The 44,301-nt window shown below is 60.1% G+C and carries 38 protein-coding genes; 9 read left to right on the top strand and 29 right to left on the bottom strand.

What is annotated here, in order from left to right; genetic code table 11:
* Window positions 1-67: 67 nt before the first annotated feature.
* The 21 genes from EI969_RS21010 to EI969_RS20910 form a co-directional block, all read right to left on the bottom strand.
* Window positions 68-1,519 (bottom strand): NAD-dependent succinate-semialdehyde dehydrogenase, encoded by a 1,452-nt coding sequence (locus EI969_RS21010; protein WP_160389465.1) that lies wholly within the window; start codon window positions 1,517-1,519, stop codon window positions 68-70.
* A gap of 184 nt (window positions 1,520-1,703) precedes the next feature.
* Window positions 1,704-2,189, bottom strand: coding sequence for a flavin reductase family protein (locus tag EI969_RS21005; protein WP_160389464.1), 486 nt, complete (start codon window positions 2,187-2,189; stop codon window positions 1,704-1,706).
* A 12-nt stretch (window positions 2,190-2,201) separates the two neighbouring features.
* Window positions 2,202-3,683, bottom strand: a complete 1,482-nt coding sequence (locus tag EI969_RS21000; RefSeq protein WP_160389463.1) for an aldehyde dehydrogenase — start codon at window positions 3,681-3,683, stop codon at window positions 2,202-2,204.
* Entirely contained in the window at window positions 3,680-4,513 is an 834-nt protein-coding gene (locus EI969_RS20995) for an alpha/beta fold hydrolase (protein WP_160389462.1), read from the bottom strand. The genes EI969_RS21000 and EI969_RS20995 overlap by 4 nt, the downstream gene beginning before the upstream one ends.
* Before the next feature lie 44 nt (window positions 4,514-4,557).
* On the bottom strand, window positions 4,558-5,148 hold the full coding sequence (locus EI969_RS20990; RefSeq protein ID WP_007978708.1) for an amino acid synthesis family protein: 591 nt from the start codon (window positions 5,146-5,148) through the stop codon (window positions 4,558-4,560).
* 446 nt (window positions 5,149-5,594) lie between these two features.
* Window positions 5,595-5,903: a DUF6124 family protein gene (locus EI969_RS20985; RefSeq protein ID WP_178120766.1), complete on the bottom strand. Its 309-nt coding sequence runs from the start codon at window positions 5,901-5,903 to the stop codon at window positions 5,595-5,597.
* 575 nt (window positions 5,904-6,478) lie between these two features.
* The gene (gene tssA, locus EI969_RS20980; protein WP_160389461.1) at window positions 6,479-7,576 is read right to left on the bottom strand and encodes a type VI secretion system protein TssA; all 1,098 of its coding nucleotides are present in this window, start codon (window positions 7,574-7,576) and stop codon (window positions 6,479-6,481) included.
* A 94-nt stretch (window positions 7,577-7,670) separates the two neighbouring features.
* Complete coding sequence (locus tag EI969_RS20975; RefSeq protein WP_160389460.1) at window positions 7,671-8,189, bottom strand: type VI secretion system tube protein Hcp; 519 nt, start codon at window positions 8,187-8,189, stop codon at window positions 7,671-7,673.
* Window positions 8,190-8,352: 163 nt separating this feature from the next.
* A complete protein-coding gene (gene tssM, locus EI969_RS20970; RefSeq protein WP_160389459.1) occupies window positions 8,353-10,827 on the bottom strand; it encodes a type VI secretion system membrane subunit TssM in 2,475 nt (824 codons plus the stop codon).
* A complete protein-coding gene (gene tagF / locus EI969_RS20965; protein ID WP_160389458.1) occupies window positions 10,824-11,750 on the bottom strand; it encodes a type VI secretion system-associated protein TagF in 927 nt (308 codons plus the stop codon). Before tagF ends, tssM begins: the two co-directional genes overlap by 4 nt.
* A 31-nt stretch (window positions 11,751-11,781) precedes the next feature.
* The gene (locus EI969_RS20960) at window positions 11,782-15,654 is read right to left on the bottom strand and encodes a type VI secretion protein IcmF/TssM N-terminal domain-containing protein (RefSeq protein WP_160389457.1); all 3,873 of its coding nucleotides are present in this window, start codon (window positions 15,652-15,654) and stop codon (window positions 11,782-11,784) included.
* A gap of 30 nt (window positions 15,655-15,684) precedes the next feature.
* The gene (icmH, locus tag EI969_RS20955; protein WP_160389456.1) at window positions 15,685-16,398 is read right to left on the bottom strand and encodes a type IVB secretion system protein IcmH/DotU; all 714 of its coding nucleotides are present in this window, start codon (window positions 16,396-16,398) and stop codon (window positions 15,685-15,687) included.
* On the bottom strand, window positions 16,395-17,738 hold the full coding sequence (gene tssK, locus EI969_RS20950) for a type VI secretion system baseplate subunit TssK (RefSeq protein WP_046042543.1): 1,344 nt from the start codon (window positions 17,736-17,738) through the stop codon (window positions 16,395-16,397). The genes icmH and tssK overlap by 4 nt, the downstream gene beginning before the upstream one ends.
* Window positions 17,735-18,490, bottom strand: coding sequence for a type VI secretion system lipoprotein TssJ (tssJ, locus tag EI969_RS20945; RefSeq protein ID WP_160389455.1), 756 nt, complete (start codon window positions 18,488-18,490; stop codon window positions 17,735-17,737). The genes tssK and tssJ overlap by 4 nt, the downstream gene beginning before the upstream one ends.
* Window positions 18,491-18,513: 23 nt before the next feature.
* Window positions 18,514-21,117 (bottom strand): type VI secretion system ATPase TssH, encoded by a 2,604-nt coding sequence (tssH, locus tag EI969_RS20940; RefSeq protein WP_160389454.1) that lies wholly within the window; start codon window positions 21,115-21,117, stop codon window positions 18,514-18,516.
* A complete protein-coding gene (gene tssG / locus EI969_RS20935; protein WP_160389453.1) occupies window positions 21,114-22,184 on the bottom strand; it encodes a type VI secretion system baseplate subunit TssG in 1,071 nt (356 codons plus the stop codon). The genes tssH and tssG overlap by 4 nt, the downstream gene beginning before the upstream one ends.
* Window positions 22,148-23,980: a type VI secretion system baseplate subunit TssF gene (gene tssF / locus EI969_RS20930; RefSeq protein ID WP_160389452.1), complete on the bottom strand. Its 1,833-nt coding sequence runs from the start codon at window positions 23,978-23,980 to the stop codon at window positions 22,148-22,150. Before tssF ends, tssG begins: the two co-directional genes overlap by 37 nt.
* Window positions 23,980-24,462, bottom strand: coding sequence for a type VI secretion system baseplate subunit TssE (gene tssE / locus EI969_RS20925; protein WP_160389451.1), 483 nt, complete (start codon window positions 24,460-24,462; stop codon window positions 23,980-23,982). The genes tssF and tssE overlap by 1 nt, the downstream gene beginning before the upstream one ends.
* A 25-nt stretch (window positions 24,463-24,487) precedes the next feature.
* Window positions 24,488-25,990, bottom strand: a complete 1,503-nt coding sequence (gene tssC, locus EI969_RS20920) for a type VI secretion system contractile sheath large subunit (RefSeq protein WP_150715159.1) — start codon at window positions 25,988-25,990, stop codon at window positions 24,488-24,490.
* Between the two features lie 10 nt (window positions 25,991-26,000).
* Window positions 26,001-26,534, bottom strand: a complete 534-nt coding sequence (gene tssB, locus EI969_RS20915) for a type VI secretion system contractile sheath small subunit (RefSeq protein ID WP_007978739.1) — start codon at window positions 26,532-26,534, stop codon at window positions 26,001-26,003.
* Window positions 26,535-26,602: 68 nt separating this feature from the next.
* Window positions 26,603-27,355, bottom strand: coding sequence for a hypothetical protein (locus EI969_RS20910; RefSeq protein ID WP_160389450.1), 753 nt, complete (start codon window positions 27,353-27,355; stop codon window positions 26,603-26,605).
* Window positions 27,356-28,056: 701 nt separating this feature from the next.
* On the opposite strand from EI969_RS20910, the gene EI969_RS20905 reads away from it, so the two are divergent.
* Window positions 28,057-30,222, top strand: coding sequence for a M48 family metallopeptidase (locus EI969_RS20905; protein WP_160389449.1), 2,166 nt, complete (start codon window positions 28,057-28,059; stop codon window positions 30,220-30,222).
* Window positions 30,223-30,257: 35 nt separating this feature from the next.
* Here EI969_RS20905 and EI969_RS31045 read toward each other — a convergent pair whose 3' ends face one another.
* Window positions 30,258-30,404, bottom strand: a complete 147-nt coding sequence (locus EI969_RS31045; protein WP_371926007.1) for a hypothetical protein — start codon at window positions 30,402-30,404, stop codon at window positions 30,258-30,260.
* A gap of 109 nt (window positions 30,405-30,513) precedes the next feature.
* Between EI969_RS31045 and EI969_RS30640 the strand changes: the two genes are divergently transcribed.
* Genes EI969_RS30640 through EI969_RS20885 form a run of 4 tightly spaced genes read left to right on the top strand, consistent with a single transcriptional unit; the run spans window position 30,514 to window position 32,800 of the window.
* Window positions 30,514-30,963 (top strand): hypothetical protein, encoded by a 450-nt coding sequence (locus EI969_RS30640; protein ID WP_256678343.1) that lies wholly within the window; start codon window positions 30,514-30,516, stop codon window positions 30,961-30,963.
* 28 nt (window positions 30,964-30,991) lie between these two features.
* Window positions 30,992-31,534, top strand: a complete 543-nt coding sequence (locus EI969_RS20895; RefSeq protein ID WP_160389447.1) for a CbrC family protein — start codon at window positions 30,992-30,994, stop codon at window positions 31,532-31,534.
* Window positions 31,535-31,580: 46 nt separating this feature from the next.
* Window positions 31,581-32,321, top strand: coding sequence for a hypothetical protein (locus tag EI969_RS20890; protein WP_160389446.1), 741 nt, complete (start codon window positions 31,581-31,583; stop codon window positions 32,319-32,321).
* A gap of 5 nt (window positions 32,322-32,326) precedes the next feature.
* Window positions 32,327-32,800, top strand: a complete 474-nt coding sequence (locus tag EI969_RS20885) for a hypothetical protein (RefSeq protein ID WP_160389445.1) — start codon at window positions 32,327-32,329, stop codon at window positions 32,798-32,800.
* 264 nt (window positions 32,801-33,064) lie between these two features.
* Here EI969_RS20885 and EI969_RS20880 read toward each other — a convergent pair whose 3' ends face one another.
* The 7 genes from EI969_RS20880 to EI969_RS20855 form a co-directional block, all read right to left on the bottom strand.
* Window positions 33,065-33,343, bottom strand: coding sequence for an ATP phosphoribosyltransferase regulatory subunit (locus EI969_RS20880; RefSeq protein WP_160389444.1), 279 nt, complete (start codon window positions 33,341-33,343; stop codon window positions 33,065-33,067).
* A gap of 19 nt (window positions 33,344-33,362) precedes the next feature.
* Window positions 33,363-33,710, bottom strand: coding sequence for a hypothetical protein (locus EI969_RS20875; protein WP_160389443.1), 348 nt, complete (start codon window positions 33,708-33,710; stop codon window positions 33,363-33,365).
* 39 nt (window positions 33,711-33,749) lie between these two features.
* Entirely contained in the window at window positions 33,750-34,658 is a 909-nt protein-coding gene (locus tag EI969_RS30820) for an immunity protein Tsi6 family protein (protein ID WP_305989810.1), read from the bottom strand.
* A 65-nt stretch (window positions 34,659-34,723) separates the two neighbouring features.
* Window positions 34,724-34,987, bottom strand: coding sequence for a hypothetical protein (locus EI969_RS20865; protein WP_160389442.1), 264 nt, complete (start codon window positions 34,985-34,987; stop codon window positions 34,724-34,726).
* A 42-nt stretch (window positions 34,988-35,029) separates the two neighbouring features.
* Window positions 35,030-36,157, bottom strand: a complete 1,128-nt coding sequence (tri1, locus tag EI969_RS20860; RefSeq protein WP_160389441.1) for an ADP-ribosylarginine hydrolase Tri1 — start codon at window positions 36,155-36,157, stop codon at window positions 35,030-35,032.
* 779 nt (window positions 36,158-36,936) lie between these two features.
* Entirely contained in the window at window positions 36,937-37,212 is a 276-nt protein-coding gene (locus tag EI969_RS31040) for a hypothetical protein (protein WP_371926006.1), read from the bottom strand.
* Window positions 37,209-38,567 carry a DUF6861 domain-containing protein gene (locus EI969_RS20855; protein WP_160389440.1) on the bottom strand — a complete coding sequence of 453 codons (1,359 nt, stop codon included), beginning with the start codon at window positions 38,565-38,567 and terminating at the stop codon, window positions 37,209-37,211. The genes EI969_RS31040 and EI969_RS20855 overlap by 4 nt, the downstream gene beginning before the upstream one ends.
* Window positions 38,568-39,285: 718 nt before the next feature.
* Here EI969_RS20855 and tssI point away from each other — a divergent pair.
* The 4 genes from tssI to EI969_RS20835 all read left to right on the top strand — a co-directional run.
* Window positions 39,286-41,139: a type VI secretion system tip protein TssI/VgrG gene (gene tssI, locus EI969_RS20850; RefSeq protein WP_160389439.1), complete on the top strand. Its 1,854-nt coding sequence runs from the start codon at window positions 39,286-39,288 to the stop codon at window positions 41,137-41,139.
* Between the two features lie 12 nt (window positions 41,140-41,151).
* On the top strand, window positions 41,152-41,733 hold the full coding sequence (locus tag EI969_RS20845) for a DcrB-related protein (RefSeq protein WP_160389438.1): 582 nt from the start codon (window positions 41,152-41,154) through the stop codon (window positions 41,731-41,733).
* 36 nt (window positions 41,734-41,769) lie between these two features.
* Window positions 41,770-42,237 carry a DcrB-related protein gene (locus EI969_RS20840; protein ID WP_160389437.1) on the top strand — a complete coding sequence of 156 codons (468 nt, stop codon included), beginning with the start codon at window positions 41,770-41,772 and terminating at the stop codon, window positions 42,235-42,237.
* A 5-nt stretch (window positions 42,238-42,242) separates the two neighbouring features.
* The coding region (locus EI969_RS20835; RefSeq protein WP_178120765.1) for a DUF6531 domain-containing protein at window positions 42,243-44,301 on the top strand (2,059 nt) is incomplete at its 3' end.

Raw genomic sequence — 44,301 nt, 5'->3', positions numbered from 1 at the left:
CCGGCTTGCTGGCGATGGCGTCCTTGAACACGCCATCGCCAGCAAGCCGGCTCCTACAGGTATTCATTCACAGCCCGCCCATCAAGGTGTACTTGAGTTCCAGGTAATCCTCGATGCCGTACTTCGACCCTTCACGGCCCAGCCCCGAGGACTTGATGCCGCCAAACGGAGCGACTTCGGTGGAAATCAGCCCTTCGTTGATCCCGACCATGCCGTACTCCAGCGCCTCGCTCATGCGCCAGGCGCGGCCCAGGTCGCGGGTGTAGCAGTAGGCGGCGAGGCCGAATTCGGTGTCGTTGGCCATTTCGATGGCCTGGGCTTCGCTGTCGAAGCGGAACACGGCGGCCAACGGACCAAAGGTTTCATCCCGCGAGACTTTCATCTGCGTGGTGACGCCTGTGAGCACGGTCGGCTGGAAGAAGCCGTTGCCCAGCGCATGGCGTTCGCCGCCGCACAGCAGTCGGGCGCCGTGGGCGAGGGCGTCTTGCACGTGGTCTTCGACCTTGGCCACGGCGCGCTCGTTGATCAGCGGTCCTTGGGTGACGCCATCATCGAAACCGCTGCCGACCTTGAGCTGCGAAACCCGCTCGGCCAAACGCGTAACAAAGGCGTCGTGGATGCCGTCCTGCACCAGGAAGCGGTTGACGCAGACGCAGGTCTGCCCGGCATTGCGGAATTTGGCGATCAGCGCGCCGTCAACGGCACGCTCCAGATCGGCGTCATCGAAGACGATGAACGGCGCGTTGCCGCCCAATTCCAGCGAGACTTTTTTCAGGGTCGGCGCGCATTGGGCCATCAGCAACTTGCCGATGGCGGTCGAGCCGGTGAACGACAGTTTGCGCACCTGCGGGCTGGCGGTCAGCTCGGCGCCTATGGCGATGGCATCGCCGGTAATCACGTTGAAGATGCCCGGCGGAATGCCGGCCTGTTCCGCCAGCGCGGCCATGGCCAGTGCCGAAAACGGCGTTTCCGGCGCCGGTTTGACGATGCACGGGCAGCCGGCGGCGAGCGCCGGGCCGGCCTTGCGGGTGATCATCGCCGCCGGGAAGTTCCACGGGGTGATGGCCGCGACCACGCCTATCGGCTCCTTGCTGACGACGATGCGCGCATCGCCCTTGTGGCTGGGAATGGTGTCGCCGTAGATGCGCTTGGCCTCTTCGGCGAACCACTCGATGAAGCTCGCGGCGTAGAGGATTTCGCCCTTGGCTTCGGCCAGTGGCTTGCCTTGTTCGAGGGTGAGGATCTCGGCCAGGGCGTCGGCGTTTTCCAGCATCAGGGCATGCCAGCGTTTGAGCGTATTGCTGCGTTCCTTGGCGGTCAGTGCGCGCCAGGCCGGCCAGGCCTTGTTGGCGGCGTCGATGGCCAGGCGCGCGTGCTCGGCACCGAGGTTCGGCACCCGGCCGATCAACTCGCCGGTGGCCGGGTTGAAGATGTCCTGACAGGCGCCATCCGGCGCGTCCAGCCATTGGCCATTGATGTAGGCCTGCTGGCGGAACAGTAACGAAGCTGCTGGGCTCATGCCGGCTCCTGGAAAGAATGAAAATTCATCTGTCTGTGCAGTACCTGTGGGAGCGAGCTTGCTCCGGGCGGCGTTCCGACGATAGCGGTGTATCAGTCGACATACATGTTGAATGTCAGTCCGTCATCGCGAGCAAGCTCGCTCCCACAAGGGATTGTTTCCCACAGGGGATTGTGTAGATCCATCAGGCCAGGTTGGGCAACGGCCCCAGCTTGCCTTTGTGATAGATCATCGGCGTCACCGGTTGCGCGGGCAGGATCAGGTTCTTCACCGCGCCGACGATGATCGCGTGATCGCCGCCGTCGTATTCGCGCCACAGTTCGCACTCGATGATCGCCGTGGCCTTGGCGAGGATCGGGTTACCCAGATCGCTCAAATGCCACTCGATGCCTTTGGCCTTGTCCTTGCCTTTGCCGGCGAAGGCATAGGCTTCGGCGGTCTGCTCGGCGGACAGCAAATGAATCGCGAACTGCTTGCTGTCGCGCAGCACCGGGTAGGTGTCGGAGCCGTAGTTGGGGCAGAACAGCACCAGTGCCGGGTCGATCGACAGCGCACTGAAGGCGCTGGCGGTGATGCCGACGATGCCGCCGTCCGGGTCCAGGGTGGTGACCACCGTGACCCCGGAGGGGAACGAGCTCATCACGTCTTTGTAAATGCCGGGTTCGATCATTTTCCAGGACTCCTAGCGCATCACGAAGGGATCAGGCATCGGTGCCTGGGACAGGTTGATCCACACCGTTTTCAGCTCGGTGTAGGCCAGCACCGAATCGATGCCGCTTTCGCGTCCATAGCCGCTGTTCTTGAAGCCGCCGATCGGCGCCATGGCCGAGACCGCGCGGTAGGTGTTGACCCAGATGATCCCCGAACGCACGTCCCGGGCCAGGCGATGGGCGCGGCCGAGGTCGCGGGTCCAGATGCCGGCGGCGAGGCCGAACTGCGAGTCGTTGGCGATCGCCAGCGCTTCGGCTTCGTCCTTGAAACGGATGACCGAAGCCACCGGACCAAACACTTCTTCCTGCATGATCTTCATCGAGTTGCGGTCGCACTCGAACAGCGTCGGCTCGTAGAACCAGCCGTCGCCCAGATTCTCCGGACGCTTGCCGCCCAGGCGCAGGCGCGCACCTTCGGCAATCGCGTCGGCGACCAGGCCTTCGACCACGGCCAGTTGTTGCGCGGTGGCCATCGGGCCCATTTCGCTGCTGTCTTCCTGCGGGTTGCCGATGCGGATGCGCTGGGCGCGTTCCACCAGACGGCCGACGAACTCGTCGTAGATCTCGTCCTGCACCAGCAGGCGCGAACCGGACACGCAGCTCTGCCCGGAGGCGGCATAGATCCCGGCGATGGCGCCGTTGATCGCACTGTCGAGGTCGGCGTCGGCGAAAATGATGTTCGGCGATTTGCCGCCCAGTTCCAGCGACAGCTTGGCGAAGTTCTCCGCACTGCTGCGCACCACATGCCGCGCCGTGGCCGCACCGCCGGTGAAGGCGATCTTGCGGATCAGCGGATGGCGGGTGAGGGCGGCGCCGGTGCTCGGGCCGTAGCCGGTGACGACGTTGACCACCCCCGGCGGAATCCCGGCTTCCAGCGCCAGGCGCGCCAGTTCGAGAATGGTCGCCGAAGCGTGCTCGGACGGCTTGATCACGATGGTGTTGCCCGCCGCGAGGGCCGGGGCCAGTTTGATCGCCGTCAGGTACAGCGGGCTGTTCCACGGAATGATCGCGGCGACCACGCCCATGGCCTCGTGCACGGTGTAGGCAAACAGGTCCGGCTTGTCCAGCGGCAGGGTGCCGCCTTCGAGCTTGTCGGCCAGGCCTGCGGTGTAGTGGAAGAACTCCGGCAGATAGCCGACCTGGCCACGGGTTTCGCGGATCAGCTTGCCGTTGTCGCGGCTTTCCAGCTGCGCCAGTTGTTCCTTGTTCTCGGCGATCAGGTCGCCCAGGCGTCGCAGCAATTTGCCGCGCGCGGTGGCGGTCAAGCCGCGCCAGGCCGGGCTGTCGAAAGCGGTTTGCGCAGCCTGTACGGCGCGCTCGACATCGGCTTCGTCGGCATCGGGCAGTTCCGCCCAAGGCTCGGCCAACGCCGGGTTGAGGCTTTCGAAGGTCTTGCCGGACAGGGCATCGACCCATTCACCGCCGATGCACATCTGGAAGCGTGCGAGTGTCATGCAACGATCCCCTTGATCTGGTTTTGTTGGGAGTGCGCGGCCTGCAGAAACTCCAGCAACAGCTGGTTGACCAGGCGTGGCGATTCTACGGGCATCATATGCCGTTGCTCGGCGAGCACGGCAACGGTCGCGCCGGGAATGCGTTCGGCCAGTTGCCTGGCCATTTCCGGAGTCGAGCCGGGGTCCAGTTCGCCAGTGGCGATCAGCGTCGGCACCCGGATGCTGGCCAGGTCGTCGGCGCGGTACATGTCCTGGGTGGCGAACAGTTCGTAAGTGGTCAGGTAACCCTGCGGGTCATTACCGGCCAGGGTCTGGCGAATCGCGGCGATCTGCGCCGGGTTCGCGGCCTGGTATTCACGGCTGAACCAGCGCGACAGCGCCGCTTCGGCGTTGGCATCCGGCCCGTGTTCGGCAGCCTGGCTGGTGCGGGCGATGACCCCGGCGCGCTGTTCGGCGCTGCGGTTGAACACGCTGTTGAGCACCACCAGGCCTTCCAGGCGTTGCGGGTAGTGCAGGGCAAACGCCCGCGCCACCAGCCCGCCCATGGAAAAGCCGATCACCGTTGCCTTGGGCAATTGCAGGTGGTCGAGCAGCTCCAGCAACTGGTCGGCATAACCGAGCAGCGGCGTGCCGCTCTCAGGGCGCGGACTGGCGCCATGGCCGAGCATGTCGTAGGCGATGACGCGATAGTTCGTGGCCAGGCCAACGATCTGGCCGCCCCACATTTCTTTGTTCAGGCCCACGCCGTGGATCAAGACCACGGGCTGGCCTTGGCCGGTCGCCAGGTAACTGGTGCCAGCCGGGGTGAGTTCAGCGGTGAGCCGAATCATGGAGCGCTCCTGCAATGCCTTCTTGTTGTCGTTCTGCTGGGCGGTTACTGGGCTTTTTCGGCGGCCAGTTCTTCCAGGTCGATGTAGCGGTTGCCGATGCGCGGGTGCAGGCGGCCGCCGTCGGCGCAACCCAGGACCACGACGATTTCGTCGGCACGCGGTGCGTCTTCGATCTGCATTTCCAGGGTGATGTAGTGCGAGCGCAGGCCTTCGTCGTCCTTGTGCATCATCGGGATCTGGATCGAAGTGCCCGGGCCGCCGCGCTTGTTGGTGAAGCTCAGGTAGCTCTTGGCCTTGACCGCTTCACGGTAATGGTTGCCGAAGCGCAGGGTGTGGATCACCGCCGAAGCGTGCTCGATTTCGCCATCGGCGCCGACCACCGCAGCCTTGCCATAAGCCTCGATCTTCTCGGCACCGCCAATGATGCCCACCAGGCGCTCGACCATCAGCGCGCCGAGGTCGGAGCAGTTGGCGCGGATCTGTGGTTTCAGGTCTTCGACGAAACCGTTGCCCAGCCAGGGGTTTTTCATCACCACGGCCAGACCGACCATGGTCACGGGCTTATCGGTGGCTTTGCCGCCTTCAATAAAGGTTTCTTCGACATAGCTGACGATCTTGCGGATTTCGAAACTCATGAGCTGCTCCGTAGGAGGTTTTGGGTGTCTGTGCGTCTGATGGTATACCATAATACCGATGACGCAAGTCCCCGAACGGAGTTTCTGGCTGGATGGCAGGTAAAAGTTCGCGCAGCGGGTAGCAGCGGACAAGCGGCGGGCACGGGTTTACGCCGGGTGGGGGGATATGCTGTTGAGGAGGGGGCGAACGCTATATCTGTGGCGAGGGAGCTTGCTCCCGTTGGACTGCGCAGCAGTCCTTTTTTTGGTTCTTCACGGAATCCCGGGGAACTGTAGGAGCCGGCTTGCTGGCGATGGTCGTTAACGATAACGCGTGAAAACTGGATAAACGCACTGCACTTGAGTCCATCGCCACGATGCGGCGACCCGACAAGCCAGCTCCTACAGGTGTTGCGTTATCTGCCTTTCCCGGGATTGCGTGAAGAACCCAAAAATGCCCTCGCCCGCTACTGCGGATCTACCTGATCCAGCACTCGGTTCACCGACAACTCTGCCAAGGCAATCATCTGTTGAATCCCCAGCGCCAAATTGCATTTTGGGCCAGAAAGGATAAACGCCAGTTCACTGGCCATGACACTGGCTGAAGCAAGGGTTTCACAGGCGTGAACCAGAAGGGTTTCATTGTTGACGTTGGGGGCGATGGTGAAGATTGGGCTTGGACGTCGCGTGGCCGCTGCAGGCTTGCGGGATGAGTGTTCGGAATCGGAGTCGATCTGACCGTCCGTTTCAGGGGGATTCGGAGTTGGTTTTATCATTGTGAAGCTCCTATGAAGTGAGCCTCTCCCCATCCGCTACCACGCAAAATAGGGAGACGGCTGTACACAGGGTGGTAGACCGGTCATAGGAACCCGGCAGGCCGAAGCCTCCCATGCACAGCCGCCACAAAGCAGCCAGCACAAAAAAACGCCCTGAGGCGTTCTGGGTCTATGAAGAAACCGGGCTACCACACCCGTTCGCTGAATTGGCAGCGACGGGACGAAGGTTAGCGAGATGGGTTTTGAAGTGCAACTCGATTACTCAAAGAGTTGCTTCACGAGCACTTGCTGGTCGCCCGGGGAGGACTATGTAGTGCTCTTCTGTGCGAGCCTGCTCGCGATGGTCGTTAACGATAACGCGTGAAAACTGGATAAACGCACTGCACTTGAGTCCATCGCCGGCAAGCCGGCTCCTACAGTTTCTCGGTAATCCGTGATGAACCTTTTTTTTGGGGGGGGGCCGCTTCGCGCCCCAGCGGGACGGTGCGGCGATCCGACAAGCTCCCTCGCCACAGGTTATCTATTGATCTTTCAAGGTGGGCTAGAAGGAAGGGGATGGCGTTACCTGATGGCCATCAGGACTTCGCGTCCTTCGTCCCCAGCACATCACGAATGTTGTCCACCACATTGCTGTCCTTGATCACATCATTCAGCCAACCCTCGAGCGGCATGTTGCCCCATTTGATCGCGCGTTCGATCAGGTAGGGCACGGGGCTCTGGGGTTCGGTCTGCTTGAAGAATTGCGCGATGCCCGCCAGCAGGGTGAACGCCTCGTCGCGGGTTTGCGGGGTGGTGCGCAGTGGTGTGACGGGAGTGTCTTGCCGGGTCTGGGTCATTGCCGCACCTGCAGGTTGTGCGCCGGCGCTTTCGGCGACGGTCGGGGTGGGGGCGACAGGGGCCGGGTGCAGTTCGATGCCGCGGTCCTTGAGCAGTTTCTCGGCCAGTTGGCCGGCGCGGGACAACACGTCATGGAGCCCGGCGAAGCTTGGCGCGTCATGGCCGAACAGCCTGTCGGCGGTGCTCTGCAGTTGTTGGCATGCATTGAGACTGGCGGCAATTTCGCCGGCCTTGAGGCGCAGGTGGTCGGAGTCGGTCAGCACCACCGAACGCTGGAACACCTCGGCGTTGATCTTGCCTTCGTCGAGGGCGGCGCGCATGGCCTGGGGGTTCTGCAAACCAAGGTTTTCGATGTGCCGGGATTCGTCGTAACGCAGCAGGCCGTACTGCTGGCCCTGGGTGATGGGCAGTCCGCCCACGACATCCGCCAGGGTCGTTTTCATCCACGCCAGGCGGGCAGCGCGTTCATCGACCCCATCCTCGAGGGAAGGGAAGAGGCCGGCCCAGAAATTGTCCAGTAGGCGTTCGGCCAGGGTCAGGCCGAAGGTGATGCCGGTGAAATGGTACTTGTGCGCCAGGGCTTCGCTGAGCCAGGCGACGAGCATCAAGTCCTTGCTCTGTCGAGCCAGGCCCTGGGCTGCCAGGGTGAGGGTCAGATCCCAGTCGGAGGACTTCAGATCGGTTTGCCAGTCACCCTGGGTCAAATAATCGGGGTCTGCTCGCCGTGCTTCTTTCACCTGATCGAACAAGGTGGAAAAGCTCAGGTCTTCGCCGCTCCCCTCATTGATGGGCGCGGTCAGTTCGGCCAGCGAAAGGTCGTTGAGAAATTCAGACATGGGAAACTCTGATCAGACTAAAAGAACACCGCGCCCGCCGGGCAGGCACGGTGCCGAAAACGAGCCGCGTGCGCGGCCCGTCATTACCACGGTGTTATGCGAAAACCTTGTTCGCGGTGCGATCCCAACCACCGGTGACGTTACCGCCGCCCTGGCCATCGGCACGGCTCTGCTGGGTGTAGGTGGTCTTGATGCGAGCGAAGTTGAAGCTGATTTCTTCGATCGGCAGATCGCCTACGGCCTTGTCTTCACCGCTCTGGTTGCCGCCAGCGAGCGCTTTCACGGACGACACCACGACTTCTTCCAGGTTGATGGTCAGGTAGGTCACCTTGTCGCCACCGGCGCGGTTCACGTTCAACTGGATCTTGGAGATGTGCTTGCCATTGCAGCAGTGTTCGAACAGCTTGGCCGAAGCCTTGTCCACGGCTTTGCGGATCTTGAAGTCGCTCAACGCAACACGCTCCGACGAAGCGCCGCCCGAAGAGCTGGCCGTCGCGGAAGTCGCTTGGGTTGCGCCGTACTCGTAGCCCAGCACTTCGATCCAATCCTTGTGTTTGTCGTCCAGAACTTCACCTGGAATGCCGTCGATCTGGATGTATGCGTCAAATGCCATTTCTATATTCTCCTTACCTTCATTTAAAGGGATGTCACCTGCGAGCAGGTCACAGCCCTTCGTTTTAACCTCTTTGAATCGATCAACAGAGGTGTCTTATGCCAGCCCGGGCCTCTCGTCGAGATGACCCGGATGCCGGTATTTCTTCACAGCGCGCGCAGGCTCAGTTGAGTGCGCGCACTTCGATTTCTACCCGCCGGTTAGGTTCCAGGCAGTGGATCAACTGGGCCCTGGGTTGCTGCATGTCGCACTTGACCAAGGGCTTGTTGCTGCCTTCGCCGATGGCTTCCACCAGCTCGCCGGGTACGCCTTTGCCCACCAGGTAGGTCTTGATGGTTTGCGCCCGCTGTTTCGAAACCTGCAGGTTGCCCTGCGGGTCGCCGAGTTGGTCGGCGTGCCCGGCGATGATGATCTTGCCGATGTTGGGGGTGCTGAGCAGCTTGCCGGCGATCGCGCTGAGCTGGCTTTGACCTTCAGTCTTGAGGCTCTGGAAGTCCGCACGGGCGAAAGCGAACAAGGTGTCCGACTCCAGCGTGATGGTTTCGATCGAGCGCAACGATTGGGTCAGCAGGCTGTTGATGTAGTTGCGCGAGCTGGAGATCAGGAACGCGTTGTCGAGGATCCGTGGCACGTCTGGCTGGTGGATCTGATCGCTGTAGAAATTGATCTGGCGGCTGGCGAACTCATAGTCCGCGGCGGCGACACTGGCGTTGCCGACCTGGCGGGCAATCGCCGGGTACCAGTAATCCGGGATTTTCGCTTTCAGGAACGCAGGGTCGGCCTTTTCCCGCTGGGCACGCGAGAGCATGACGTAGGTGTCCAGCGTCGCCTTGCCGAAAGCGGCGATGGACTGCGCCCGGTTGTCGTTCGGCAGGGCCTTGGGTTCGACGCTGTCCACGCCGGTCACCGGCATCAGTTCCTTGGCATTGCGCTGATAGACCTTGAGGGTGGTCAGCAAATACAACGAGCGGGTCAGGTTGTCGGCGGTGGGCTTGAGCATCACACTTTCCAGGCGCTCGAAATAGCGGCTGCGCACCAGCGGCTCCACCTTGTGGCCCTGATAGAGGCCCAGGCGCATGCGCAACGGCACACCTTGGTCGTGGTGATGCGCATAGTAATCGGCAGTCCAGAAGCGCAGGCGGTCCAGGGTTTGCCAGGCGGTGTACTGGCCGGTGGCGGCGCGGTCATCGGCGGCCGCTTGGGTCAACTCTGTCGACAGACTCTGCAAGGTGTTTTTGTTGTTCGCATACGACCAGCCCAACAGGCTGCACAGCACTACGGCGACCAGTCCGACACCGCCGATCCAGGCCGCCCGACGGCGACGCTCACGGTGGTTGGTGGTGTACAGCGCCACCAGGTGCTGGTCGGGAATGATGACCTTGCGGAACAGACTGTTGATGAACAACGGGTGCGGTTGCGCGTTGCCGTTGGCGATCTCCCGATCGCCTTCCAGGGAGAAGCGCTCTGTCACCTGGCGCGCGTGGCCACCCAGTTCCGGCTGGTCGGCATCGAGGGCGCTGGTGAAATAGAAGCCGCGCAGCAGTTCGGCACTTTGATAGGGATTGGCGCGCAACAGGGCATCGACGAACAGTTGCAGCCGTGGCTTGAGCGCCGCCAGTTCCAGCGGGAACCGATACACCGCCGAATCCTGCCGGGTGATCTGGATGTCTTGCGAGACCAGCTGCTGGCTCGCCACCTGTTGCCAGTAGCTGACCAGCTCGTCCATCGCAACGCCAAAGCGCTGCGCCCAGTCGGCCTGTTCATAGCCTTTGTGGGAGAAGGTCTTGCCCATCACTTCGCCACGGGCGGTTTCGTCCAGTTGACGATAGAAGGGTGCGAAACCCGGCACCAGGTCGCACTTGGTGAACACCAGGTACACCGGCAGGCGCACTTCCAGCAGGGCATGGGTTTCCTGGATGCGTTCGCGCAGGCGCTTGGCGATGCGCTCCTGATCGTCGAGCGAGGTTTGCAGGATGTCGTGGATGCTGACGGTGACGATCAGGCCGTTGAGTGGCCGGCGCTGGCGATGCTGGCGCAGCAGTTGCAGGAATGCGCGCCATTTGCCGGCCTCTTCCTGGTTGTTCATGTAGCGCCCGGCGGTATCCAGCAGGACCGCTTCAGAGCTGAAGAACCAGTCACAGTTGCGCGTGCCACCCAGACCTGCGACCCGCACACCCTCGCGCTCGGCATAGGGGAAATTGAGGCCCGACTGGTAGAGCATGGTGCTCTTGCCCGCCGCCGGCTGCCCGACCACCAGGTACCAGGGCAGGGCGTACAGCGCATCCTTGGGGTTGCTGCCCCGGGGCTTGTTGCTGTGCAGGCGTTCGATGCTCTGCAACAGGCGCTCGCGCAACAGGCTGACTTCCTCGCGGTCTGCCGGGCTCGCGTTCAACACGGCCTGGTCGGCATCGTCGCGCAGCAGCCCTTCGAGGTTGTGATGCCGGGACACGCCCCGATAAAGCAGCAGCACGTAGCCGGCGGACAGCACCAGGAACACCCCGATGCCGGTCAGCAGGCTGTTGAGCGAACTGAAGTCGAACGCGCGTCCGATGCCCCACACCACGAAGATCGTGAGGAAAAAGCACACCCCGAGAATGTAGGGCTGATAGCGCAAGAAGTAATACTTGATCTTGTTCATACGGACTTCGAATCCAGGGCATCGACAAAACGGTCGATAACGTCACCCAGCGGGCGGTCGATTTCGGGAAAGGCGTGGTTGCGGTGGTGCTCGTCGAAGGCATCGAAGGACGCCAGCACGTCATAGCTCTGCGAGCGCTCATGGATGCCGGTCAGCAGGCGATAGGCAGCGCTGGTATTGCGTGAGGCAAAGCAGATCAGCCGGGGACGCATGAAGTCGTCCGCCAGCAGGCTGATCTGCGGCACGGCGCGCTCCGGGGTCATGTGTGTCAGCCAGGTGACCCACAAGTCTGCGGTCGGGTTTTTCAAGCCTCTTTCCGCTGGCAAGGGCAGGGCGATGCCGATCGGCGTTGCGTGATCCAGATGCCTCTTGAGTGCCTGAAGGCGCGTCAGTACGGCATTGGTGACGAACTCCGGGTAGGTGCCCTGGAGCGCGCAAGCGATATCGCGCAGGTTGAAGTTCACCAGGAACTTGTCATGCACGCGCCGGAACAATTCGAAGTCCTGTCCTTGCAGCGGGCGCAGGGCCTTGATGCGTTCGAACAGCACCGAAGTGCTTTCACCCTGGACGGCCATGTGCAGCAACGGCCGGATCTGCCCGCTGAACAGTTCGCCGAGGGTGAACGGATTGACCAGAGGCTCGGCTTCGCTGGCCTTGAGCGTCTGGAAAATGAAGAACGGATAGCGCCGGCCACTCGAGTCCCTCGAGCTGATCAGCCCGCCCAGCAACCAGTTGCCGCTGCGTGCGCGGTAGCTGAAAAAACACAGCGGCAACCCGTCGAACAGATCGCGCCAGTCTTCGCGATGCTGCAGAGCGGCGAGCGCCCCTTGCAGCCAGCCGTCGAACTCGCAGACGTCGTCGCCCGCACCTTTCAGGCTGACGAAGTCCGGGCTCGCGGGCACCTTGCCGAAGCAGCCGATCATTGGCCGTAACCCTGCTTCAAGGCTCGGCGGCTCACAGCGCTTGACCTTCTTTGGCGTTGAGCGCGCTCAAGGCCTTGACGTTGGCCAGGTCGGTCAACTTGACGCCGCCGTAGTTGCGCACGGCGAGGCTGACCGGGCCGCTGCCGGTGTTCCAGCTGAAGCGTTGCTGGATGCCGTCCAGATCGCTGACCCGTGCGCTGTCGTTCATGCGCAGCAGGCCCCAGCGGCCCGGGTAGTCGAACACCGTGATGCGCTCGCCGGTCAGGGTCACCACATCCAGGCGGGCGCCCGGCGTGGTGGTCGTGCCGGGCCACGAGAAGCGGCTCCAGCTGGTCTTGCCGTTACGGTAGTGCTGCTCCTGGCCGTCGAGGGTGAAGATGATGTCGGTGAGGTTGGCGGAAGGCTCGAGCATGATCTCGAAGCCGTTGTCGCGGTCCGACAGGCTGGCGATCACCTGGCCCAACGAGCTGGCCTTGTCGATGCTGTTGACCATGTTCGGGTTGACCAGCGGCGTCGCCTTGCTGTTGCTGCTCATCCCCAGGCCTTCGCCACCGGACAGGTTGCCGATTTCGTTGCGCTTGAAGTTCGGCAGCAAGCCGGATTCCGGGTCGACGAAACGCTGCAGATCCTTGACCGAAGCTTCATTGCGGCTGCCTGGCGCTATCGGGTAACGGTGCGCCATGACCTGCTCCCAGGGCTTGGCGATCTGCTGCGCCCAGGCCTTGGCAATCTGCTGGCCGGCCGGGTCGCGCAGGGTTTCCCAGGCAAACTGGATCGGCAGGCTGAACAGGCCCTGCAACGAAGTGGACAGGCCGCCCTGGCTGGTGTCGACCGTGGTCTCGACATAGTTGCGCACGCTGGTCACTTCGCTTGGCAGACCTTCGAGGGTTTCGCTGATCAACTGCTTGCTGCTTTTACCCACGTCCTGGGAGCGCTGGATGTTGTTCATCCGCACCTTGAGCTTGCGCAAGGCCGCGAGGTAGCGGTCCATGATCGTGCTGTCGGCGCCTTCGGCGTTCTGCACCGCAAACACTCGCGATACCGGTTCGAAGCGCTTGGCCAGGCTGCCGTCGTCGACTGCCGGCAAAGGCGAAATCAGCGCGCCTGGCGAGGTGTTCTTGCCGTCGAAGATCCCGGTCACGCTGCTCCAGAATCCGTCATCGGGCTTGATGCCCGTCGGCAGGGTTTCGCGCGGGGCCGGGACGTCCCATTGGGTGTTGTCGTTGACCGCCTCCAGGAGGATTTTTACTGGCGAGTTCTGCACGTCGCTGAGCAGCGACAACTGCTGGGTCGCATTGGCCATGTCGGTGAAATGACGAACGCCGACGCTGTCGATGAAGGTGTACCAGGCCTGGGTGTAGTCGCGCTTGTAGCGCGTCATGAACTCACGGATGAAGTTGGCTTTCTGCACGATGCTGTCGCCGCCTTCACCATCGAGCACCCAGTCCGATTCGTTTTGCAGGTTGCCCGACACCAGTTTGATCAGCTCGGGCTTGACGAACTGTTCCCAGCCCTGGCGGGTGAAAATCGCCGGGACCGCCTCGCTGCCGTACAACAATTGGCGACCGGGCATCGGCACCAGGTCGCTCAAGCCGACGGCCGGGAACTGACGGCTGGATTCCAGTTGCAGACGCAGGTATTCACGGTCCACCAGCGAGCTGGAAATCATGAACGACTTGAGGCTGTTGCGGGTTTCGCTGATGAGTTGCTCGTTGCGCGACAAGGTCGGTGCCTGGCCATTCTTGAGCAACTGCACGTACACCGGCGAGTTGTCCTCGATGACCGTGCTGCTGACAGGATTGTCGGCACTGGCGGTATTGGCCCAGGCCACCGGCAGTGCAGCGCCGACGAACTCCGGGTCCGGATGGGTGCCCGGTTGCGTGAGCATCAGGTAGAGCTTGAGGGCGTTATAGGACTCGATGATGGACGCGACCTGACGCTCATCCAGCCGGCCGAGCATTTCTTCGGACAACGACAGCCCGCCGGTGGTCGCCGACAGGTCCGCGGCATCGCTCGCCGTGGCCGGGTTGCGCAGTGCGGCCAATGCTTCGCCGCGGGCCTTGGTGGCAGTTCCCTTGGCTGCACCGGTGAGGCGACTGGCCACATCACCGCTACTGCGCGGCAGGTTGTTCAAGCGGGTTGGCAGTTTCAGGCCCTGTGCACGGGCCTTGGCTGATTCGGCCCTGGACGGCGCAGGCGCAAAGTTGTTCTGCGCATCCATGGTCTTGGCGAACTCATTGAAGGCACGCATCTGCAATTGCAGTTGCAGGGTGACGGGCTCCAGCGCCTGGGTGCGCAGTTGCTGCAAGTAGGCGGTCTGCGCGACGCGGTAGATGTCGTCACCACGATAGAGGCCGGCACCGAGCTGCAGCGGTACGCCTTTGGCACGGTGCTTCTCGATGGCCGAGAGTTGCTCGCGCAGCAGCTCCAGGCCCTGGCCCGAGGCGAGCAGCCCGGCACGGTCCGGGGATTGCTGCAGCTCGGTCAGTTGCTCGCGCAATGTGGCCAGCCACTGACGGTTGTTCTGGAACGACAGGGCTTGCCAGCCAATGAACGCAACACCGGCCAGCACCGCCAGGCCCAGCAGGGCAGGGCTGGCGGATTTGTTCTTGCCGAACCGCGACTGATAAAGGGTCAGGTCACGGTCCGGGAAGATCACCCGGCGGAACGTATCGGTGATGAAGTAGCTGCGGTCGCTGATTTTCCTGCCGCTGCTTGGCTCCGGTTGCTCATGCTCCGGTTGCAATGCGAACGACTCGGCCAGATCGTCTTCATATACCTGGCTCAGTTGCTGGTCGGTCTGCAAGGCGCTGGTGAAATACAGCCCGCGCAGCAACAGCGGCGCACCGCTGCGACCGGTCTCGGCGAAGTGCTGGAGGAACTGCTCCAGCACGCCCGACAGCTCGGCGAAATAGTTCGGGAAATTCAGCAGCGCGCTGTTGGCATCGGCGCCCAGCGCAATCATCTGCGCGTCGACGTGACGGCGGATATGGCTGTGCAGGTTGGCCAGCTTGGCATCCAGCACCGGGCGCAGGCCCTGGTTGCGGATCTCGGACAAACCGAAGGTCATGCCCAGCGGTTGCTGGCGCTCGTTCAGGTCCAGGCCTTCGAACGCCTGGCTGAAGCCCGGCAGTTGATCGGTCTTGCTCAACATCAGGTAGATCGGTGGGTTGGCGTCCAGGCAATCGGTGTATTCCTCGATGCGCGACACCAGTTGCGCGGCCAGTTCGTTGCGCTCTGCCGCGCTGCACGCCAGCAGTTCGGGCAGGCTCACCACCAACACCAGACCGTTGACCGCAGCTTTGCTGCGCTGCTTTTTCAGCATGCGCAGGAAGGCGGCGAACTCGCTGGCCGACGGGTCGTCACGCAGGTAACGGCCGGCCGTATCGATCATCACGGCCTCGGGGCTGAAATACCAATCGCAATGCTGGGTGCCGCTTTGTGTGTCGTTGGCGCTGCTGGCAATGCTGGCGGACAGGCCGGAGCGGGTCAGCAACGAGGTCTTGCCCGCTGCCGACATGCCGATCACCAGATACCACGGCAAATCGTAAAGTGCCGACGAACCGCCGCCACCGGCCGAGCGGTCGGCGCGCAGCATGGCGATGGCGTGCTTGAGGCGTTCGCGCAGCACTTGCTGATCGCGGAATTCACCGGCGGATTTGAGTGAACGATCGACTTCGATCTGCACCAGGTTTTCGAGGTTGTGCTCGGCGCGGATACGTTTGTACTGACGCAGCACAATGATCAGCAGGTAGAAGGCGCTGACGATCGCCATCGCCTCCGGCGCATAACCGCGCAGCCAACTCACGTGCGGCGCAACGAACCAGCAGACGGCCAGGCTCGCCAGCCACAGCGCGGGGACGAGGAACCAAAAACTCTTCAACGAACGCAATAATGTCTTCATGTCTTCCTGACTCGATTACCTGACCTGTTTTCAGGCACTGAACAGCTGGCTGATTTGTTCGGACAACGCGGCTACGTCTTTGCCCAGCAGCCAGTCCAGCGTCAGGTAGACACCCGCGCAGACCAGCGCAATCAGCGCCAGGTAGAGCCACAGGGGAACTTCATGGCGCAGCATCTGCGAGACCTGGTCGGGCAACGCCCAGTCAGGCGAGAGGGCCTTGGGCGTCTTGCGAAAACGCGCGATGTCCTGGCCCAGGGTATTGGCCAGGTAACGCAGCTGATCCTTTTGCCCGAGGCTGAACTTGCCTTCGAAACCCAGGGCCAGGCACAGGTGGTAAACCTCGAGCACATCGAGGTTCTGTTTGACGTCGCCGCGCAGTGCATCGATTTTCTCGAAGAAGCCTTCGCCGGCCAGGTGCACGCCGAAATAGCGGAACTGCAACGGCTGCAATTCAAAGTGCCGACGCAATTCGTTGTCCCCGGAGCGCAACACGCTTTCATCGAGGAAGGCACACAGGGCGTACTGGGTGTCTTTCACCTGCTCGACGCTGTAGTTGGCGCTGCGGGCATCGCGTTCCAGGGCCTTGAAGAAGGTGTCGACGCTCGCCTCGAAGGCGCTGACCGACGTCACCTGGCGGCCCTTGCGCACGATCAGCGCCATGCTGATGAAATCCTGCACCAGGTCTTTGAGCGTCGGTTTTTCACGGGCGGCGGCAACGGCGCCTTGCATTACGGCTTCGGTCATTTGAGTACCGCCATCAGTTCAAGCTTGAGGTTGGTGAACGCGCTGGGCGCATAGAAGGAGATGGCCTGGGCACTCATCATTCGCTCATAGACCCGGCCATGGGGTTCGATGGAGAAGTAGTGATTGTCCAGTCGCACCGGAATCGCATTGGGCAGGCGCGTCGAATGATTGAGGGTCACGCCTGGCATGGCGCTGTTGACCACCACCTCGATGTCTTCCGGCGAGCCGACCTTGAACGCCCGTGGCACCAGTTCCAGCAGGCTTGCGCCCGGCATGTCGGCGTGCACGGAGATGTAGAAGTCGGCCTCGGCCAGCCGTGGATCGTGCAGTTGCCCTTGCCAGTACGAAGGCTTGGTCTGGGTCAGGTTGATCACCACACACTGGTTCGGCACCACGTTGTCGAGCAGCACGCGAATCATTTCGTCGAGCTTGACCAGCGAAGCCGCCGGGTCGTGGTGGTCGTACTCGGGGATGTCGTTGAGCTGGGTGTCCAGCGAGAACGTCAGCAAGCCGCCGGCGAGTTCAGCCAGGAACAGGTACAAGCGCTCGGGGTGCAGGCGCGGATGCGCGAGCAGGTGCGCCAGGGCCGGGTGGGCACGGTTCACCGTGTTCAACAGCCAGAACAGGGTCACGTCGCTGGAGCCGAACTCGGCGATCTGGTCGGCGCGTTCACGACGACGGCCCGAGAGGGCCTTGCTCTTGGATTGCAAGGCACCGAGCAGACGCTTGCCCAGGCCGATCAGGGTGTCGTGGGTGCCCAGGTGCAGCGTCGGGTGCACGAAATGCCCGTCGAGGTTGAAACCGCCGATGTTGTTGCGCGACAGCCGGGCAATCGGGCACCAGGTGTAGCCATCGAGGTTGTCGCCGTCGATCAGCATCACCACGTTCAGGCGCAGGCTGGTGATTTCGTTTTCCAGATCGCCCTCGTTGAGGTCCGGCAAGGTATCGAACTGCTTGCGAAAGCGCCGCCCGGTCTTCTGCTCCTGACCGTCCTCGACGTAGTTCAGGCCGAAAGGCTCAGGCAGCTTCAGCGCGGCGTAGACCTTCAGGTCGTTACCCTTGAGCAAATCCTTCAAGTCACGGGCTGCGGGCAACGGATCGTGCTGCGGCGCGTCGAACAGGCTGCCGTCGGGAAACACCAGTTTCAGCCGCTTGAGTTGCAGGGAGCCGGTGGCGAGGGCTTCCTCGTCCACTTCCAGCAACTGCACGCCCCAGTGAAAAGGCGTGTTGCGCAGGGTCGCCTGCGCCAGTTGATGCTGGTGGAACTCATCCTGATACTGGAAATGTTGTGGCAAAAGGAACATGCCTTCGGACCACATCACCCGGCTTTGCTTACTCATTGAGCGCTTTCCAATAATGAATTCAATTTCGAGTCCACGGCTTTTTGCGCGGAGCCGGCAGCCTTGTCCTGGGCTTTTTCAATCACTGCGTCCTGAACCCGTTGGGTCAGCGTTGGCTGGGCCGGTTGGTCGGGCAGGGCGGAGGCCTTGGCGAGCTGCTCTTCGGTCTTGGGTTTGTTCAGCACGTCGACGCCGCTGACGGCGGCGACCGTGTTGTTGTCCACCAGCACGCGCAGGCCATCGGAAGAAAACCAGATGCCGTCCTTGCGCAGCGAGTTGGCGTCAAACGCGACCTTCCAGCGGCTGTTCTCGTCGTTGCGGAAAAAAGCCGCGACGCCGACATAACCTGCGGCCTTGTTCAGCGGCCACTTGTCGACCTGGCCCATACCCGGCAACAAGGTGATTTCGCGGTTCTCGATCAGGGTGTTGCCGAGGGCTTTTTGCGGGTCGTCCCACAGCGAGTCGGCATCCACCGAGGCAAAGCGCTCCAGCGATGTCAGCTGGTAAACGCGCAGCACCACCGAAAGCGGCGTGCCGGACGCGTCGGGATTGAGCTGATTGCCGCCGTCGGACGTCAGGATGACTTTCTCGTTGTCGTCGAACAGCATGTCGCCGGCCCACGTATCGTCAACCCGCTTGCCGACCCGGTCGGTGACGCCACAGGCGCTCAGTACCGCGATCATCGCCACCGCCGTCAGGCCTTTGGCCAACGCCGTCTTTTCGGGACGCTTCCCTGAATATCTCTTGTCCATGACCACTACCTGTAAATGCCCGATCAGTTCAGGCGATAGGCGAAATCGCCGTCGCTGCCCAACTCGATGTTCAAACTCTGAATCGGTTTGTCCTGCGCCATGCGCTCCAGGACCCGCTGGGCCAGTTCCGGCATCAGCGTCCTGGACAAAATGTTGTCGATGTTGCGCGCGCCGCTGTCGACTTCCGTGCAGCGCGAGGCAATGGCCTTGACCAGCGCCTCGTCATAGCTCAGGACGGCTTGATGATTGCGCTCGAAGCGCTGGCGAATGCGCGCAAGCTTGAGCGCGACGATGCGCTCGAGGATCGCGTCCTTGACCGGGTAGTAGGGAACGATGCTCAGGCGGCCGAGGAAGGCCGGCTTGAACACCTGGTTCAGCTCGTTACGCAGCCCTTCGACGATGTCTTGCGGCGTCGGTTGCTGCTCGGTGTTCAGGCACCACTGCATGATGCGGTCGGTGCCGGTGTTGGACGTGAGGATGATCACGGTATTGCGGAAGTTGATCTCGCGACCTTCGCCGTCATCCAGCACGCCCTTGTCGAACACCTGGAAAAACAGTTCGAGCACGTCCGGGTGGGCTTTTTCCACTTCATCGAGCAGCACCACGCTGTACGGCTTGCGTCGCACGGCTTCAGTCAGCACGCCACCCTCGCCATAACCGACGTAACCCGGTGGCGAACCCTTGAGGCTGGAAACGGTGTGGGCTTCCTGGTACTCGGACATGTTGATGGTGATGACGTTACGCTCGCCGCCGTACAGGGTGTCGGCCAGCGCCAGTGCGGTTTCGGTCTTGCCGACGCCGCTCGGGCCGAGCAACAGGAACACCCCGATCGGCTTGTTCGGGTCTTCCATGCGGGCGCGGGAAATCTTGATGCGCTTGCCGATTTCCTGCAGTGCGTGGTCCTGGCCGAGCACCCGCTCGCCCAGCAACTCAGGCAGGCGCTGCACGGTTTCGATTTCGTCGCGCAGCATCTTGCCCAACGGAATGCCGGTCCAGCCGGAAATCACTTCGCCAATGGTGCCCCCATCCACCAGGGCATGCACCAGCGGTTGTTCACCCTGCACGCTGGCGAGTTCGGCGCGCACCGCGGCAATTTCGTCGGCATCAGGTGTTTGATTGTCCGGGTGGCTGAGGGCGCCGAGTTTTTCCACCAGTTGCAGTTCGCGTTGCCACTGTTGTTCGAGGGCATCGCGGATCTGCTGTTCGCTGAGCAGTTCTGTATTGAGGGTGGTCAGGCGTCGGGCATGGTCGCTGCCTTTGGCGGCTTCCTGTTGCAGCACCGAGATTTCCGCCTGCAGGTTGTCGATCTGGCGCTTGCAGTCTTCCAGCGGCCCCGGCTGCGCCGATTGCCCGAGGGCGACCCGGGCGCACGCGGTGTCCAGCACGCTGACGGCCTTGTCCGGCAACTGGCGCCCGGTGATGTAGCGATTGGACAAGCGCACGGCCTGCACCAGGGCTTCGTCCATCACCGTGACCTTGTGATGCTCCTGCATCTTGGCCAGCAGGCCGCGCAGCATGTGGATCGCCTTGTCTTCGTCCGGCTCTTCGACTTTCACCACCTGGAAGCGGCGGGCGAGGGCGGCATCCTTCTCGAAGTACTTCTTGTATTCGGCCCAGGTGGTCGCCGCGATGGTGCGCAGTTCGCCGCGAGCCAGGGCTGGCTTGAGCAGGTTGGCGGCATCGTTCTGCCCGGCCTGGCCACCGGAGCCGATCAGGGTGTGCGCTTCGTCGATGAACAGGATGATCGGGTGCAGGCTGCGCTTGGTTTCTTCAATGACTGATTTGAGGCGGTTTTCGAACTCGCCTTTCACGCCGGCACCGGCCTGTAATAAACCCAGGTCGAGGGTGTGGATGGCGACGCCCTTGAGCACCGACGGCACGTCACCTTGAACGATGCGCAAGGCGAGGCCTTCGACCACGGCGGTTTTGCCGACGCCGGCTTCACCGGTCAGGATCGGGTTGTTCTGGCGGCGGCGGGTGAGGATGTCGACCATCTGCCGCACCTCGAACTCGCGGCCGAGCACCGGATCGATCCGGCCTTCGCGAGCGCTTTGCGTGAGGTTGATGGTGTATTGGTCGAGGGCCGGGGTCTTGCCGTTGCCTTTGATCGGGCTGGTGCTGGCGACGCCTGAAGTGCCAAGCGGTTTGGCCTGGGCCGATTCGGCGCTGCCTTCAACCAGAGCATTGAGGTTCAGGCGCAAATCGTCGGCGTTGATCTTCTCCAGCTCCGCCGCACCGGCGATCACCACCCGACGCAGTTCGTCGTCATCGAGCAAGGCCTGCAACAGATGGCCGGTGCGGATCTGCGCCTGGCCGAATTCGATGGACGCCAGCACCCAGGCCTGTTCGATCATGCGGGTCAGGTGCGGGGACAGCGCCGGGGTGCGTGTATTGCCTTTCTTGAAGGTCCCCAGTGCCGTCACCAACTGGGCCTGCAAGCGTTCAGGCACCACGTCGTAATGACGCAGGATGGCCGGCAGGTCGTTGTCGTGGCTGTCGAGTAACTGCAACAGCAGGTGCTCGATTTCGACATCGTAGTGGTGTTCCGACAGGCACAGCGCCGCGGCGCTTTCGGTGGCGGTACGGCTGGTGTCGTTTAGCTTGGCGAACAGGGACTTCAGGTTCACAGGGAGACCCCATCAAAAGGAATGTGGAAGAGGGCGCAGCGAGAAGGTTCAACGTCGACGCCTGGTCGCTTGAGCCAGCCGAGCCGGCCCAGCGAAACGTTGCCCTGACGACCGAGGCGGGCGACGGGGACGGCTTGGGGTTTGAGCTTTGGCGCCAACTGGAAGTCGAGTTCCGCGCCGACATAAAAACGCACCAGCTCCACCAGCTTCTGGTAGTCGACGCTGCCTGGCTGCAAGCGTTGATAGTCGGCCAGCTCCAGCGGTGCCGTTTCGATGCGCACGCACGACTGGTAGTCCCAGACCCGGTTGCCGGCCACGGCGCTTTGCCCGAGCACGGCATTCTTGCGGCCCAGTTGCGTACATTGGCTGGCATCGAGCTTCAGCCAGCGACCGGCAAACGGCTTGACCTTGAACGGCAGGGAAAAATAGAAGCTGAGCATCACTTCCAGGTTCAACGCGTTGCGTGGCTTCTGGGCGAACAGGCCGGAGAAGTAGCTGAACAATTCACGGCGCAGGGGCGAGCCTTGTTTGTCGAATTTCTGCTTCTGCGCCTCGGGGCCGAACCCCACCAGGTTGAGCAGGTAGCGGTCGAAGTCCGAGCTGCCGTTGCGTTCGTACTCGATGTAGAACTTGTACTTTTGCCAGGCCTCGTAGAACAGCGTGGTCATGCGATGCGAAAAGATGTCGAGGAACGCATGGGCCGCGTCATCCCGGTACTGGACGTGCCGCTCGATCAACAGCTCGGTGTACGGGCGCGGCAGCACACCCGACGGCCCGACCAGGCCCATGAAGGTGACTTGCACTTCGGACAGCGGCAGGCCGGCCACGGACACCTTGCCTTCGCGCTCGAACTGCAGGTCGCTGACTTCACTGGCCGGGAAGTTCAGCGACAGCTGCGAGCGAAAACGCAAAGGGTCTTCGTGCGGTCGGGTTTCCAGGTCCATGCGCCCGGTTCTGCTGTAATGCAGGCGAAGCAGGCGCACCAATTGGAAAAACTCGAATCGGTGCGGCTCAGCCCGTGCCTGGTCGATCAGACCAGGGGTTGATCGCCGGTTCGCGGTGGCCATTGGACGACTCTCTTTTCGCGCTGCAAGCTGCGAAGGGTTAATTGGGTAAAGCTGTTCATCGAGCAGTACTGACCAAAGAAGTGGTCGAGCACCATGCCGAACAGAAACACACCGCTGCCGGTGTATTGGCTTTCATCGAAATTGAGGGTGATGCCGACGCCGCGCACGAAGTTCGGCCGCGGGTGGCCGATGCGTGCGACGACCGGCTCGCTGCTGACCGACACGATGCCGTTGATCTGTTTGCGGATCGCCGACACGTTGCGGTAGTTGTAGAGCGACAACAGCTCCAGCAGCACTTCGCGGCCACGGGACACCAGCGACATGTGGTTGAGCGACAGGTGCGAGATCAGCCGCCAGATCACCCCGTTGCCCAGCGGTACGCGCGCGGTGGCGGTGGGCTTGCGCAGGCAGCGGATGTCCTTGATCACCGAGTTGCCGGGGATGTTGAAATCGCCGCGTTCGCCGCCGAAAGGCAGCATCAGCGGCAGGTCGCGGTTGCTGCAGGTCAGGCGGATGCTCAACGTATCGTTGTTGGCCTCCATCAGCCCCAGCTCACGATCCACCACCCGGATGAACACGTTCGAGCCGTCGCGCTGGCCGCTGTGCACCGCACGGCGCCGGGCAATCCAGAAGCTTTGCCCCGGGCCCTGATCGCCACGGGGTTCGAAAAACGGATGGCAGGTGCCGACCTGATCGATACCGCCGACTTTGCGCACGCGCCGCACGCGATCGATGGACACCACTTCGGCCGAGCTTTGCAGGCGCACATCCGGGGTCACCGCGTACTCGTGCTGGGCGTGGGTCAGCTTGATCGGCTCGGCCTGCTGGCGGAACAGGTTGATGATCGGCGTGCAATTGAGCTTGAAGTTATTGCGCCCGATGTTCTGCGTCAGGCGCGCCAGGCGATCGCTCAGGTCGTAGTCGGAAAAGTAGAAATTGATTTCGACTTTCTCGACGTCCTTGCCCGCCAGAATCCGCGCAAAGCCCGACAGGTCGAAGAACATGAACTTGTCGGGGAAGGTGAAGTACTCGTGCAGCAAGCGGTAGCCGAGGAACGAGCGCTCCGAGTAATCCACCAGGCCTTCGTCGAGCGCGTAACCGACGGCTTTCAACGCGTTGGGCGGCAAGGCGACCTCGCGGCTGCGGCCTTGGTCTTCGAAGGTCAGCGTGGCCTTGGCCAGGTTGTTGAACAGCAGTTCGTACAGCTGCAGCATCAAGGTGCTTTCGCCGTCGAGGAAGAACCGCAGGCGGTCGAGTTCCAGCTTGCCGAACAGCACGTCGGAGGTCGCCACCAGGCCGATGCGCAAGCGCGCGACCAGGTCGGCGCTGTGGCCGTTGAACGCTGAGCGCTCCATCTCGATGAACGACGCCTGCTGCACCGCCACCGGCCACAGTTCGACCGGGTAGCAGGTGCGGAATTTACACACCACGCCATCGATCGGGTTGGCGCTGAGTTCGGTATGCCGGGGCACACGGAACGCTTCGGTCACCTTTTCCTGCTTGCCCAGGTTGAACTCGACGATCGACATCGACGGGGTAGGGCGCAGGTAGTGCGGGTACAGGACCTCGAGAAACGACTCGACGATTTCCGGCAGCTCGTCATCGAGTTTTTTGTGCACCCGCGCCGACAGGAACGAGAACGCTTCGATCAAGCGCTCGGTATGCGGGTCTTCGCAGTTATCGCCCTCGATGAGCAACCGCGAAGCGATTTTCGGGTACTGGCTCGCAAACTCCTGGCCCAAAAAGCGCAGGTGCGACAGTTCCTTTTCGTAGTAGGGCAGCAGATCGTCGAGCATCAGTTGAGGTTCTGCACTTTGTATTCCTGGGTGTTGACCTGCAGCACCGCGTCGAAGGACACCTGACGGGTGACGTCTTGCAGGCGCAGGACCGCGTCCACGCGAAAGGTCAGCATGCGTTGGCCGGTCTGTTGGGCGAGCAGTTGCACCTTGACGCTGCGAAAGCGCCGGTCGCCGACCGAGATCGCTTTCTCCAGTTGCCGCTGGATCAGCAGGCGATCCTTGGGATCAAGCACGCTGCGGCTGGTGAAGTCCGGCATGCCGTAGTCGAGGATGCTGCCGCTGAGGTTGACGAAACCCTCCAGCTCGTTGGCGACCAGGGACTGGCGGGTGTTGACCAGGATCTCCAGGTCGCGAACGATGCTGGCCTTGTAATCGGCCAGCGAACACAAGCGTTGCGAAGACGCTTCGATGGACTGATGCGGACGATCGTCCAGCAATCGGTCCAGCAGTGATGGCAACAGCTTGTGTTGACTGGTCATGGTGCCTCCCTGGCAACGTGGTCGATCAGCCGCGGGTCGATTGCGGCAATTCGGCGACCAGGCGCAACGAAGCGGTCAGCTCGTCCAGTTGGTAGTGCGGGCGCAGGTAAGTCACGGCCTTGTACACCCCAGGCTTGCCCGGCACCTCGAACACCTCGGCGCGGGCTTCGCGCAGCGGGAACTTGGCCTTGGCTTCCTGGCTGGCGGTGTCGTCCAGCAACACGTAGCTCGACAGCCATTTGTTGAGGAACATTTCGACGTCCTTGCGCGAGGCGAAGCTGCCGATCTTGTCGCGCATGATCGCCTTCATGTAGTGGGCGATGCGCGAGGTGGCGAAGATGTACTGCAACTGCGCGGAAAGCCGGGCGTTGGCGTTGGCGATGTCGGTGTTGTACTGCTTCTGCTTCTGCGTCGACTGGGTGCCGAAGAACGCGGCGTAGTCGGTGCCCTTGCAGTGCACCAGCGGAATGAAACCGAGGTCCGACAGCTCTTTCTCGCGGCGGTCGGTGATGGCGATCTCGGTCGGGCACTTGAGGGCAATTTCGCCGTCATCGGTCTTGAACGTGTGGGTCGGCAGACCTTCCACCAGGCCTCCACCCTCGACACCGCGAATCGCCACACACCAGCCGTAGCGGGAAAACGCATCGGTGACCCGGGTGCCCAGCGCGTAGGCGGCGTTCATCCACAGGTACTTGTTGTGGTCACGGCCATCGACGCTTTCGACGAAGTTGAATTCCTCGACCGGCGTGGTATCCGGGCCGTAAGGCAGGCGACCGAGCACGTGGGGCAGGGTCAGGCCGACATAACGCGAGTCTTCGCTGGCGCGGAACGACTTCCACTTGGCGTATTCGACGGTGTCGAAAATCTTCGCCAGATCCCGCGGGCCGGACATGTCGGTGAACGAATCCCAGCCGAACAGCTCGGGCGAGGCCGCCGAGATGAACGGTGCGTGGGCCGCCGCGGCAACGTGGGAAATCTCTTCGAGCAGGTACATGTCTTCCGGGCTGCGGTTGAACTCGTAGTCACCCAGCAGCATGCCGAACGGTGCACCACCGAAGGTGCCGTATTCTTCTTCGTAGATCTTCTTGAACAGCGCGCTCTGGTCGAATTCGGAAGCGGCCTTGAGGTCGCGCACCAGGTCCTTCTTCGAGGCGTTGAGCAAGTGGATCTTCAACGTGGTGCTGGTCTCGGTCTGGTCGACCTGATACTTCAGGCCGCGCCACGAGGACTCCAGCTGCTGGAACTCACTGGCGTGCATGATCTCGTTCATCTGCTCGGAGAGCATCGCGTCGATCTCGGCGATGCGCGCATCGAGCACGGCGATCAGGTCCTTGCTCGGCGTCATTTCGCCTTCCAGGATCTGGTTGACCAATTCACCGATCAGGTCGCGGGTGCGGGTGCGCTCGGTCTCGGAGCGGGCCACGCGGCTTTCGGAAATGATGCTGTCGAGCAACGAGGATTGCGCGGTGAAGCTGTCCACTTCCACCAGCGTGCTGTCCTGTTGAGTCACGGTTTGCTTGTCGTTCATCGTCAGGCTCCTACGCTTTGCCGTCGGTGGCTGGAACGGCGGCTTCGCGACCGAATTCCTTGCCCAGGGTTTTCAACTTCTCGGTGTTCTGCAGCACGTCCATGAGCAGCTCTTCGAGCTTGTCGTTGCCGCCCATCTTGTTGCGCAGGTCCGCCAGCTTGTTGCGCACTTCCAGCAGCTTGCGCAGCGGCTCGACCTGCTTGACCACGTTCTGCGGTTCGAAGTCTTCGAGGGCGTTGAAGTTGAGCTCGACGCCCAGCTGCGTGCCGTTCTTGGCCAGGGTGTTGTCGACGCGGTAGGTCAGGCGCGGCTTGATGCCCTTGAGCACACCGTTGAAGTTGTCGCGGTCGATGAAAATGAACTTGCGGTCCTTGAGCTTCGGCAGCGGCTCCAGCGGGTTGCCGGAGAAATCGCCCAGCACACCGACGACAAAGGGCAGCTCTTTCTTTTCCTGAGCGTCACCGATATCCACGTCGTAGGTGATATGGACCCGAGGCGCGCGAACGCGGTCGAGTTTGTGCTGGGTACTTTCCTTCTTCGCCATCGTGATCTCCTGTGCGATCAATTCGCTGCAAGTCGTTTGCGTGTCGGTCCAATGCCTGGCCGGGCGCGTTACATTCCTTCGATCGTCAGCAGCAGGCGCTGACGGATTTCATCGTTCATTTCCATGATGTTGGCGTGGCCCACCAGCTCTTCGAAGCTGGTGTTGCCGGCGATCTGGGTGCTGCTGCGGATCACCGCTTCGTCAGGCAATTGCGAGCGAACCGGCGAGCTGATGACGCAGAAGGGCAGGTCGCCGAAGTCTTTCAGGCGTTCGAAACTGAGGGGGAAACGCAGGCCTTCGAGCAAGCGGCCGAGGCCCGGTGACTTGCTCAGGCAGTAGAACAGCACCAGGTAGTGCACGACGAAACGGTGCAACTCGGCGCTGCTGCGATCGGGGTCTTTGATCACGCTGCGAAAACGCGCCAGATCGAACGAACTGAAGCCCACCACCCAGCGCACGGGGCTGGTGATGCGAATGGATTGGCCGCTTTGTGACAGCACCTTGTCGTACTCGAGCGCAAACAATTGCGGAGTGGTGCTGAGCAGGTTGAGGGGCACTTCGAGCTCGTTGACCAGTTGGAACGGAGCGCCCGAGCCGATGCGGTCGTAGAGCTCCTTGAATTCCTTGAAGTGGTGCTGGGTCTCGCGGCCGCTGCTGCGTTGCGCGCCCTGCAGGTATTCACCGAAAAACGCCTGTGGACGAATCAGCAAAGCCAGGGTCGCCAGATAATCCGCAGCCTGCGCCTTGAGCGCATCGGAAATGGCCCGGGTCTGGCTTCGCAGCTTGATCAATGCTTCAACATCAAAAAACGTCTGGGTCATCGGTACATCGTCCTTGAACACTTCGCGACGACTACCCGGATATACACGGGAGTGCGTGCGCAGCGACTAATTTCTCGATTGAACACCTGTTCACGAGTTGTGATTGCTGATGTTTGACATCAAAAAATCACACTGCCAGGAATGATTGGGAGTGCGATGCTGGCATATGGATATCGAGTTGCCAGTAACGTCGTGTATGGCAACAGGATGTGTAGGAAAGTTCCTACGCGGCGCGGATTTTTTCTTTTTTTTGATACATGTCGCAATGATGTCTGGTTGCCATCATTTGCCGTATTTGCATGGCGGAAGTGTCTGAAACCCAATTAATTCAATGGTTTCAGGCAGGTAAAGGATCCAATTTTTAATTGAAAAAAATTGAAAAAAGGTGAACCGGTTCACCCAACGCCTGCTTGATGATCCGCTGAGGAAAGGTTGAAGGATAAGTGTCATATAACCGGCGGGGAAGTGATGGCAATTCAGGATGTCCGGGATATACAAGGCGTCCTTTCCATTGCTGAACGAGTGTTCGGGCAATATGGCGTTACATATCGCCGATATTTCTGTATAACGCGCCGGGTACGAGTGCGCCCCGTAACTTTCATGTCGGGCCGTGCAATAGCGTGGGGGCTTTCGGGCCTTCGTTAAATGGAATTTATGCTCGCCACGGATGTAAGGCGACGCGACTATTGAGGCCTTGTCTCATGAGAACGTTGAAACTCATTGCCGTACTTATTCTCCTGCCGCTTTGCCTTGGTTTGTTTGGCGTCTGGGAGTTGCAACGCAGTTCCGAGAACATCAAGGAGTTCGCGGATTTCAACGCCGAACTGGGCGAGATGCATGTCGAACTCGAAGCGATGGCTGCAAAGCCGGGATCCAGCTCGGCAATGGTCGATATCAATGGCAAGCGCATGAGTGTTGCCATGGCTCTATCGCGTATTACTGACGCCGAGCACGACCTGACCATCCTGCAACCGGTGAGTGCCGTGATGAGCAACCTGGCCAAGGGTGCCATCGCCCTCGGCCTGCTGGCCTCCCTGGTCGGCGTGCTGGGTCTGCTGGGTTTGCGTTGGGCCGGTGCCCGCGCGAGTCATTCCCGGGAACGATTGCTGCACACCTTCAACCGGGTGAGCCGCCTGTTGCCGTACCTGCTGGTAATGCACATCGTCGCCATGGGTGCGGCGGTGGCGGCCATCCTCGGTTTCGAAGGCCTGGGGCTGTGGCACATGGGGAAAATGGCCGCCGGTGAATTCAAGCTGATGCTCATCGTGTTGATGCTGATGCTCGGTTTCCTGTATTCGATCTGGCAGATGGGCAAGCAGCTGCCGGTCATGCTGCGCATGTTCCAGTCGACGCCGATGAACGTTCTGGGCCAGGTGGTCACACCGCAACAGGCGCCGGCGCTGTGGGCCTATGTTCGCCAGTTGGCGGAGCAACTCGGCGCGCTGGCACCCGAGCACATCGTGCTGGGCATGACCGAAGGTTTTTACGTCACCTCAAGCGACGTCAACCTGCTCCCGTCAGACACCGCGCTCAAGGGCCGCACACTGCACGTGCCCATGCTGTACCTGGGCCTGCTCGATTCGGCGGAGACCGGGGCGGTCATCGGTCACGAACTGGCGCACTTCGCCGGCGCCGATACCGAGTACAGCCTGCGCTTCGTACCGATCTACGAGGGCATCGGCCGCAGCCTCGGCGTGATTGCCGAAACCATGCTGCAAAGCGATGTGCTGCAACGCACGACGCTGTGGCCGGCGTTCATGCTCGGTGAGTATTTCATGGAGCGTTTCGATCACGCGGTGAACCATTGGAGCCGCGTGCGGGAGCTGGCGGCGGACGCGGCGGGTGCGAAGCTGACGGGGAATATCGCCATCGCTTCGGCCTTGGTGCGCATCTCTGCCATCGACCCCTTGCTGCAGCAGGGGGTATCGACCCATGTGGCCCGCGCGACCAACCCCAGTGCCGAACACGTGCGTACCGGCGATTTGCCAGGCAGCCTGGTGCAGGAACTGGCCGCGCAGCCGTTGACCCTGCCCGAGGAGGAAATGGCAGCCAGCCTGCCGCATCCATCGGACACTCATCCCTCCAATCTCGTACGGCTGGAATCCCTGCAAGTCACGGTCGAAGAGGCCGTCAGCCGCGGCACCCGCCCGATCAACGCGGCACAAGCCTGCGCCGCGATGGATCACTATTTCGCCGATCCCCAGGCATTGCGAGCGCGCATTACCGAGGACTTCCTCGGCCACTACGTGGAGCAGGATGCGGCGGTTGTGCAGGAGTTGCGTAGCCATGCCGGCAATGCCACGGAGGAAGTCCGACTGCATGAAGGCGCACGATTGCGCGGGTGGATTACCCTGGTTTTCTTCTCGCTCATTTTGCTGTTGGGCTTGGGGCTGCTGGTCTTGCCTTGGCTGTTGCCGCAGGCTTCAGGGAGTAACAAATCGATGATACTGGCCGCTGGTGGGGTGCTCGTCGTATTGATGGCGTTCCTGCTGCCGCTCTCCTTGCGCATGCTCACGCGGGCTAACAAGACTGCGTTGTTGCTGACGCCCGAGCACTTCGTTTTCGCCAACTTCAAGGCGCCATTGCCGATCCGGCACGTCGCCGATTTTGGCCTGCAAGTGGGGCAGGGGGTGCACTTGAACCTGCTGCTGGAAGACGACGCCCCCATGCCTGAGTTGGCCTCGCGTTCATTCTTTTCGCCGGATGCGAAACTCAACAGGAAAAAGCGCTGGGTCCAGTTGCACTTGCTGCAAATTTGCCGCGACGACAAAAAACTCAAGGACCAGGAGTTGGCGGACCTGATTGGCACCTACCTGAATGCAGGCACTGCACGGCACTTGCTGCAGCAGCGATTCGAGCAGGCCTGAAGGCTTTCAGCATCCGCAAGCGTGGGACGCCGGGTTCAATGGCGCCCTGCGCAAAGCTGATGAAGATCTGATAACAGCCCTTGCAGTTCGTTGTTTTCGTCCAGCAAGGGTTTTGCGTTTTCATACAGGACAACGTCGTTGATCGAGCCCATGCCGCCGTACAGCGACATCAATAGAGACAATGCGTACGTCGTATCCCGGGGTAGCGCACGCCCGCTTTTCTGTTCAGGGCCAGGGAAGTGGTCAACGATGTTGAGGGCACGGATGTGGAGGGTTTCATGAGGTTCTTTTTTGAATGAGCAACTCGGTCCAGATCAACGACCATTTTCAGCGAGATACTCAGGTAGCGTGCAAGAAGGCCATCGAGCAATTTCGCCAAGCGCACCCCACCGCCGATCTCTGTGGGTTTGCGCTGTACTCGGACGCCGATGCGCGGACGCTGGTGCCGTCGTTCAACACGGAACCTTCGGTGGCGAACACTTCAACGCCCTGTCGAGCCTGTTGTGGGACTTGGCTGATTCGATTCCCGATGAAGATTTTGCACGTCACCGTGCACTCGTCTTCGAACACCGTGTTGCAGCCTTGAAGCCGCTAACGACGTGCGCGTTTGAGAACGCCATTTATGTATTCGCAGTCTCTGACTCTCAAAGCGTGCCGGAAGAAATCGCCTGGATTACACAACTCAATACCCCCGAGCAAGCCCTCGAATTCAAGACATGGTTAGAGCCGGTCGAGCAATGAAAGGCATGCACTCAACAAGGATGCGTACATGACACTGCCCCACTTTATTTACCATCCCGATCCCGTCGGTAGCGGTTCGGTGCAACCCTCTTCCGCCACTTGCGTGAGCTGCAATCAGGCGCGAGGCTACATTTATGTGGGCCCGGTATACGCCATTGATGAATACGAAAACTGCATCTGCCCTTGGTGCATTGCCGACGGGAGTGCGCACCAGCGTCTGGGCGCGACGTTTGTCGATGACGAGAGTATCGGCCTGGACGGCGAAGAAACGCTGAGCGAGGCGCAGATCGCCGAAGTCAGCCAGCGCACACCTGGTTTTAATGGCTGGCAGCAAGAGTGCTGGATCACTCACTGCGACGACGCAGCCGAGTTTGTCGGTAAGGCCGGCCATGCAGAGTTGCTTGAACTGGGCCCCGCAGCCATCGCCGCCGTTCAGGACTCAACAGGATTGGAGGACGGTCCGCAGTGGCGAGCGTTCTTCAATGCCCTGGATAAGGATCAGGGGCCTACCGCCTACCTGTTCAAATGTCGCCACTGCGCCACGCTGGGCGCTTACCAAGACAGCCGTTGATACCCAAAGTGCTCAATCCGTGGCGACCCACAAGGAAGAATCTCTGATGACCGACGATCACACCCCCGACTTCACCAAAGTCCCCACCGGCATGCTGCCGTTCCCGCCTGTTGAAGACGTGTTTGTCGCCGATCAACTGGAACTGGCCAACCATCTGCACCCTTTGTTCAGCTTGGATATCAGCACCGTAAACCCCGAGTGGTCGGGGGTGCTGCACATGCTCAGCCCGTTGGAACCGTACGAGGGCCTTGTCGGCGAGCTGACCGAGTGGGACGGGTGCCATGGCTGCCTGCTGAAAACCAACTGGATCGGCTTCAAGGTCGAGCAAGGGCGCTACCGCTTGTGCGGCGATCCACGCTACTTCTTTCTGCACGAGGGGAACGCACAGCTGGCTGATCCTCACCCGGAGGCGAGAGCGGATCTGGAGCGGCACTACGCCGATCAGCACAGCGCTTTTGCCGCCACCGTTGAAAGGTTTAAAACCAGCGGCGTGCTGGCGCGTGAGGATGGCGAACCGTTGTATGCAGTGGAATTTGTCGCGCAACTGGGCGGCGAAGTCGATGGCTGCGCCAACTGGGTGGAGGCGGTCGAATTTCCAATGCACATCGTTGAACTGGACCCCGACCGCGGCGATTCGAATGTCTACCCCCTGAGCCCTGCGAATAACCGGTTTTTCCACGTGGCAAGCGTTCCGGGCTGGCATTACCGGACGGCCGGCGCAGACATGATCGTCATGTTCTACGAGCCGATTGAAGGCTTGGTGCTATTCACCTTCGATTACAGTTGAATCCCATGAACAAGACCGAACTGCAAACTCTTGTAGTCAGAGTCAAAAAGTATCTCTTGATTATCTTTTTGCTCTGCCTTGTAGGCGCTCTCATCTATGCGTACCTGCACAAACCGGCGTTTCCTTCCGAGGTAGTCCTGAAGCAGGACTTCATTCCGGGGCAGTCGATCTACATCGTTCAAGATGCCAGGGATCCAGATGAGCCCAAAAGCCTGAGGTTCTACGTCAACAATGGCGGCGGCAGGAATAATGAGACGATGAAGGTGCGCCTCGGCAAGACCCCGCCGTTCCTGGTCTCGGACACTGACTTGAAAGACGTGGTAATCCAGCGTGTCTCCAACGGCCTGCACATCAAACTCAAAGGCGCAGTCTCGAATTACCGGAGCAACCTTTACCTTGAAGACGGCGACACTTACACCACCTACCGTGTAAGCCTTGAGCAAGTCGAAACCCGACCGCCCTTGCCGAGCGGTCGGTAAGCTTGTTTCAGCAAGGCAATCACTGCACAGAAAACCGCAATCGCCAGCGCCGGCCACTGCATTGGCAAATCGATGATACTGGTTGCTGGCGGGGGCTGGTCGTATTGATGGCGTGCCTGCTGCCATTCTCGTTGCGCATGCTCAAGCGGGCGAACAAGACGGCGTTGCTGCGGACGCCCGAGCACTTGGTATCTGCGAACCTAAAGGCGCCATTGCCGATCCGGCACATCGCCGATTTTGGCCTGCAAGCGTGGGGTGCGAAGTTCAATGGCACCCTGCGCAGAGCTGATGGAGGTCTGATAGCAGCGTCTGAAGTTCGTTATTTTCGGCCAGCAAGGGCGTTGCGTCTTCATACAGAACAACGTCGTTGATCGAGCCCATGCCGCCGTACAGCGACATCAGTCGAGACAACGCGTACGCCGTATCCTGAGGCAGCGCAAGGCTGCACTCCTCAAGTCTGTCGGCCCATTGCGGGTGACCGAATCTCCTCAGTAGTTCTGCTGTTCGGGCGATGTTCGAGGAGATCTTGTGGATGTCTTTCATGGCGCCAGTCCTGAGCGAATCATTTATCAAAGTTCACAACGCTGACGGAACCATTGTGCCAATCGACCGAGTAACTGAGGCCATTCCAGTTACCAACGATCAACGCCCCGTTTTTGTCGCACTGAAGACTCATGTAGGGCTTGTCTGCTTGCGTGCCGTGGGGACTTTCCTGGATGAACCAAACCACCTTTCCATGCCTCGATAGTGCAAGGATGTTTTTGTTGAAAATGACATTTGAAGGGGACTCGATCAGGACCGCGAGCCTGTCGTCATGCTGCAAGGCGACTTTGACCGGGTGAGGCAGGTGAATGGATTGATCTGCTATCCAAAGGGTGCCGTTGTCAACGTGGTACCAGGTTTCGGTCATGACGTTACCTCTAGTGTTATCCCTGAAGTCGCAGCAATTTCATGTGCGAGGAAGACTTTCCGGTGGCAACCCGTTAGGCAGCTGAATCTTCAGGCCGCGTGCGATCTGAATGCCTATGTAGAAGGCATCCCCCAGTACGCCAGCAAGTTCAGGATCGTCGGCTTCAAACTCTTTGCTGGCCCAAGCGCCGATGGTCAATTGGTGCAACCGGGCTTTATCTTTTTCAATGCCCAGCAACACATTCTTGATGAATTGCAACTGGATTAACGAGCTTGAATAAATCTGGAACTCTGGACAGCCGTTGTATCTCAGGGCGGTGATGGTTATCGCATTGTCGATGTAGTCGAGGGCCGTTATCGGCGTTTTCAGACGGCGGTCCTTATCGGCTCCAGCGGTTTGATAGCTGCGCGACGCTACGTACTCATCAAACATCCGAATCTGCTCACCGGTCTGAGCAGAGTCTCGATCATAACCAACGTGTTTTCTATAGGTCAGGAATTGTTCTGATTCTGGTCCATGGGACAGCAGCGAAACAATCGCCGCACATTGCGTGAGCCAATAGATCTCGAACGAGGATTCAGTGCCTCGACAATAACCAAGATCTGTCGCTTTGCCGTACAAGTCACTCGCCAATTGGCTGGCGTAATCGCGGTTTATCGTGGTCTCTGAAGTCCGGTCGGCCGGGTCATTCGCTATGACAAAAACCCGATAACGCTGCAACAGGAGGGCATCCACAAGCGTCAGGTCCGGGCAGGCGGGGGGCATCAGCGGGACAAGCACTTCTGGTTCACGATTGATCGGTAGCCAGGACAGGTTCCTTTCCACTCGGGAAAGTGGCTTGTCCGCTTCGGTCTGGGGGGCTGCATCGACAACCTGCTCGGTGGATGCGGGTGGAAGAGCGGTCTTTTGCCCGAATAGGGTTTTCAAGCGATGCAGTAGTTTTGACATGGGATATCCGTCAAGGATTTTGATTTTGAGGGCCGCGATCCAAAGGGCCGGAGTGACGGTTTGCCTTAGATAGCCGTTCCTCTATTGGGCCCCGGTTGCACAATCAGCAGATTATCCAGCTCTCTGCGGCGACATCTCATGGCAAACGCCAGGGCTGTATCAAGATCCGTTTGGAAAAGATCGAAGCGTGCCCGGTCAATTTGGTAATACTCCTCGTAGTCGACCATGCCGTTGCTAACCGGAATCGACAGGTAAAGGCGACCTGTAGTCTCCTCGACGCCTAAGGCAAACATGTGTTCACGGCTTGTGAATACGTCACTGAATTTCATCGTGTCCTTGATCTGGTGGCTGGGGTATTTATCCGTGTCGTTTCAGCGATTCCCATAAATTACTTCGTCCATCTCGTCATGGAGTGGGGCGCTTTCGAATAACTTTTGCGCCAGGTCTTGAATGTGTTCTGACCAGGCGACCGTTCTGACCCATTCTTCAGGCATGCCCGTCACCCCGTACAGTGCCCCGGCTATCTGGCCGGCGGTAGCTGCCACGCTGTCGGCGTCATCCGCCAGGTTGGCCGCCAACAGGATTGCATCCTTGAAGTTGTCGGTGTTCCAGACCGCCCACAGAGCGGCTTCCAGCGTATCTATGACATAGCCGGAGGAGCGGATCTGATCGCGGGTTTTTTGTTTGTATTCGCCAGCGTTGATGATCAAGGGGCGGGGATACAAGGCGCGAACCATTGACGACAGGGTTTCTTCCTTGTTCGCGCCATTGAGGGCCAGGTGCAATTGAGCGCCGAGCAGTTCGCAGCAATTTACCGCCTCTACAGCTCTGTGAGTACAGCGGCTTTGTGCCGAGCTTTCCCGCCAGGTACCGGACAAGGAGTGGCGACGGAAGATGGCGGTGGGTGCCAGCCTGATGATTGTTCCGTTGCCGGCTGTGGATGGGTGAGCGTTGCCGTACCAGTCGACGCCTTGCGCCATCAGGCCTTCCAGTGCGGTACGAGTGGCGTTGCCAATGTCAAAGCACTTTCCGTTATGGCTGTTTTCGCCATTTTTATACCAGCGACAAAGCCTCTGCGTGTAGTCGCGGAAATCGAATTCCTTGTTTTCCACGTAGGTGTCTGCGAGAGCCAGTGCCATGCTCGTATCGTCAGTCCACTCTCCCGGTTTCAGTTTGAAAGGGCCACCGCCAACCATGTCACTGACATGTTGACGATCACGGGGCAGAAACTCGAGTGTTGTGCCCACGGCGTCGCCAATCGCGAGCCCCAGTAGGCAACCCTTTGCGCGGTCCAGCGCCTGCTCTTCAGTGAGGGTGCAAGGCCTTGAGGTCAGCCACTCAGGCTTCCTGACCGGAAATCTGGGTGCGTCCGGCTGCAACATAGGGTCCATGCGCTGAAGCAGCTGAGGAGAGGGCGGTGGGAGCAGGTGGTCGTAACGCTCGGTGTATTGGGTGAGCGTTTCGTCTGAACTTCTGAGATCAATAAGGTTTTTTAACATCTTGGCACCAGGCAATGATGTGTCACGATGTACCTGAGTTCAGATTCGTTCAAATGCGTCCCACAACATCTGTCGAATTGTATCCAGTCTTGCGTTGGCTGCGATTCGCTGCTCCGCGGTACCTCGATCAATGTAGACGTCGGAGAAACCTGATTTACTACCTGACATAGTTCTATACATTGAAGTCGCTTGTGCCCATTCATTACTGTCCGGCAAAGGGTCATCGGACATTAGGCGAATTATCGCGTTTATTCCTGAGTCAAAATTTTGGCAGCTCTCACTATGAAAGATCTCTTTGAGTGTAATAAGCAGTTCTATCAGGTGTGAGTTTGTCATGTGCTTTTGTACACTCAAATCACTCAGGTGAGTAATGTTGTATAGACCGAGAACTGTGGGCATCCAACACCTATCAGTTGTGAACATGATCGTTTTTCGATATGCTCAAGTGGCGTTATGCGGCAATGTCCGGGTGTTTTTTAATCAGGTCTTCCAACTCTGAGGGTGTCATATTTTTAGATTGTCATTTTGGGGTTGTCTAATAAGCCAATAACAGTCTGTTAACTGCTTGTCTGATATTTGCTTTGAAGCTTGGAGCTTCCCGTTGCGATGCATTCAAAGCTTCTCACCATCCCCGATTTCATCTGGCCCCGCAGATAGCAGTGAGCAGCAAAAAAACTATTTGCGATTATCTGTGAGTCAGTTGCTGCGCCACCTGCTCGATACGTTACCGTACTTGATGTCGCGATCGACATTGATTCGTGACAGAAATCATAAGAAATCTAACTGCCCATGCACCGATCATGTAGCTTTGAAAGAAGCAGATCCAACTCGTTGTTCTCTTGGATCATGGGTTGTCCATTGTTGTATAGAATAATGTCGTTAATAGAGCCAAGACCACCGTACAGTGTAATTATTTTGGATATTGTATACGCTGTATCCCCAGGCAGCTCTAATCTGTATTGGTCAATACGTTCTGCCCATTCGTTTTTTCCGCCAATGCGTAGTAACTCGGAAATTCGTTCTAGGATGGCTGTTATTTCGGTTATATTTTTCATTTTAGAGGGCTCGATCCCATTATTTGAACGCCTTCGATTGTCCAAGGTTTAACGACGACGATTTGCTCTGTGCCACCAACATAGAAGCCGGATTGGGAGCCAACCTCACCTATGTAAACTTCCGTGCCGGCCGGAATTTTAACTTCGAAAGCAGTATCGATTGGGGATTTTCCACCCCCTGGCCATTCTGGCAGAACTGCTTTGTCGATGCGAGTTTGTAGTATCCCAGACGGGGTCTCTTGCCCGAAAAACTGTCCGAGAGGTTGTCCTTCTATCCCTGCTCTTTTTAATACAGTATCGTTTTCCAGAATCACTGAAGTATATCGGCCTCCGGAGAAGGTTTCAGCAAGCCTTGGGTCTAGTGGCCCCGGCTCGACAGCTGAGTATGTACCTGTGATTTTCCCTAGCTTGTGGCGGGGTATTTCTTCTAGCTTTTGTACAGTCTGTGGTTTGTGAGCTGGAGTATCCGGTGAGAGATTCTCGACCTTGTTCAGAGGCGCCGGTTCCCTCACCCGCAACTCATCCCGAGCCAGCAACTTCTGCTCATTCCTTGCCAACCAACCCGCCAGCTCCCTGTTCGAAATCTCTGCCTGAAGCTTCGCGCTGCGGGTCGCGATGCTTTCCATGCTGTTCATCACACCCGCTTTCATCTGACCCCGTGTCAGGTAGGTGACGATGCCGGTGAGCAACAGCAGTACAAGTTGCTCCTGTCCGCGGGCCAGTTGTCGTGCCGCGCGTTCGACGCGCTCCTGTACCAGTGCAGCGGAGCCGCCGCTGGGGTCCAGGCCGGACGGTTTGACGCCTTCTTCGGCATGCCAGGCCGTGGCGATGCCTTCCTGCAAGGTCGAGAGGCAGGCGGGCAGGCCCTGGTAAAAGTATTCGGCGATGGCGGACAGGCCCAGGCCCATGAGAATCAGGTTGCCGACCTGCAGGCCGATACCGGCCCCGGCAGCAGCTCCCGGGGCAGCGCCGACGCCGAATGCGAAGGCCCCCGCTGCGCCGCCGGCCACGGTGCCGATCGCCACGCTGCCGCCGAGAATCATCGAGACTTCTTTGACCAGTTGCAGCAGCACCGGCAGGATCTGCTCGATTTCAATCGAGGCCCACTTGCGCTTGAGGTCCATCTGGATGATCGGGTAGGAGAGGGTCATCGCCTGATGCACCGCATCGATGCGATGACCGCCCATGTAGCCATAGGCCTGGCGCGCGCCATTGCTGACACGCCGGGTGAAGCCGTTCCAGTTGTCGTGAACGCTCTGCAGGCCGTCGTTGACGCCCTGGTTCAGCTCACTGAATTTCTGGTCGAGGTTGCGTTCGACATCGGCCCAGCTGGGCACGTTGGCTAAAAGATCCATTTACTCATCACTGTCCTTGGGGGAAAGGCGCTTCCTTGTTGCTGCGGTCGAGCTGTCGAATATCCGACTTAACATCAATGTCGAAGTGATGGCTATCTGCCGCACTTCAGACTGCGCGGCGGGATGGAAAATTCAACATGGATCCCATTTTTTGTTATTCGCATTACATTCGGCAATGATGGCAATAAGGCATTAGTTGCCAATCAGTGGCACCTGACTTCCCGTTCATCCTTGATATATCGGCGTTTCTGGCCAGCCAGCGGGACGATAATTATTTTTCAGGGAATGTCCTGAACTGAGTTCGAGGTGCGTGGAAGTACCCGCATTCACTGAGAGTGGGTTGACACAGTGCATGACATGGGTGTCTCCTTCCCGCGTTCAGAACCTGCGATACCTGCAAAAGTGTGACAAATTTCTCAAATATTTTTTGAGTGATGGCACTTTCATACTGTCTTGAGGTCGCAGTTCCTGACGTAATATTTCGTGTGAGCAGTTTCGCTGGATGTTTAAGAGAGCTCGATGGAAATGAAGAGTGTTCTGTAGGTTGTCTCTTACAAAACATGCAGATTGACTCATGCCGCAGTCCGAAAACATAGGGTGGCGAAGTGTTCGCCCAAATCAATGTTGCGGCAAACAGCGTTTAACCCTCTTATCTGATTCGTTATGCGCAGTGGTTGAGAGAGGGCGGTAGCTTTCCACTGTTTTCAAGGAGATACACATGTTGATGGACCTTGCCGCAATGCTTTCCCCGCAAAATCGGCGCCTGTTCAAGTTCAAGAACCTCGCCAACCCCGAACAGCAATTGTTGCTTGAGTCCTTCAGGGGAACGGAAGGTCTGTCCCGTGCGTACAACTTCGAATTGCTGCTGGTGTGCCAGGACTCCGGCGTCGAGCTGAAATCGATGATGGGCCAGCACGTGGTTCTGGAAATCGAGCTGGCGGATGCCTCGCCTCGTTACCTGGCAGGCTACCTCACGCGGTTTGCCAGCATCGGCAGCGACGGCGGCATGGCCCGCTATACGGCGACGCTGAACCCTTGGTTCTCGATGCTGAAGAACCGCTTCGACACGCGCATTTTCCAGGGCTGTACGGTGGAAGATGTCGTCACCCAGGTGTTTGCGTTGTGCCCGGCGTTTTCCCGGCACGAGTTTCGCCTGAGCAAGCCGCTCAAGCATTACACCTACATCACCCAGTACCGTGAAACGGACTTCAACTTTGTCCAGCGCCTGCTGGAAGAAGAGGGGATGTTCTACTACTTCGAGCACACTGCCGAAGGCCACACCATGATCATCTGCGACGACTCCAGCACGCTGCTGCCGTTGCCTGAACAACCGCAGATCCGCTACCACACGGCATCGGTCACCGAGACCGCCGACTCCATCACCCAATGGAGCGGCAATCGCCAGTTGCAATCCGGGAAAATCGCGGTCCAGACCTTCGATTATCGTCAGCCGTCCAATCGCTTGCCGGTCGCCATGAAGAGCCTGAACAAGCAGGGCGATGTCGACGAATTCGAAATCTACGACTTCCCCGGCCAGTACACTCACGGCACCTACGACGAAGGCGAAACACTGCTGCGGCTGCGGGTCGAAGCACTTGAACTCAAGGGCAAGAGTTTTCATGGCGCCAGTAACTGCCGTGCGATGAAACCCGGCTACACCTTCGAGCTGCTGCAGCATTACGATCACGATCAAGGCCCTGCCGAGGATCGTCAGTTCCTGCTGATGAGCGTCGAAAGCGAAGGCCACAACAACTACCTCAGCGGGCATCAGGCGAGCTACTACAACACCTTCGCCTGCGTGCGCAAAAAGATCGTCTTCCGACCTCAACTCACTACCCCGCGCCCGACCATCTCCGGCCCGCAAACCGCGATCATCGTCGGTCCGCCGGGGGAGGAAATCTTCACCGACGAACTCGGCCGGGTGAAGGTGCAGTTTCACTGGGACCGCAAGGGCGAGCACAACGACAAGAGCTCCTGCTGGGTCCGCGTCGCCCAGGCGGGTGCCAGCGGCGGCTTCGGCAGCATCCAGATTCCCCGAGTGGGCGATGAAGTCGTGGTGGTGTTCCTCGACGGCAACCCCGACCGCCCGCTGGTCATGGGCAGCCTCTACAACAGCCAGAACACCCCACCGTGGTCGCTGCCGGCGAACAAGACCCAGAGCGGGTTCCTGACCCGGTCGATGAAGGGTGACGGCGGTACGGCGAACTTCTTCCGCTTCGAAGACAAGTCCGGCGCCGAGCAGATCATCATGCATGCCGAGCGCAACATGGACACCGAGATCGAGGTCGACGAGACCCACAGTGTCGGCAGCAACCGCACGATCACGGTCGGTGGCACGCACACCGAAACCATCAAGAAAGACACGGTGATGAATGTCCAGGAAGGCTCGCTGACGATCCAGGTCGACAACCAGTTCATTCAGGTCAGTGCCAAACAGCACATCATTCTTCAGGTGGGAGACAGCAGCATCACCCTCACGCCGGACGGCATCGAGATCAAGGGCAAGGCGATCACCACGACGAGCACCGGGACGACCCAGATCACCGGTTCCGAGGTCAGGGTCAATGACTGAGGTAGTGGCGCCATGATCAGAACCAGCCTCTACGATCGGATTTCCGAAAAGCGTATCGCGCAGGAGGAAGCTGCTCGCGTCGAGCTACAGAACGCGCCGGTCATTGAGCCCGAGCCGGAGCCCGAACCCGAACCTGTGGTGGCGCTGCAAGACACGCCCAGCAGTTTCAACTTCGGTGGCTTCAATCTGGGATTCCCGACGGGGTTCAATTTCCGTGAGGTGCAGACCACCCTCGAGCACGAAGGCGAATCGGTCAGCCTCAGCATCAAGCGTCGTGATGTGCAACAGGGGCAGACCCTGGAGCAGCTTTTCGAAGCCTCGGTGCAGGCGTTTCGCCAGGACCATCCGGACGTGCGCATCATCCGCCAGCGCGATGTCCGCGTGGCCGGCAGTGCGGCGAAGTCGGTGGATCTGCATTTCAAGTCCGACCATGCCGATCGTCACGCGCGTCTGGTCGGTGCCTTGGTGCCTATTGCCGGGCGTGACGATGTGCAATGGCTGAGTATTGCTTGCGAGATTGATCCGGCCCGGCCCGCGCTCAGTCTCTGGCTGGTGGATTTTGACGGCATGCTTGATGGTCTTGCCGTGCGCTGAACGCCTTATTTTTTTGATTCCAGGAAGTTACCCGAAATGGATTATGAGTTGCAGGAAGGCAGCATCGCGTTGCCGCAAGGTTTTCAGGACCGCACGGTGAACATGTTTGTGTTGGGGGCGAGTATTCCGGCGCCGTTGAGCATCACTATTTCCCGGGACACATTACTGCCCGGCGAAGCGCTCAAGGCCTACGTCGAGCGTCAGATCAAGATGCTCGCGTCCAAGTTGCGCGGCTATACGCTGCTGGGCAAGAAGGCCGTTGCGCTGTCGACCACGGCGCCGATCGAGGGCGTGCAGATCGATGCGTATTACATGACCGATGGCCGACCTTTCTATCAGCGCCAGGCGGCGTTCCTGATCGAGCCTGGACGCGCAATCATTTTTTCCACCACAGCCCAGGCTGACTTCAGCCGCGAGCAGAATCAGAACTGGATTGACCTGCTGGCGAGCTTTCAGCCTCGCCAGCCCGGCGGCCCCCAGACCGACTCCAGCGCACAGGAGTAACGGCCATGTTCGAAGCCGCAAGGTTTGGCGATGAACTGTCGCACACCAGCGCCCTGGGCGGGTTTCTCATCGGCGCAGCGCTTGGCATAGCGCTGGTCGCCACGGTGGCGATCGCGACGTTTACCTGTGGATTCGGCGTGGCACTATTGGCGGGCTTGGCCGCAGGCGTCGGAGGTAGCCTGCTCACCGCGGCCGGGGAGAAGATAGGCAGCATGTTTTCTTCACCCGCGGGGACCCTCGTCACCGCGTCGCCCAACGTGTTCATCAACAGTCGCAAGGCTGCTCATGTCGCAAAAAGCACGGGGGCCTGCGACAAGCATCCCGGTCCGGTAAAGGTCGCCGAGGGCTCCACCAACGTCTTCATCAACGGCACGGCCGCCGCCCGCAAGGGCGACAAAATGACCTGCGGCGCAACTCTATCCAGCGGCTCGGACAACGTCTTCATCGGTGGCGGAACCTATCGTTACCTGCCGGTGGATGACGAGATTCCCGGTTGGCTGCGGACCACGGTCGACATCCTCATGGCAGTCGCCGGCGCAGCGGGCGGTATCGCCCAACTGATCAAGGCCGGGACCCAGGCCGGCATGAAAGCCGTCATGCCCTGCGCACTGAAGTTCACCGCCGGGTTCGTCGCCGGTGAGGTCGCCTCGCGTTACGTCGTGGGGCCGGCCATCGAGCGTGCGGTGGGAGGCTTGATCGGCAACCCGGTCGACGCCACCACGGGCCGCAAGGTCATTACCGACGAAACCGACTTCAGCCTGCCGGGCTTGATGCCAATCCACTGGTCGCGCTTCTATGGCAGTGACCTGAGCGTCGACAGCGTGCTCGGCAAGGGTTGGGTCTTGCCCTGGGAGCAAAGCCTGCGTCGCAGTGGCTCCTTCGTGTACCTCACCGACAATCAGGGGCGCAGCGTTCCGTTCGTGGACGTGCAGCCGGGGGAGCGCATCTACAACCCCCATGAACAGGTGCATCTGGTCTGCACCGAGGGCGGCCACTATCTGCTGCAAACCCTCGACAACACGTTTTTCTACTTCGGTGAAGTCGCGGACGACAACATCCCCGTACCGCTGCAACGCATCGAAAACGCCCTGGGCCACTTCCTGCATTTCACCCACACCGCCGAAGGCACGCTCACCGACATCAGCGCCACCGGTGGCGTGCGGGTGCACCTGCATTACGACAACCCGCTGGGCCGCCTGAGCGATGTCAGGCGCGTGGTCGACAACGAGGCCGTTGAAACCCTGGTGCAATACCGTTACGACGACAACGGCCAGCTTGCTGAAGTCATCAACCGCAACGGCGATTCAGTGCGCCGTTTCAGCTACATCGACGGCGTGATGGCCAGCCACAGCAACGCCCTGGGCCTGACCTGCAATTACCGCTGGGAGCACATCGACAGCCAGCAACGGGTAGTGGAGCATTGGACCAGCGATGGCGAGCGCTTCCAGTTCCGCTACGACAGCAAGGCGCGCACCACGCGGGTCACTGACGTGCTCGGGCGCGAAGCCGAGATTCACTACAACGCCGATCATCGCATCACAGCCAGCCGCGACTTCGGCGGCGAGCACTACGTCATCAACATCGATGACACCGGCAACATGACCGGCCTGACATTGCCCGAAGGCAACAGCATCACACTCAAGTACGACGAATACTCACGCCTGCTCGAAGAGACCGACCCGCTCGGGCGCACGATCAAATACCGTTATCACCACCTGACGCCGCTGATCACGCAGGTGGACTACCCCGACGGCAGCACCTGGCAAGCTCGTTACGACGACAAGGGCAACCTCATCGCCGAAGTCGACGCCCTGGGCAATACCACCGAATACCTCAACGGCGACGACGGCTTGCCGCACACCATCATCGATGCGACCCACAAGTCCAAATACCTGTGGTGGAACACCCTGGCCCAGGTCGAACGCTTCCAGGATTGCTCGGGTAAAAACACCACCTACCGCTTCGACGAGCGCCAGCACCTGGTCGCCGTCACCGACGCGCTGGGTCAGACCACCACGCTGGAACGCAAACCCGACGGCGAAGTGCTGCGCATCAACCACCCGG

The organism is Pseudomonas sp. PB101, from assembly GCF_009764265.1.
Classification (GTDB): domain Bacteria; phylum Pseudomonadota; class Gammaproteobacteria; order Pseudomonadales; family Pseudomonadaceae; genus Aquipseudomonas.
The sequence above is the reverse complement of the archived record's forward strand: the minus strand, read 5'-3'. Positions and strand labels throughout refer to the sequence as shown.

Excerpts from the sequence above, each read along its gene's own strand:
- icmH (WP_160389456.1), bottom strand. The coding sequence starts at position 16,398 with ATGACCGAAGCCGTAATGCAAGGCGCCGTTGCCGCCGCCCGTGAAAAA.
- tagF (WP_160389458.1), bottom strand. The coding sequence starts at position 11,750 with ATGATCGGCTGCTTCGGCAAGGTGCCCGCGAGCCCGGACTTCGTCAGC.
- EI969_RS20895 (WP_160389447.1), top strand. The coding sequence starts at position 30,992 with ATGACACTGCCCCACTTTATTTACCATCCCGATCCCGTCGGTAGCGGT.
- EI969_RS20855 (WP_160389440.1), bottom strand. The coding sequence starts at position 38,567 with ATGGATCTTTTAGCCAACGTGCCCAGCTGGGCCGATGTCGAACGCAAC.
- tssI (WP_160389439.1), top strand. The coding sequence starts at position 39,286 with ATGTTGATGGACCTTGCCGCAATGCTTTCCCCGCAAAATCGGCGCCTG.
- EI969_RS20910 (WP_160389450.1), bottom strand. The coding sequence starts at position 27,355 with ATGACCCAGACGTTTTTTGATGTTGAAGCATTGATCAAGCTGCGAAGC.
- EI969_RS20960 (WP_160389457.1), bottom strand. The coding sequence starts at position 15,654 with ATGAAGACATTATTGCGTTCGTTGAAGAGTTTTTGGTTCCTCGTCCCC.
- EI969_RS20865 (WP_160389442.1), bottom strand. The coding sequence starts at position 34,987 with ATGAAATTCAGTGACGTATTCACAAGCCGTGAACACATGTTTGCCTTA.
- EI969_RS20840 (WP_160389437.1), top strand. The coding sequence starts at position 41,770 with ATGGATTATGAGTTGCAGGAAGGCAGCATCGCGTTGCCGCAAGGTTTT.
- EI969_RS20880 (WP_160389444.1), bottom strand. The coding sequence starts at position 33,343 with ATGAAAGACATCCACAAGATCTCCTCGAACATCGCCCGAACAGCAGAA.
- tssA (WP_160389461.1), bottom strand. The coding sequence starts at position 7,576 with ATGTCTGAATTTCTCAACGACCTTTCGCTGGCCGAACTGACCGCGCCC.
- EI969_RS21000 (WP_160389463.1), bottom strand. The coding sequence starts at position 3,683 with ATGACACTCGCACGCTTCCAGATGTGCATCGGCGGTGAATGGGTCGAT.
- EI969_RS20990 (WP_007978708.1), bottom strand. The coding sequence starts at position 5,148 with ATGAGTTTCGAAATCCGCAAGATCGTCAGCTATGTCGAAGAAACCTTT.
- EI969_RS20975 (WP_160389460.1), bottom strand. The coding sequence starts at position 8,189 with ATGGCATTTGACGCATACATCCAGATCGACGGCATTCCAGGTGAAGTT.
- tssJ (WP_160389455.1), bottom strand. The coding sequence starts at position 18,490 with ATGGACAAGAGATATTCAGGGAAGCGTCCCGAAAAGACGGCGTTGGCC.
- tssE (WP_160389451.1), bottom strand. The coding sequence starts at position 24,462 with ATGACCAGTCAACACAAGCTGTTGCCATCACTGCTGGACCGATTGCTG.
- EI969_RS20905 (WP_160389449.1), top strand. The coding sequence starts at position 28,057 with ATGAGAACGTTGAAACTCATTGCCGTACTTATTCTCCTGCCGCTTTGC.
- tssM (WP_160389459.1), bottom strand. The coding sequence starts at position 10,827 with ATGAACAAGATCAAGTATTACTTCTTGCGCTATCAGCCCTACATTCTC.
- tssG (WP_160389453.1), bottom strand. The coding sequence starts at position 22,184 with ATGGCCACCGCGAACCGGCGATCAACCCCTGGTCTGATCGACCAGGCA.
- EI969_RS30820 (WP_305989810.1), bottom strand. The coding sequence starts at position 34,658 with ATGTCAAAACTACTGCATCGCTTGAAAACCCTATTCGGGCAAAAGACC.
- EI969_RS20845 (WP_160389438.1), top strand. The coding sequence starts at position 41,152 with ATGATCAGAACCAGCCTCTACGATCGGATTTCCGAAAAGCGTATCGCG.
- EI969_RS20995 (WP_160389462.1), bottom strand. The coding sequence starts at position 4,513 with ATGATTCGGCTCACCGCTGAACTCACCCCGGCTGGCACCAGTTACCTG.
- EI969_RS21005 (WP_160389464.1), bottom strand. The coding sequence starts at position 2,189 with ATGATCGAACCCGGCATTTACAAAGACGTGATGAGCTCGTTCCCCTCC.
- tssC (WP_150715159.1), bottom strand. The coding sequence starts at position 25,990 with ATGAACGACAAGCAAACCGTGACTCAACAGGACAGCACGCTGGTGGAA.
- tssF (WP_160389452.1), bottom strand. The coding sequence starts at position 23,980 with ATGCTCGACGATCTGCTGCCCTACTACGAAAAGGAACTGTCGCACCTG.
- tri1 (WP_160389441.1), bottom strand. The coding sequence starts at position 36,157 with ATGTTAAAAAACCTTATTGATCTCAGAAGTTCAGACGAAACGCTCACC.
- EI969_RS20985 (WP_178120766.1), bottom strand. The coding sequence starts at position 5,903 with ATGATAAAACCAACTCCGAATCCCCCTGAAACGGACGGTCAGATCGAC.
- EI969_RS20885 (WP_160389445.1), top strand. The coding sequence starts at position 32,327 with ATGAACAAGACCGAACTGCAAACTCTTGTAGTCAGAGTCAAAAAGTAT.
- EI969_RS20890 (WP_160389446.1), top strand. The coding sequence starts at position 31,581 with ATGACCGACGATCACACCCCCGACTTCACCAAAGTCCCCACCGGCATG.
- EI969_RS21010 (WP_160389465.1), bottom strand. The coding sequence starts at position 1,519 with ATGAGCCCAGCAGCTTCGTTACTGTTCCGCCAGCAGGCCTACATCAAT.
- EI969_RS31040 (WP_371926006.1), bottom strand. The coding sequence starts at position 37,212 with ATGAAAAATATAACCGAAATAACAGCCATCCTAGAACGAATTTCCGAG.
- tssK (WP_046042543.1), bottom strand. The coding sequence starts at position 17,738 with ATGAGTAAGCAAAGCCGGGTGATGTGGTCCGAAGGCATGTTCCTTTTG.
- EI969_RS20875 (WP_160389443.1), bottom strand. The coding sequence starts at position 33,710 with ATGACCGAAACCTGGTACCACGTTGACAACGGCACCCTTTGGATAGCA.
- tssB (WP_007978739.1), bottom strand. The coding sequence starts at position 26,534 with ATGGCGAAGAAGGAAAGTACCCAGCACAAACTCGACCGCGTTCGCGCG.